This is a genomic window from bacterium (assembly GCA_037128595.1).
Classification (GTDB): domain Bacteria; phylum Verrucomicrobiota; class Kiritimatiellia; order CAIKKV01; family CAITUY01; genus JAABPW01.
Genome location: JBAXWB010000032.1, coordinates 1 through 51,683, shown reverse-complemented (window position 1 = coordinate 51,683; position 51,683 = coordinate 1). Strand labels below are relative to the sequence as shown.

The window sequence follows — 51,683 nt, the reverse complement described above, 5'->3', positions numbered from 1 at the left end:
GAAGATTACCGCCTCCATTAGCCAATGCTGTTGCATTGGCTAATGGCTGGCGGGAGATATAACGACCCATAGCCCTGCAACTCTACAAACTTCGGCACCCCCTGCACCCATTGAGGCGCTAAAGCCGATACCGGCAGTGCCCGTTGAGATACCGCATCCCGTGGTGGCGGCGGCGCCAGTCCTGATTCTTGAAGATGCCGCCGAGACAGCGGCTACTACAGTAAATGCTGTTGAGCAACCAAGCCAAGCGCCTCCCTCAATGGAGGGCGCCGCTCCGTCGGCGCCGGTTGCTGGGCTGACCATTCCAGAGGCGGGCCCCGTCGATTCGGCTCCTGATCCGGCCTTTGTTAGCCCGGCGTTGACAGAGCAACGCCCTCCATTAAATACAGAGGCCGAGGTGCCGGATGCGACCCCATTGCCGGCAGTCGCTGAGCCGGTGTCGCCTCCTTCTGATACGACATGAAATAGACGACGCTAAACAGTTTAGCATTGGATATTTAGTGTGGCGTCAAGGTGATCTTGGCTCCATCCCTCTTGCTGCAAAAGTGTATTAACATCGATGAACAGGATATCCAGGATGAGGGGGGGGGGGGGGAAGTCTTGCCTGTTTTTGAAATAATATAACTATATATAAGTTGACTATATATCTTTTGGATGTCTTAATTCATGGAAAGTGCAAGGACTGTAGGATGGAATCGATGAGCCTGTTTTGCAATCGATCAACACATCCTTGGGAAGAGAGGCATCCACTCCATTATGAAAAAGCATCTGGCCATTTTTGAGGGGCACGAAATTCGTCGCACTTACGATGAGAAGACCGAAACCTGGTTTTTCTCCGTTGTAGACATTGTTCAGGTTTTGACCCAACAGCCTGATTATCAGGCTGCTCGAAACTATTGGAAGGTTTTGAAAAACCGCCTTACCAAGGAAGGAAGTCAGTCGGTTACAAATTGTAACCGACTGAAATTACGTGCTTCAGACGGTAAAAGTTACCTCACCGATGTGGCCAGCGCCGAAACACTCTTGCGCCTTGTCCAGAGCGTCCCAAGTCCGAAGGCCGAACCTATCAAACTCTGGCTCGCAAAAGTCGGTTATGAGCGAATGCAGGAGATGTCCGACCCTGCCCGCGCTCTCGAGAGAGCCCGAGCTACTTGGCAGAGTCATGGCCGCAGCGAAAAGTGGATTCAGCAACGTATGACCGGGCAGGAGACCCGCAATAAACTTACCGATTACTGGGCCTCGCACGAGATCAAGAAGGGGGATGAATACGCCATCCTCACCAATCTCATCCATCAGGAATGGAGTGGGGTAAGCGTCAATGCCCACAAAGAGTTGAAAGGCTTGAAAACCCAGAACCTTCGTGACCACATGAGCGAGGCCGAACTCATTTTTACCGCTTTGGCTGAACTCTCAACCCGCCAGATTGCCGAGACCATTGACGCTACCGGTATGGTCGCTAACCAGACTGCCGCGAAGACCGGCGGCAGGATTGCCAAACATGCCAGAGTGGCGCTTGAGGCCCAGACCGGAAAAAAGGTTGTAACTGGGGCGAACTATTTGCCACCCAGAAGCACTAAAATAATTCGGGGCTGAATATGCTCCGATTCTGCTGCCCCCCCCTCCCCCCATGCCGCCGGTCCGCGAGGCCGCAGACCCTCCCAAGATTCTTCAAATTAGCGGCATCTTTCTGAGCGGGAGTCCGGAGAGTATCGCAGGGACAGTGATATAGAATTCCATAGGGAAAGAGGCGTCCCCATTGCCGGCAGTCGCTGAGCCGGTGTCGCCTTCCCTCCGCAACTCCACACCTCGACAACCAAACTATTCCACCCCTTTCGGTTTGCTTGACGAAGTTCGCAACATCTGTATATTAACTAATACTAAATAATAACCAGTTGATAATATACCGGATATGATATACAGTAAAAAGAAAGTTAAAGAGCGTAAGCCTATCGGGTGGTTGAGTGGTGAAATTAAAACCCCGCCGTTTTCTTCCGGGGCAAGGGTTGAGGCCGGGTATTTGCTATGTCGCCTACAGAATGGAGATTTGTTGCCGTTGCCTCATTCGCGGCCGATGCCAGGAGTTGGCTCGCACTGCCATGAATTGAGGGTGAAGGATGCCCACGCAGAATGGCGGATCATTTATCGGGTCGATTCCGATGTTATCTTGGTGGTGGCCGTTTTTGAGAAGAAAACGAGGGAAACGCCACAGCACATAATGGACGTCTGCCGCTACCGGTTGCGGCAATATGATGAAATAGCGGGAGGATGAATGAATATTGCAAAACAAAAGCGGCTTGAAGGGGCGGGCTGGAAGTTTGGCAGTGCCGCAGATTTTCTCAATTTGACAGAAGAAGAAAAAGCCTATGTGGAGATAAAATTAGCCTTGGCCCATACGTTAGAATCCACCCGGAGACAACTGGGGTTTACTCAAAAAACATTAGCCGTCAAACTCCATACCAGCCAGCCCCGTGTGGCTATGATGGAAAAGGGTGACCCATCCGTTACGCTGGACCTTTTGATACGGGGATTGCTTGCGCTTGGAACTAAACCCCACCAACTCGCCGCATTGCTGTAGCGTGCAGATGGCACCGGTTGATGGAACGCCCCGGCCGTTCCGCTTGTTGTCCCTCCCTTTCTACATGCTCGGCCAGGCGCGGCGGTTGTGCTCGGATGCGCTCAGGAGAGTGTCATAGGGACAGATGTTTGAACTGGACGTCCTGCATTGCTTATTAGGTGGAGGCCGACGTCCCGGCGGCATGAGTTTCAGTAAGAGTCATCCTAGGTGCCGATGCCGCCGGGACGTCGGCATCCACCCACATACCGCATCCCGTGGTGGCGGCGGCTACTACAGTAAACGCCGTTGAGGAACCACCCCCCGAGCCCGCATCAATGGAGGGCGCCGCTCCGTCGGCGCCGGTGTCTGGGACGCCCATCCCTGAGCCGGGTCCCGTCAATTCTGCTCCTGATCCGGCCTATGTTAACCCGGCGTTGACAGAGCAACGCCCTCCATTAAATCCAGAGGCCGAGCCGCCGGATGCGCCCCCATGGCTGGCAGTTTCTGAGCCGGTGCCGCCTCCCTCAACAACTGAACAACCCGACAACTTAACAACTCGCCCCTTCCTACACCCCGAGCAACCTCCGCACATGCCGCGCAATCGCCAGGGAGGCGGTCAGGCCGGGGGATTCCATGCCGATGAGATTAATGAAATTCGGCAGGCCATTGGCGGCTTCGTGGCGGATGATGAAATCCATGACGCCTGACCCCTTGAGCTTTGGGCGGATGCCCGCCATGTCGGGCATCAAACGGGATTCTTCCAGCCCGGTAATGATTTTGCAGGCGGATTGGTAGAAGGCCCCCTGCTTGCGCTCGTCAACGGTATAGTCCAGCCGGTCAACATATTCGGTGTCAGGTCCGAATCGCATCCGGCCACCCAGATCCAGGGTGGCGTGGACCCCTAGCCCGGTCAGGTCCTTGTGGGGCACGGGATAGATGAGCCGGTGGATGGGGGCCGCGCCTGTGTAGTAGAAATAGTCACCTTTGCAGTAGTGCAGCCGATACCCCAGGGCGTCCACATCCAACCTGGTCAATCCGGCCACATGGTCGGAGTGGAGCCCGGCGGCATTGATGACGATCCGCGATTGAAACCGGTACTCATCGTCCCCAGCCACAATCTCGTAGTCATTTCCATGGCGGGTAATGTGTTTGGCCTCACTCTTGAAAGCGAACAGCACCCCCGCCTTCGTGGCCTCGCGATAGTAACTGTCCATCAGAGCGTGGGAGTTGAGGATGCCGGTGTTCGGTGCCCATAAGGCCTTGATCCCGGGCACCCGGGGCTCCCAGGCCTGGATTTGCTTCGCATCGATGATGGATAGATGCTCCACCCCATTGTCACGACCTTTTTGGTATAACGCCTGGACCTGCCCGACTTCCTGCTCTGTGGTCGCCACGATGAGCTTCCCCAGTTTCTGGTGGGGGATGGCATGGGCCTGGCAGTAGTCGTAAAGCAAGGCCGCGCCTTCAACGCAAAGCCGCGCTTTCAACGAATCCTTGGGATAGTATATCCCGGAGTGAATGACTTCGCTGTTGCGGCTGCTGGTCTCGCGCCCGAAGTGGTCGTTCTTTTCGAGGACGATGATGTCGGAAAACTGACTGGAAAGTTCACGCGCGATGGCCAGACCGATTACGCCTGCACCAATAATGGTGACTTCTGTTTTGTCCATGTTTACGGACTCCGTTTACAAATACAGTTCAACTTTGAACTTCTATCGCTCTGGGCGCATGGCCGAACTGTCGGGGTTATTCCCTGCACTTGACAAGAGAATTTGAACAGAAGTCGCAAAGTTCGCAAAGGCATGCGCGGCGAAGGCGCCGCGCATGCGGGGATTATTTAAATAATTCCTGCCGCCGCCGTCTTCGGCGGAGGCCCCCCTTCGCGATCTCTGCGACCTTCTGTTCAAGTTTCTTAACTCCTCGATTTCCTAAACACCAATGCTGCCGCATTCAGGCAGTAACGCAGGCCGGTGGGTTTGGGGCCGTCGGTGAAAACATGGCCCAGATGGGCGTCGCAACGGGCGCATCGGATTTCAGTACGGGCCATGCCGAAACTGATGTCCGTGTGCTCGATGATGTTTTCAGCGGCGACCGGCTTGAAGAAGCTGGGCCAGCCGGTGCCGGAATGGAATTTGGCTTCAGAGCTGAAAAGGGGCAGGTCGCAGCAGACGCAGGAATAGAGACCGGGCTCCGCCTGGTCGGTCATCCGGCTGCAGAACGGGGCTTCCGTGCCCTTGCTGCGCGTGACACGATATTGCTCGGGAGTCAGTTGTTTTTTCCACTCCGCATCGGTTTTAATCACCTTCTTCATCACGGATACCTCCTTCAGCTGGTGGTTAGCATCAAGCTCCCGCACCCGGACCGTTGGCTCCGGCTCAGCGGCCAACAATGCAAGTGTGGTTGAAAGCAGGCAGGGGATGAGAAAGATGCTTCTAAATACGGGGAATTTACCACGGAGGCGCGGAGATTTAGAGGGAGAGGGAAATCCAAATGTGGCGTTAATTTTTCCACATGACCCGCCTACAACGCTATGCGTAGCATTGCGGGCAGGGTACATGTGGAGCAAATAAACGCCACGGTTTCCTGAAGGAATTCGTTGAGAGGGAAGAGTCTTCAATTCTCGTTCCTCATTCTTCGGGTATTTCTCCAAAGAACCGTGGCGGGATTTTTCATTCAGGTACTCCGGAATTAAAAATCCCGCCACATTATATTTGTCTTCTCTCCCTAAATCTCCGAGCCTCCGTGGTAAATGTCCTCTCGGTTTTGCGTTTTTTGATGTGTCTGCCCTGAGGCAGGGGATGAGCAGGCGGTTCATATGGCGTAGTTGAGCGATTGGCCAGAGTCACGGGCGTCCTGTTTCTCGACCAGATCCTGCAGGGTGATGCCGCCCATGGCTTTCTTCATACTCTCCTCGATCTGCGCCCAGACTTCCCGCGTGACACAGGACGTGTTGCGGTCGCAGCTTTCAGGTTTGTCCAGACAGTCGACCAGCACGATCGGCCCTTCCAGCGCTGAAATGATTTCCAGGAGCGTGATCTGATCGTTGGGCTTAGCCACACTGTAGCCGCCCTTTGGTCCGCGGGCAGAATTAATCAGCCCGGCCGCCTTCGCCAGATTGATTACCTGCCAGAGATATTTCTCGGAAATTCCCTGCCGCTTGGAAATATCCCCCAAATTTACCGGCCCTTTGCCTTGATGCGTGGCAAGGTCGAGCAGAATCCTCAGTCCGTATCTTCCCTTAGTCGATATTTTCATACGTATATCCTAATAAATGACTGCAATATATTCAGTAGTTATCCTGTAGAGTTAGTAATTTAGCATTATGGTCATAATTTGGCGAGGATTAAGGTTTTCGAACGGGAGTTGAAGAAAATATTTACCACGGAGACTCGGAGGGGTAGGGGGAGAGGAAGAAAATGTTACGCGATTTTGACAAATGGCGAGTACCCCATTTGTCAAAATCGCGTAACGCTTCTCCGGGAGGAAGACGGAGCCACTCCGGCTGAGCTTCGCACAGGATATACCCCCCTCCCCGTTTTCTCCAAGGAAGGCGTTGCGGGAATTCCTGATTCGGTACTCCGAAGCGGGAATCCCCGCAACATTTTCTTAGCCCTCCCAGTCTTACTCTCCTTCGAACCCTCCGAGTCTCCGTGGTAAATCCCGAATTTATTTTACGGCCGAGGTGGCAGGATGAACCGGCGAATTCCTTGTTTCATTGTGGTGACGTTGAAATTCAAGAGAAGCCCAAGATGACATTTGGTTAGCCGCATGTAGGTTAACAACTGAGACTCGTGAACAGGCAGTAGTTCGGTAACGGCCTTGATTTCCACGACGACTTGCCGGTTGATCAGAAGATCGAGCCGCAAATCTTCGCCCACGCGGATGTCTTTATAGAGGAGTGGGATTGATAGCTGATTTTCGAATTGGATGTTGCGTTGCTTCAATTCCGCACACAAACTGCGCTCATAAATTTCTTCGTATAGCCCGGGACCCCAGTATCTGTGAACTTCAATGGCAGCGCCAATCACTAGGGATGTCAATTTCTCATCAATAAGCATAGGACTGTCCTTTATCTAAAAACAACATTAAATATAGCTATATATTAAAGATATCAAGAAAAGATTCACCACGGAGACGCGGAGGGGGGATTGGAGAGAGGGGAGAGAAAGAAAATGTTACGCGATTTTGACAAATGGCGAGTACCCCATTTGTCAAAATCGCGTAACGCTTCTCCGGGAGGAAGACGGAGCGACTCCGGTTGAGCTTCGCACGGGATATACCCCCCTCCCGTTTTCTCCAGGGAAGGTGTTGCGGGAATTCCTGATTCGGTACTCCGAAGCTGGAATCCCCGCAACATTTTCTTAACCCTCCCAGTCTTACTCTCCCTCAACCCTCCGAGTCTCCGTGGTAAATCTTTCTTCGCTTATTGCCCCGGCGAACTGACTCGTGTATTCTTTGAAATGCCATGGCTGATTCAACGGAAAACACAAAGGATGTCTCCCTGCCTCATTTCAGCACAGGGATTCCTGCGCTGGATGACACCCTGAAAAACCTGAAGGCCGGTGACAATGTCGTCTGGCAGGTGGATGATATCGAGGATTACCGCCCACTGGTGGAGCGCTTTGTGGAGCATGGGTTGACGACCGGAGCGCCCCTCGTCTACTTCCGGTTCGCGAGTCATCGTCAGTTGATTCCTGAAACGCCGGGGGTCGAGATTCATAATGTCGAACCGGAGGCGGGCTTCGAACATTTCGTGGGCAAGATCCTCAACGTGATCGAAAGCAAGGGGCGGGGGGCCTTGTACGTATTTGATGGCTTGTCCGAGCTGGCCGCCGACTGGTATAGCGACCGGATGCTTGGCAATTTTTTCATGATCACCTGCCCCTTTCTCTTCAAGCTCGATACCATTGCCTATTTTGCGCTCTTCCGGCATCACCACTCCTTCCATGCCGCCGAAAGCATCCATCAGACGGCGCAACTCGTGCTGGATGTCTATCGTAACCGGGACCGGTTTTTCATCCAGCCGCTCAAGGTGGACCGGCGTTACTCACCCACCTTGTACATGCTACATGAGTGGACCGAATCCGATGCCTGTCTGCCCGTTACCTCCAGTACCACCATTTCGGAAATTCTGGCCGGCATCTCCCAGCCCTGGCTGGACTTCTCTGCCACCCGGCCCGGCATCTGGATGAAAAACCTGGCCCGTGCCCAGAAGACCGTGGAGGCCATGCGGGCAGGGGTGGCGCCGGTGCAGGAGGTGCAGGAATCATTCCAGCGCCTGTTGAGGAGCGCCATCACGCGTGATGAAAAGTTCATGCCGCTGGTCTGCCGCTATTTCGAGCTGCCGGATCTGATGGCGATCATCCAGCGGATGATTGGCACCGGGCTGATCGGGGGGAAATCCCTCGGTATGCTGCTGGCCCGGGCGATTCTCCGTAAAAAGGCGCCTCAGCTCTATGAGAAGCTGGAACCGCATGACTCATTCTTTATCGGGGCGGATGTCTATTACACCTATCTCGTTCAGAACGGATGCTGGGAATTGAAGCGGAAGGTCGGGGATGCGCAGGTTTCCGATGAGCGCCATGAGGAGCGGCAGCAACGGCTCCTGTCCGGGACCTTTCCCAACCATATCCGGCGTCAGTTTGTCGAAATGCTGGATTATTTCGGGCAGTCGCCCATTATTGTCCGCTCCAGTTCCTTGCTCGAGGACAGTTACGGCAATGCCTTTTCGGGGAAATACGAGACAGTCTTCTGTGCCAACCAGGGAGCGCCTGAAGAGCGGCTGGAAGCCTTCATGGCGGCCGTGCGCCAGGTCTATGCCAGTACCCTCAGCCAGGAGGCGCTGGCCTACCGCACCCAGCGCGGCCTCCTCGAGCAGGATGAACAGATGTCGCTCCTGATCCAGCGGGTGTCCGGCGCCTTGTATGGCGACAACTATTTTCCGCAGATCGCCGGGGTCGGGTTCTCGTTCAATCCCTATGTCTGGAACGAGGAGATCGATCCCGAGGCGGGCATGTTGCGGCTGGTCTTTGGACTTGGCACCCGTGCCGTGGACCGCATCAGCAGTGACTACACCCGCCTGATCGCCCTCAATGCCCCGGACCGGCAGCCGGAGGGCGGGGGCGCCGAAGGGATCCGCTACAGCCAGCGGGTGGTGGATCTGCTGGATCTGCCCCAGAACAAACTGACCGCCAAGGAATTCAATGCCGTCATCGCGGGCATCCCGTCCGACGCCCTGGCCCTGGACCTGTTTGCCGAGAAAAGCGAAGGCACCACCGCCGAGTTCCGGCATCTGACGTTCCGGAAGCTGATTGACGACACCACCTTTGTGGCGACGATGCGGGAGATCCTGAGCACCCTTCAACTGGCCTATGCCTACCCGGTGGATATTGAGTTCACCACGAACTTCATGCCCAGCGGGGAGTACCGGATCAACCTGGTGCAGTGCCGTCCCTTTCAAGTTCGCATGACGGGGGAGTCCGCCCGGATGCGGGCGCCCGCCACGGTGCAGCCCCGTGAGTTGATCATGGAAAGTACCGGCCCTGTCATCGGCCATAGCGCCTCCATGCTGGTGGACCGGTTGATTTACGTCGTTCCTGCGGTCTACGGGAGAATGAGTGAGAGTGCGCGGTATACGGTGGCGCGGACCATCGGGAAGTTGAACCGCCTGAAAGCCGCCGCCGGACCCGCGCCGGTGGTGATGCTGGCAGGACCCGGACGCTGGGCCACCTCCACGCCCGCGCTGGGCGTACCCGTGTCCTTTGCCGAGATCAATGCCGTCTCCGTGGTCTGCGAGATTGCCGCCATGCATGAGGGACTGGTGCCGGATGTCTCCCTCGGAACCCACTTTTTCAATGACCTGGTGGAATTGAACATGCTCTATTTTGCCGTCTCTCCCGACAAAAAAGGGCATCAACTCAATCAGGACTTGCTGCTGACGCTGCCGAACCGGCTGACGGCACTCCTGCCTGAGGCGGCCGCCATGGAGTCGGCCCTGCGGGTGATCGATGGCGTGGATCTGCCCGGTGGACTGCGGTTGAATTTGCATGCCGACGCCGTTAAACAGAAAGTGATCTGCTACCTTGGAAAATAATCATAAAAAACCTTATTCGCTGCCAGAGGAAATCGCCAGCAGCGTCATGCATGGGGTCGGGGTGGTGCTGGCGCTGGCGGCCTTGTCGCTGATGGTGGTGTTTGCCGCATTGCGGGGAACGGCCTGGCATGTGGTGTCCTGCGCCGTGTATGGCACGACGCTGGTGCTGATGTTTATGACCTCGACCCTCTATCACAGCTTCCCCTGGCCGCGCGCCAAGGCGATCATGAAAATCATAGACCACTCGGCGATCTATCTGCTGATTGCCGGGACCTACACGCCGTTCCTGTTGATTTCCCTGAGGGGCCCCTGGGGCTGGTCGTTGTTCGGGGTGGTCTGGGGCCTGGCGCTGATCGGCGTCGTGTTCAAGGTGTTTTTTGCGGGCCGCTTCAAGCTGTTATCAACCCTGGTCTACATCGGGATGGGTTGGATGGCGATTATCGCCATCCGGCCGCTTTACCAGAATCTGCCGTTGGGCGGGTTGTTGTGGTTGGTCGCCGGCGGATTGTTCTACACGGGCGGGACGGTTTTCTATCTCTGGCACCGCATCCCGTTCAATCATGCCATTTGGCACGCCTTTGTTCTCGCCGGGAGCCTCTGCCACTTCTTCAGTGTCATGTTGTACGTGATTCCGTATTGACATTAAAAGCCAAACGAATAGTTTCTCTATCGGGTTAATTGATATAAAGGCAGCAGGGAGACGGGCATGACTCAAGCGATATCAACATTATTGGCGCAGGCGGGGAACCGGTATGACTCCATTACGGGGGCAATATCGGTGCCGATTTATCAGACGGCGTCATTCGGGCATCCCGGGCTTGGACAATCGACGGGGTTTGATTATTCACGTACCTCGAACCCGACCCGGCTGGTTCTTGAGGAGACCCTCGCGAAGGCGGATGGGGGACATAAAGGGTTTGCATTTGCCTCGGGACTGGCCGCCATTGACACCCTCTTGCACCTGTTCCGTCCGGGCGATCGCATTGTGGTGACCGAGGACCTGTATGGCGGCACGTTCCGCCTGTTTGAAAAAGTGTTCCAGCCGTTCGGGATAGAGGCGATCTATGTGGATACGTCAGACCTGGCCGCCGTGCAGCGCGCCCTGACCTTGGCGGGCGTTAAAGCGGTGTTTGTGGAGAGTCCCACCAATCCGCTGCTCAAAATCGCGGATATCCGTGCCATCGCGAAAGCCGCCCGTGCTTCAGGCCTTCTGACCATTGTGGATAACACCTTTCTCACGCCTGTCTTCCAGCAGCCGCTGGCGCAGGGCGCCGACCTGGTCGTGTACAGCGCCACCAAATATCTGGCCGGGCATAACGATGTGGTCGCCGGCATGATCGTGACCGGGACCCCTGCGCTTTCCGAGCGCATCGGGTTCTATCAGAACGCCATTGGCGGCGTGTTGGGCCCCCAGGATTCCTGGCTGACCCTGCGCGGTCTGAAGACCCTCCCCTTGCGTGTAAAAAAACAGCAGGAAAATGCCTGCGGGATCGCCGATTGGCTGGCCACCCATCCGCGGGTCCGGCGCGTGTATTTCCCCGGCCTGGCGGATCACCCCGGCCGATCGGTTCTGGACCGGGAACGTAGCGGATATGGCGGGATGATTTCGTTTGAGGTGGACGTGGCCGTGCGCATCCCCTCAATCCTGTCAGGCGTGAAAATCTTCACCTTCGCCGAGAGTCTGGGCGGCGTGGAATCCCTGATTACTTACCCGTCCATGCAAACCCATGCGGATCTGGATGCCGCGGTTCGTGCGCGCCTGGGGATCAATGACCGGCTTCTGCGGCTCTCCATCGGGATTGAGGACAGGGATGAACTCATTGAAGACCTGAAAGGCCTCTTATGAACTACCTGACCCGCCTGATTCACTCCGGCAAAGACCGGGATCCCTATACCGGTGCCTCCAGTATTCCCATCTATCAGGCCTCCACATTCCATCAGGCTGATCCCGAGCATCTGGGCCATTATGATTATGCGCGCAGTGGCAACCCGACCCGGGAGTCCCTTGAGCAGGCCATTGCCTCGTTGGAGGGCGGCGCACGCGGTCTGGCCTTTGCCTCCGGCATGGCGGCCACCTCATCGGTCCTCATGCTCTTTGCGCCCGGTGACCACCTGGTCGTGGGACAGGACATTTACGGGGGCACCTATCGTGCCTTGACCACCCTGTTCCGCCAGTGGAAGCTCGAGGTCACTTTTGTTGACAGCACCGATCCCGCCAGCGTCCGGAAGGCGATTACGCCCGCCACCCGCGCGCTGTTTGTCGAAACCCCTGCCAATCCCCTGCTGTCCATCACCGATCTGCACGCCATCGTCGCCATCGCCCGCGAGCATGAGGTGCTAGCCATCACGGACAACACCTTTATGACCCCTTATTACCAGCGCCCGATCGAGCTGGGGTTTGATGTCGTGGTGCATAGCGCCACGAAATTCCTAGGGGGACACAGTGATCTCATTGCCGGATTGGCGGTGACGCGTGATCCGGAACTGGGGCATCGACTGAAGGTCATTCAGAACACGTTTGGCGCCATATTGGGTCCGCAGGATTCCTGGTTGGTGCTGCGTGGCATCAAGACCCTTGGCGTCAGGATGGATGCCCAGCAACGCACCGCCGGGTTGGTGGCGCGATGGTTGCTTACGAGGCCGGAGGTAAAGCGCGTCTATTATCCGGGTCTGGAAGCGCATCCCGGTTATGCCACGCATCAGGCTCAAGCCTCAGGGGCCGGCGCCGTGTTGTCGTTTGAGCTCCACGATGTGGCGACGGCCTTGAAGCTGTTGAAAAACGTCAAGTTACCGCTGATGGCCGTGAGCCTCGGCGGGGTGGAAAGCATTTTGTCCTACCCGGCGACGATGTCGCATGCCGCCATGCCCAGGCCCGAGCGGCTGGCGCGGGGAATTTCAGACAGCCTCGTCCGCCTTTCCGTCGGCCTGGAAGCGCCGGAAGACCTGATTGCGGATATGGCCGCCGCGTTGTAAGACGGGGCGCACGCATATAAAACAGAAAATAAAGAGAACTTTTACCACGGAGACGCGGAGGGGGAGAGGGGGAGAGGAAGAAAATGTTACGCGATTTTTGAAAATGGTGAATACCCCATTTTCAAAAATCGCGTAACGCTTCTCCGGGGAGAATACGGAGTGCCCCCCTGTTGAGCTTCGCACGGGTTAAACCTTTCCCTCCCGCTTTCTCCAAAGGAAGGCGTTGCGGGAATTTCTGATTCGGTACCCCGAAGCTGGAATTCCCGCAACATTTTCTCATCCCTCCCCGTCTTCCTCTCTCTCTTTCCCCTCCGAGTCTCCGTGGTAAATCTTTTACTCTCGTCTCTTTGGCCCCTTATAAACCCCCTGTGAGGTCATATGCGCCTTTGTAAGAGGCTGAAATTGACATTTAGGTGACAGGGGCGTAGGTTTTGTCCTCAAATGTGTAATCAATACTTTTGGTGAAACCATGCAACTAGGTGTTCAAGATGTTGCGAGAATTCTGAGTGTTTCTGAGAAATCCATCTACCGGTGGATCCAGCAGGGACAGCTTCCCGCGTATAAGGTCAACGATCAGTATCGGTTCAACCGGGCTGAACTGCTGGAGTGGGCCAATGCGCAGAAAATCAATGTCTCCGCCGAAATTTTCAAGGAGCCTGACGCCTCCGCGGAACTGATGCCGGATCTGGCGGATTCGATTGAGGCCGGCGGCATCTTTTACGGGGTGGCGGGGAATGACAAGGAGTCCGTGCTACGCTCCGTGGTGGCGATCATGAAGCTGCCACCGGACATGGATCGCGATTTCCTGCTCCGGGTCCTGCTGGCACGTGAGGCGATGGCGTCGACCGGAATTGGCGAGGGAGTGGCGATTCCGCATGTGCGCAACCCGATTGTGCTCTCGGTGAACCACCCGGCAATATGCCTCTGCTTCCTGGAGAAGCCGGTGGAGTTTGGTGCGATTGATGATCAGCCGGTCCACACGCTTTTCACCCTGGTCACTCCGACCGTCCGGGTCCACCTCTATCTGCTTTCAAGACTGGCCTCAGCCCTATTGGATCCGGGGTTCAAGGCCGCCCTGGTCCGGCAGGCTCCCCGTGAGGAGATCCTCGCCCTGGTGCGGGCCTTTAAAAAATGAACCGTTTACTGATATCGTTGATAATAATCGTATGTGGAGGGGCCCTTTCATTAGTGATGAGCCGCTCCCCTCGCTGGGCAACCGGATTGGGTGCGGGGTCGGCGGTGGCCGGTTGCCTGCTGGGCTTATGGCCGGCGCTCCATGCGTTGACGGGGGGCGCGGTTGAGGCGTTCCGCTTCCCCTGGGCGGTTCCGGGGGGTGAGTTCTATATCCGGCTGGACGCCCTTTCCGCCTTTTTCCTCATTCCGGTTTTCGGGCTGTCGGCCCTGGCCGCCGTTTATGGGGGCAGCTACCTGATGGCCTATCGCGACCGGAAGCTGCTAGGCGCGGCGTGGTTCTTTTTTAATATCTTTGTGGCCACCATGGCGCTGGTGGTGGTGGCACGTCAGGCAGTACTCTTCATGGTGGCCTGGGAAATCATGTCGCTCTCCGCCTTTTTCCTAGTGACCTTTGAGCACGAAAAAAAGGACGTACGCATGGCCGGGTGGGTTTACCTGGTGGCGTCTCATGTGGGGGCGGCCTTTCTGCTGGCCATGTTCCTGCTCCTGGGCCGCACCTCGGGGTCGCTCGATTTTGATACCTTCGCGGTCCCGCCTGCCACGGCAGGGGTCGTGATCCTGGTGCTCGCGCTGATCGGCTTCGGGACCAAGGCGGGGATGGTTCCCCTGCACATCTGGTTGCCTGAGGCGCATCCGGCCGCGCCGAGTCATGTCTCGGCCCTGATGTCCGGCGTGATGATCAAGTTGGGGCTGTATGGGCTGTTGCGGGTGATGATGTTCCTGGGCCCCCCTGCGGCCTGGTGGGGGCCACTGCTGGTGGCCCTCGGGTTTGCCGGCGCCATCCTTGGGATTTCATTCGCGCTGTTTCAGCGTGACCTCAAGCGGGCCCTGGCCTATTCCAGTATTGAAAACATGGGGTTGATCCTGCTGGCGTTGGGACTGGGGCTCTGGGGCCTGACCAGCCATCATCCGGTGGTGGCGGCGCTGGGACTGTCGGGTGCTTTTCTGCACGTCTGGAATCACGCCCTGATGAAGAGCCTGATGTTTCTCGGGGCCGGTTCGGTGATGCATGGCGCTGGGGGGCGGGACATGGAGCGGTTGGGCGGGTTGATGAAGCGGATGCCGCGCACCGGCGCGGCCATGGCGCTGGGAGCCGTGGCGATTGCCGCCTTGCCTCCACTCAATGGCTTTGTTAGCGAATGGCTGATCTATCTGGCCCTGCTACATGGCGGCCTGGAGTTCTCGGGCGGCGGGAGTGTGGTGATGCTGCTGGGGGTAGGGGTTCTGGCACTGGTTGGCGCCATGGCCCTGCTTTGCTTTGTGCGGTTGGTGGGGATTGTGCTGCTGGGCGAACCTCGCAGTGACGAAGCCCGGCATGCTCATGAGTCCTCCCGCTGGATGACGGCTCCACTCGCGGTGCTGGCGGGGTTATGTGTGGTGGCGGCGCTGTTTCCGGGCGTTCTGGTCAAAGCGTTTGAGGGGGTGATCGGCGAGGTGTTCGGGGTGGCCCTGGGGCCGTTCGAGGCCGCGTTGAACGCGTCTTCCGCGCTGGGGGTTCTGGGTGGCGTGAATGCCGTGATCTGGGGATTGATGGGGTTGGTGATGTTGTTTTTCATCTTTGTCAGGCGGCGGGGCGGAGTGGCGGCGGACGCGACCTGGAGCTGCGGCTACCTGGCCCCTGCGGCCAGTATGCAGTATACCGGCCAGTCGTTTTCAGAGATGATGGTGTCGCGCCTGTTATTGAAATCGTTCCGGCCCAAGGCCCACGTGGTGGTGCCTGGCGCCGTCTTTCCCGTAACCGGCAAGATGACCACCAGTTACCCGGATACCCTGAGCCGGGTCTTGTACCAGCCCCTGTTCAACTGGTTGGCGGGCCGTTTTGCCCGACTGCGCTGGCTGCAACAGGGAAAAATTCAATATTATATGATGTATTTTGTGGTGGTGTTGCTGCTGGCATTCGCCTGGCAGGTGATCCGGCAATGGTTGAATTATGAGTGAGTGGCTGGTCATAGCGGGAATCACCTGTCATGCCCTGAGTGGCGTGCCGGGTCTTTTCCTGCGTCGTGATCCGGCGGCCGGACAGCGGTTGGCAGTCCGGTTGGCGGTGCTGGGGTCGGCGCTCGGTATCGGCGGGGCCGTCTCCGCCCTGTGGGCCCCCACGGCCTCGCTCTCATTCCTGCGTTTGGATGCGATTGCGGCCATTTTCCTGATTCCCATCTTCTGGGTCTCGGCGCTGGGCTCCATTTACGGATTGCAGTACTGGGCGCAGGCGGAGCATCCCGGGAATGGCCGGACGCTACGGGTCTTCTACGGGCTGGTGACGGCGGGCCTGGCGGGGGTCGCGGTGGCGGCGAATTCCATCCTGTTTCTGTTTGCCTGGGAGGTGATGGCCCTGAGTGCATTTTTCCTGGTCTCCACGGAGGACCATGAGCAGGAAGTGCGTGATGCCGGTCTGCTCTATCTCATTGTCACCCATTTTTCCACGCTGGCCCTGTTTGCCCTGTTTGCCGTCTGGTACGCTGCGACCGGTTCGTTCGCCCTGGGTTCGCTGCCCAGGGGGGTGGTGACCCCGGCGGTCGCAACGGTGTTGTTCGGACTCATCGTTTTTGCGTTCGGGATCAAGGCGGGGTTGATGCCGTTTCACATCTGGTTGCCGAGTGCCCATGCCGTGGCGCCCAGCCATGTCTCGGCCATGATGTCGGGGGTGCTGATCAAAATCGGGATTTACGGATTGGTTCGCATGGTGTCGTGGTTGCCCGAGCCGCCCGTCTGGTGGGGCGGGACCCTGCTGGGGTTGGGCACGATCTCCGGCGTGCTGGGCGTCGTGTTCGCGCTGGGCCAGCATGATCTGAAGCGGCTCCTGGCCTATCACAGTATTGAAAATATCGGCATCATTGTCATGGGGCTCGGGTTGGCACTGGTGGGCCGCTCGCTGAATGTTACGGCCTGGATCGTGCTCGGGCTGGCGGGGTCGTTGTTGCATGTCTGGAATCACGGGATCTTCAAGGCCCTGCTGTTCCTGAGCGCCGGTTCGGTGATCCACTCGACCCGGAGCCGGGTCATTGACCAGCTGGGCGGGCTGGCGGCGGCCATGCCGTTGACGGCCCTGCTCTTTGCCGTGGGTGCGGTCGCCATTTGCGGGCTGCCGCCCCTCAATGGCTTTGTGAGCGAACTGCTGATTTACCTCGGGTTGTTCAGGACGTTGGGCATTGGTGCGGAACCGTCGTGGGCGGGGGCGGCCTTCGCCGCAGCGTTGTTGGCGTTGATCGGGGCTTTGGCGGTCGCCTGTTTTGTGAAGGCCTTCGGGGCGATTTTTCTCGGGACGGCCCGGTCTGACTGCGCCCGGCAAGCCCACGAGTCCGGGCGAGCCATGACCGGCCCCATGTTTGCTTTGGCGGTCTGCTGCCTGGGTATCGGGTTGCTGCCCGGCGTGCTCAGTCCGATGTTGCAGCAGGGTGTGGCCGCCTGGGTTCCGGATCTGGCCGCGACCCTGCCTGCGTTGACCGCGCTGGCACCGTTGGGTTGGATCAGTATAGCCGGGGTGACGCTGGTTGGGCTGTTGCTGGGAGTGGTGGCGGTTCTGGCGATCCGACTGCGGCACAGCCGGGTGGTGGCCGCCGGTACCTGGGATTGCGGGTACGCGGCACCGACGCCGAATATGCAGTATACGGCCTCCTCGTTTGCGCAGATGCTGGGCGGGTTTTTTACCTGGGTGCTCCGCCCGCAGGTGCAGGCCTCGGGCAAACTGGCCGTATTTCCGGGGCGCATGCATTTTCACAGTCATGTACTGGACATTGTGCTGGATGAGGTGCTGCGGCCCGTCTATCAGGCCGGCGTCAAGGTCGCCACGTGGTGTCATTTGTTCCAGGCGGGTAATATTCACGCGTACTTATCGTATATCGTGGTGTTCCTGATCGTGTTGTTGTTGTGGAGATAAGTTGAAAGGCCTCCCTCTCCCTTGAGGGGAGAGGGCTGGGGTGAGGGTGAATTTATGAGTCAAATTTTTGTGCATCTGTTTTTATTACTGGTATTGCCGCCCCTGTTGCTGGGGGTCATTGGCAAGACCAAGGCCCTGTTTGGCGGCCGGAACGGGCCTCCTTTTCTGCAACCGTATTACGACCTGATCCGGTTGTTCCAGAAAGGTTCAGTCTTCAGCACGACGACGACCTGGGTGTTCCGGGCGGGACCCGTGGTCGGGGTGGCTACCGCGTTATTGGCGGGGATGTTAGTCCCGTTTGGCGGGCACAGTGCGCCGGTTTCGTTTGCGGGCGACATGATCCTGTTCGCCTACCTATTCGCTTTGGCGCGGTTTTTTACGGCCTCGGCCGCATTGGACACGGGTTCGGCCTTTGAGGGGATGGGGGCGGCACGGGAGGTGACCTTCTCCTGTCTGGCGGAACCGGCCCTGTTCTTCTGTTTTCTGGTGCTGGCCAAGTTGTCGGCCTCGTTGTCGCTGACGACCATGCTGGATGGGACCTTCCCGCTGGGCGCCGGCGTGGCGGCCCCCTCGCTGGTCCTGGTGGCGGCGAGTCTGTTCATTGTGCTGTTGGTCGAGAATTCCCGTATTCCCTTTGATGATCCGAATACGCATCTGGAACTCACCATGATCCATGAGGTGATGGTGCTGGACCACAGCGGGCCGGCGTTGGGGATGATCCAGTATGGGGCGGCGATGAAGCTGTTTGTGATGGGGGCGGTCCTGTTACGGGTCGTGGCTCCTTTTGAAGCTGGTAATGCCTGGGCGGACTGGGGGCTGTTTGTCGCCGGCATGCTGGGGCTGGCGGTGGTGATCGGCGTGGTAGAGTCGATGATGGCGCGTTTTCGCATGGTGTTTGTTCCCACGTTCCTGGTGGCGGCCTGTCTGCTGTCGACCTTTGGTGTCATTCTGCTGCTGAGGTAACGCGAATGATTGAAGAGTTTATCAGTCGAAGGAAACCACGCTGTGATCAATAACTTGTTTCAACAGAAGGAAGGCCAATGCTTTGATCGTAAAAGCATTCTGGTGGAGCCGAAGGCATTGGCCATATCGCTTGTAGCGTTTGCCAATGCCGATGGGGGGACTATTCTGGTTGGGGTCAATGACCGCGGCGAGGTCGAGGGGCTTGCTGGCCAGGAAGAAAAGGTGAATGAACTTCTGCGGGTACCGTTTGATTTCTGCCGGCCCACGGTAAAGGTGGATTTTAAGCAGCTTGGATGTGTCGATCGTGTCGGGCGACCCAATAAGGTATTGATGATAACAGTGCATCAGAGCCAGTCCGTACACGCCAATCAAGCAGATGAGGTGTTTTATCGCGTGGGCGACAAATCGAAGAAGCTGACCTTCGATGAACGTATGCAGTTAATGTACGACAAAGGCGACCGGTTCTATGAAGATACACTGGTTGCTGGTGCGGGGCTCACCGATTTGGATCTTGAACGGGTGCGTGCTTACGCGAAGCGAATTGGCTATTCGAAGTCCCCCTTACATTATCTGCGCGAAAATCATGGTTTTATCCGGATGGAGAAGGCTGTGGAACAAGTTAGCACCGCTGCCATTCTTCTATTCGGCAAGGCGCCTCAACAGTATTTCCCCCGGGCACGGGTGAGATTTATACGTTACGAGGGCACGGATGAGAAAACCGGCGCCAACATGAATGTGATCAAGGATGTTTCCTTCGAGGGGACGATCCTGGAAACTGTTCAGAAAGCCATCACATTTGTTTCAACACAAATCAAGGAACATACCTATCTTGGTAAAGGCGGGTTGTTTGTCACGGATACCCAATACCCGGAATTTGTGCGGCAGGAGATTCTCGTTAATGCCGTCGCTCATCGCGACTACAGCATCAAGGGAACCGACATCCAGATCAAGATGTTCGACGACCGGTTGGTGGTCGAAAGCCCTGGCACCTTACCGGGATTGGTTCGGTTGAACACGATGCGTAAGGTTCACTTTTCACGAAACCCGAAAATTGCGGCGTTTTTGCGTGACTACGGGTATGTCAAAGAGTTTGGCGAAGGAGTCGACCGGATGTGCGCCGAATTGACGGAGCTCGGACTTCCGGAGCCGGAATATCGGGTTGAATCGTTTATGTTGCTTTGTACCGTTAGGGCGGCTCAAGTCAGTCAGCCGACAGGGGATGTAAGTATTCCCGGACATGGAACGGGCGCGGGAGAAAGTTCGGGAGAAAGTTCGGGAGAAAGTTCGGGAGAAACGGATAACCGAATTCTTAAACTTTTCGCCAATAGCCCGGATTTGACCATTCAAGAGGTGGCGAAGATGCTGCAGATGACGTCGCGGGGAATTGAAAAACGAATTGCCGTACTAAAAAAGAGTGGCCGGTTGGTGCGAACCGGGGCCACAAAAAATGGGCAGTGGCATGTTATTGCCTTTGGTAAAGATGGGAAGAACCTATGAACTCATTGATCGATCCGATTCTGGTACTGGTTCTTCTGTTGAATTTTGTGGCCCTTGGTGCGAGCCGGATGCGAACGGTCATCCAGGCCGTTGCGGTGCAGGGGATGCTGCTGGGGGTGCTGATCGCCCTGGCTCATGGCTCCCTGGTGCTCTGGGTGGCCATGATGGCCCTTGCCACCATTTTCCTGAAAGGGGTGGTGATTCCCCGCATGCTTTTTAATGCGATCCGGGACGTAGTGATCCGCCGCGAGGTGGAGCCGATTGTCGGGTTTATCGCCTCGCTTTTTCTGGGAGCCGTCGGGACGGGGCTGGCGGTATTGTTCGCGCGCACCCTGCCGATCGACCATGGGGAGATGGGCTCACTGATCGTCCCGGCCGCCCTTTCCACAGTGCTGACCGGGTTTCTGATGTTGACGACCCGCACGAAGGCGATTACCCAGGTGGTGGGGTATCTGATCCTGGAAAATGGGGTGTTTATTTTCGGTATGCTCCTGATGGAGGCGATTCCCTTCCTGGTGGAATTGGGAGTGCTGTTGGATCTGTTCGTCGCCATTTTCGTCATGGGCATCATCATTCACAAAATCAGCAGGGAATTCTCCTCTGTGAGCACCCAGATGCTGTCTGAATTGAAGGAGTAACATATGGTCTGGTTTCTATTTCTTGTTCCTTTGTTGTGTGCGGCAGTGGCTGCGGCCATTCCCTCAAACCGGTGGCGACCCTGGCTGGTGCCGGTGGGTGGGGTCGCGCATCTTGTGATGACGGGTGTGGCGGTGGCGGGTGAGCCGGTCTCTGCACTGAAGGGCTGGCTGGTGCTGGATCCGGTCAGCACGCTCGTGTTGGGCTTTGTCAGTATCGTGTTTTTCCTCTGTTCGTTGTATGCGCCCGCCTATCTGGCGCTGCGGCCGGAGCGCTCGAACCGGGTCTTTTGCGCCTGTCTGCTCGCCATGCTGGGCATGATGACATTGGTGATCCTGGCGCATCATCTCGGGTTGATGTGGGTTGCCATAGAGGCCACTACCCTGGCGACGGCCCCGTTGCTGTTTTTCAACCACAATCCCCGCTCACTGGAGGCTACCTGGAAATACCTGCTGATCGGGTCGGTGGGGATTGCCCTGGCCTTGCTGGGTACTTTCTTCCTGGCGTACTCTTCGATTCACGCTGGTCTGGAGCCTACGTTGCTGCTGGATGATCTGGTTCATCTCGCCCCAAAACTTTCGCCGCCCTGGCTCCATGCGGCCTTTGTGCTGCTGCTGGTCGGCTATGGCACCAAGATGGGCCTGGCGCCCATGCATACCTGGAAGCCGGATGCGTATGGAGAGGCACCGGGACTGGTCGGCGCCTTGCTGGCGGGCGGGGTCACGAGCTGCGCCTTTCTGGCCATTCTCCGGTTCTATCAGATTTGCCGGAATGCCCCGGAGGCGGCCTTTGCCCGGGAGATCCTGATTTTCATGGGCCTGCTCTCCATGGCGGTGGCGGCCGTGTTTGTCATCCGGCAACGTGATTTCAAGCGGATGCTGGCTTATTCCAGCGTCGAACATATGGGGATTCTGGTGTTGGGGATCGGGATTGGCGGGGCGGCCACCTTCGGTGCCCTGCTGCATATGATCACCAACGGCCTGACCAAAGGCGTCATGTTCCTGTCGGCCGGTAATATCCACCGCGCCTATGACAGTAAGAATACGGATGATGTGCGCGGGGCCCTGCACCGGCTGCCACTTTCCGGTCCGCTCTTCCTGGCGGGCTTTCTGATGGTGACCGGATCGCCGCCCGGGGGGCCGTTTATCAGCGAATTTACCATTCTGATCGGGACGATCCAGTCTGGAAAATATGTCATTGCCGGTCTGTTTCTGGCGCTTCTGGCGATTGTATTCATCGGCATGGGTGCGACCGTGCTACGCGTGGTGCAGGGGGTGCCCTCGGCCAAGGCGACGGCCTCTCCCTATCGCGACCGTCCGCAATTGGTGATCCCGATCATCATCTTTTTTGTGTTGGCGCTCACGCTGGGGGTCTGGATTCCGCATCCGCTGGAGACCCTCCTGCATCAGGCGGCAGCCTATCTGGAGGGAGGACATCCATGACATCTATTTTGAAGTGGTTGCCGGTTCATAACGGCGAACGGTATCAACGGAGCGACCTGCCCTGTCTGGATGGAGTGGTCTTTCGCCGGTCCCTGGTCGAAGCCGTCGCGGATGGCGCGCATGTGGCGGCCTTTTTCGGGCGCATCCCTGAAGACGGGCACGGGGTGGAACTCATCGCCGTGCTGGCCTGTCGCGATGATGGGAACTTCCGGGTCGCCCGGATGAGGGTGGAAGGGGAAACCTTTCCTTCCTTGACGCCGGACTGTCCCCAGGTCCACCTGTTTGAACGCGAGATTGCTGAACAATTCGGGTTGCGGCCGGAAGGGCATCCCTGGCTCAAGCCGGTCCGGTTCGTCACCTCAGCCCGGCCGGGGCACGATGCCTGGGGGCGGACAGACGGTGAGAGGCCGATGGTCGGTGTGACCGACTTCTATCGTGTGGAGGGCGAGGAGGTTCATGAAGTGTCCGTGGGGCCGGTCCATGCGGGAATCATTGAGCCGGGTCATTTCCGGTTCCAGTGTCATGGCGAACAGGTCTTTCACCTGGAGATCTCGCTAGGGTATCAACACCGCGGGGTGGAGCGCTTGCTGCGTGGCGGCCCGGATCCCCGGACCATTCACGTGGTGGAGACGATGGCGGGCGATACGACCGTGGCGCATACCGTTGCCTATTGCCGGATCGTGGAGGCCTTGTCAGGGTGTCAGGTGACGGCCCAGGCGCAGGTGCTGCGCGGAGTGGCGCAGGAGTTGGAGCGCCTGGCCAACCACACGGGCGATCTGGGTGCCATGGCGGGCGATATCGGATTTCTGCCGACCGCCTCATACTGCGGCCGGCTTCGTGGTGATTTTCTCAATATGACCGCCATTCTGTGTGGCAACCGGTTTGGACGTGGATTGGTGCGGCCCGGAGGGGTCGCGTATGACGTGGACGCTGCGGCGATTGCGGAGTTGTTGAAACGGCTGGAGGCCACGCTGCGGGATGTGGGCAATGCCGTGAACCTGTTATGGAACTCCCCGTCGGTCATGAGCCGTTTTGAAGATACGGGGCGGGTGACGCCGGAGACGGCGTTGGAAATCGGGCTGGTGGGGCCGGCGGCCCGGGCCTGCGGGCTGGAGTGTGATGTGCGCCAGGATTTCCCCTATGGCATTTACCGCTTTTCCCAGATTCCCGTGTCGACCGGCCGCAACGGGGATGTGTTTGAGCGCGCCTATGTCCGGTGGCTGGAAATCCAGCGGTCTGGCGATTTTGTGCGGGAGCAATTGAAGATGCTGACGGGCGGGCCGATCCTGAATATCCCGGAGGCCCTGATGCCGGACGCCTTGGTGGTGTCGTTGGTTGAGGGCTGGCGGGGTGAGATATGTCATGTGGGGATGACGGATTCGGCCGGTCACTTTGCGACCTACAAGGTGGTGGACCCATCCTTCCATAATTGGCTGGGCCTGACCCTGGCGATGCGCAACCAGCAGATTTCCGATTTTCCTCTCTGCAACAAGAGTTTCAATCTTTCCTACTGTGGGCATGATTTGTGAGGACCAGATGTTAGATATTATTACAGCACGAATAAAGCAGGGGCACCGGACCATCGCGTATCCAGCGAAGCCGCCGGTCTTGCCGGCGCGGTTTCAGGGACGTCCGGTGATCAATCAGGCCTGTGTGGATGCGGGCGGGGGGGGCGACGTTTCCGTTTGTCCCGTGGGCGCGTTAGGGGAGCAGGCCGGCCGCTTGACTCTCGACATCGGGCGCTGTCTGTTTTGCGGCGAATGCGAGAAGGCCTTCCCGAAAGGGGCGATTACCTTTACCAGAGATCATCAATTGGCGGCGCGGACGCGTGAGGCGCTGGTGCTGGGGGCGGGGGAACCCGCGTTGCAGGCGGCGTTGGATGGGAAAATGAGGAAGTTATTCGGGCGCTCCCTGAAGTTGAGGGAGGTCAGTGCGGGGGGCTGTAATGCCTGTGAAGCGGACTGCAACGTGTTGACGACCGTCGTGTTTGATCTGGGCCGGTTCGGGATCCAGTTTGTGGCGGCGCCCCGTCACGCCGACGGGATTCTGATCACCGGGCCGGTAACCAAAAATATGGAACTGGCGCTGAGAAAGACCTATGACGCGGTGCCGGCTCCAAAGTTGGTGATTGCCGTTGGGGCGTGCGCCATTGCAGGTGGCCTCTATGTGGATGGGCCTGAAACCAACAACGGGGCCTCAAGCGTGGTGCCGGTGGATGTCTATATTCCGGGCTGTCCGCCGCATCCCATCACCATTTTGGATGGCTTGCTTCGCGCGTTGGGAAAAATCGAGGACAGGTAACTTGATTCATCCTGCCCGGGCGACGGGCAGGGTGGCCATTACTTCTTGGACGTAGCGGCGGCAACGACCGGGGCACCGGATTTTCCGCAATGCGGACAGAGATAGGTTTCCGCATTGGGCTTCTTGTCCTGTTCCGTCAGCATCATACCGCACTTGCAGTTACCTTTGAAGCGGAGCAGCACAAGGGACTTCGTGAGAGCGTGGGCGAGCGCCTCTTGACCGGTCTTGATCTCTGCCTCGCGACGGCGGAGAATAGCTTCCTGACTTTTCATATGTTTCTATATTACACCCATTTCCGCAAAACACCAGATGATTCCATTAAAAGAAATGGTGCCGCAGGCGGGTTTTGATAGGATGAAGACGCAAGAGAAAGGAAACAAATATCATGAAAATGAAGATTTTATTGGCGGTAGTGGTGGGGGTTGTGATGCAGGGGGTGCCGGGTAGTGATGGGATTGCCCGGGGCGAGGGGAACGACTCATGGCTCGGGGGTGTCATGAAGTCGATGGGGAATTCAAGAAACGACACCTCGTCGAGGGACTCCAATCAATATGATGACAATCGACGGGGCGATGACGATCGGCGGGGAGATGACCACCGGCGGTATTCGGAGCACCAGTCGAACGATCCGGACCAGATCGTGAGGCGGGCGTATCAAGATATTCTCAACCGGGAGCCCGATCAGCAGGGGTTGCGGGTGTTCCGGAGCCGGATCATTGATGACAAGTGGAGTGAGCAGGATGTGCGGAACGCGCTGCGTAAAAGTGATGAGTATGCCCGGCAGGGCACGGCGTCAGTCGATAACATGATCCGGCGGGCGTATCAGGATGTTCTGGGCCGGGAGGCTGATCAACAGGGGTTGGCGACCTACCGGGCGAAGATGGAAAACCAGGGGTGGAGTGAGCGTGATGTGCGGGCAGATCTCAAGAAAAGTTCGGAACGCCGCGAGAAGGGGGATGTCAGCCAGGAACAGGCTCAACAGATCGTACGCCAGGCGTATCGTGATACCTTGAACCGTGATCCGGATGCCAGCAGCTCCCTCTACGTCGAACGGGTCATGCGGGATCACTGGACGGTAGACACGGTCTCCCGGGAGTTGCGTAACAGTCCGGAGTATAAGAAGAAACGCGGCAAATAACAGGGCATTCACTACATGAGCGCGCAGGCCAGGGGGATCAGCGCCAGGCCGATTCCCTGGATGGGGCGGGCTTGAAATAGCCGGGGCAGCAGGCCGATGCCGGTGGCCGTCAGCAGGATCAGCAGGCCGGGCCAGCTGGTGGTGCCGACAACAATAACCGAAATTCCCGCTACTCCCGCGCCAACCCCATAATACAGCGCAGGGGTGACGCGTGTTTGGGTAGGGCGAGGCGTCCCTGCCGAGCCGCGCGAGTAGCCCGGCACCAAAATAGTCATCAACAGTTCGGGCATGGCGAACATCCCGATCATGGCCGGGATAAAATTCAGGAAAGAAGCCGTCAGCGGAAGCGGCGATCGGTAGAAGAGAATCAGTCCAAGCAGGCCGGAGAGCAGCAGGGTGGCCAGTCCGGCTGCGACAGGGGCCAGTGTGTAGAGGAGGTGGGTCCGGGCCGGCAGGGCAGTCGGCGCGGCGCGAGGTCGCTCCGTCAGGACTAACAAAATGACCCCTGCCCAGAGGATCCAACCCAGATGGGGCACGAGCACATGGGGCATGATGGCCAGTAAATCCGGACCACTCATAGTGCCGGGGGCGGGGTGAGAGTGGTCAGGTAGGGCAGCTGACGGAACCGGTTGTTATAGTCCAACCCGTATCCCACCACAAAAACATTCTCGATTTTAAAGCCGCAATAATTGGCCTCAATGGGGACGGCGCGGCGCGCGGGTTTATCCAGCAGCACACATGTCCGGACCTCCTTGGCGCCCCGTTCGGAAAGCAGGCGGCAGGCTGTCTGAAGGGTACGGCCGGTGTCCAGGATGTCGTCAATGATGAGCACCCGGTGGCCTGTAACCGACGCGGTCAGTTCATCCACGATCGAAATGGCGCCGCGGCTGATTGTGCCGGAGCCATAACTGGACAGGGTGATAAAATCCAGAACGGGCTGGGCCTGGTGTTCGGAGAGGGCGCGGAGGAGGTCGGCCGTAAAGACAAAACTGCCCTTCATAATCGAGACGGCCAGGAATTCCTCCTGCCCGTACGCCTGAGCAATCTCCGCGGCCAATCGGCTGACCCGCTGTTGGATCTGAACGGCGGGAAACAGGATGTGGTGGCCCGGCATCTCTTGATCCTGCTTCATGGAGGGCTGTCCTTGTGCGCGAGGTCGTGATTCATCGCCGGGCGAATGGCGGCAATCGAAATGACCTGAGGCGGGGAACGCCAGGCGAGCAGTAGCAGTATGGCCAGGCCGATCAGGCTCAAGGTGAACGCCGTGAGTCTCAAGAGGCGGTACAGGGGGCGTCGTGGGGTGTCCTCGCCACAGTACGGGCAGGTCAGGTGCATTCCGGTAAAACGGCTGCAGGCGGGGCAGGCCTCCTTACTTTGATCGGGGCGCGGGCCGGGCGTCATAATTTCCCCACAATGGCTTGAAGGACGTTCTGGTTGGTAATCAGGCCGATGACCTCCGATTGGGCATTGACCACCAGGCACATGGACTGTTTTGACAGGCGGAGCTTGGCGAAGGCCTCCATCAACGGGGTCGTTTCTTGAATGAACAGGGCGGGGCGGATATAGGGCTTGATGCTGCCGCCCAGGCAATCCTCGCAACCGGCCATGACATCGAAGAAGTTGATGGTCCCTTTGATAGTGCTGCCATCCTCCTCACAGACCGGGAGGCGGGTATGGGCAGATTCGCGCACTTTCTCCATCAGCGCCGTCATATCGGCCGAGGCGGGAAGAATGGCCATGGTGGCGCGTGGCGTCATGATGTGGAAGGCCGTTTTAGTCGACAGCTCAAGGACGCGGCGGATCATAATACGTTGGCGGGCAGAGAGCGCTCCATGATCCGCGCTTTCCTGGGCAAGGATGTCGATTTCGTCCTTGGTGGCGACGAGCGCGCGGGTGGCTTTCGGGGCGGAGGCTGAAGGGATCATCCAGCTCGTGATCCAGTTCATGGCATCAATCAGTGGACGTAGAATCAGCGAACTCCAGCGCAGGGCCTTGGCGAAGGGGCGGCACCGTTCCAGGGGGTGACTCTGGAACCAGGCCTTGGGCAGGTAGGTGGCGAAGATCAGGATAATGAGTGACGTGGCCAGGGCGTTCAAGGTTTGGAACCAGGGGTGCATCCGGGCCGTCCAATTGGCGGAGACTACGGAGGCAATGACGATGCAGATGTTGGTGCCGACGAGAGTGGTCCCCAGCAAACGGTCCGGTTGCTGGAGGAAATTCTGAAGAATGCGGGCGGCCCGGTCTCCGGTTTCAGCCAGATGTCTCAGTCGCATCCGGTTGAGCGAGATCACCCCGGTTTCCATTCCATCAAAGAATCCGGCACCCATCAGGCAGAGGAGAATGAGGATGAGATCGGAAAGCATCATACCCGGACTCCTTCTTCCTGTTCGGATTCTGAAAGTTCCGGGTTTTTCTCAATCAGGACACGGGTGATGCGGTGTTTTCGCATTTGCAACACGGTGGCCCGGCATTTCTGGGCCGCAATGATGTCGCCCGTTTTCGGGAAGCGGCGGGCATGGGCCGTCACCCAGCCGGCGATCCGGTCGGCCCCCTCGATATCCAGGCCGAGATCCAGTTCGTAATTCACTTCCTCAAGACTGGTATCACCGGCGACCTGCCAGCGATTTTCGCCCACGGGTTCAATGTTGGGGCTTTGTCCATCCGGTTGCTCCCCGGTGAACTCGGCGATTTCGTCGAGAATGTCGCCAATGGTAATCAGGCCGGCGGTGCCGCCGTATTCGTCGATGACGATGGCCAGCCGGCGGGACTGCTGCTGGAACATGGTGAGCAGGGTGTCGAGAGGGGCGGTGTCGGGCACATAAAAATGAGGGTGGAGGGCTGCCGAAATATCTTTCCCTGGATCCATCAGGTACCGGGCGACATCCAGAAACCCTTTCACATGGTCGAGATCCCCGATGCAGACGGGCAGGAAGCGGAAGCGGGCCTTGCGGCAGACCCCCGCAAAGGTGGAGGCGTCATCTTCGATGTCCAGACTGATCAGATCAACGCGCGGGGTCATCACGTCCTTGGCCTGGAGTTTTTCGAGGCGGATGATGCCATCCACCATGGCCCGTTCCTCCTTGTTAATGACGCCCTCTTCATGGCCGACGTCCACGGCCGTCAGGAGTTCGGCCTTGGTCAAGGCCGACCGGCGCGGGGTGAAATGGGATTGGAACGAGTGGGTGATTTTCTCCATCAGGAGGTGGAGCGGGGCGCAGAGCCGGATGAGGAGGGTGAGGGCCGGCAGATAGAGCATGGCCAGCGAATCGGGTTTACTCAGGCCCAGGCGCTTGGGGGCCAGTTCGCCGAAAACAATAAGGATCACGGTGACGGCCGGGATGGCGACCCATTCGCCATGGCTCGGAAAAAGTTGTTCTGCGACCACAAACCCCAGGTTGGCGACCGCTACATTCACGATGGTATTGCCGATGAGAACGCTGGCGAGCAGGTCGGCCGGGGCGGCAAGCAGTTCCTCCAGTCGTTTCGTGGCCTTAGGATGGTGCCGTCTCAGCCGGTGAATCTGCATGGGGGAAAGCGAGAACAGGGCCGTCTCTGCGCTCGAAAAGAACGCAGACAACAGCAACAGCACTCCCAGGCCGGCCCCTTCCGCTATAATTAAACCGCTCATAACAACTTCCTTAACTCAGGCGGAGGATAATGGAAGATCAGGGGGTTGGCAAGACCGCCGAAGCAGGGCAGACGTATCTCAATCTCCGCGAAACATGAAGAGATTTACCACGGAGAAGCGGAGATTTGGAGAGAGAAAACAAATAATGTGGCGGGATTTTTAATTCCGGAGTACCCCGCGATAAGCGCGGGGCAAGCCTGAATGAAAAATCCCGCCACGCTTTCTGGAGAACACCATGAGTGATACGAAGCGTCGCAGGGCTCTCCTGTATTTCTCAAGGAAACCGTGGCGTTAATTTTTCCACATGTACTCATGCGGAAAAATTAACGCCACATTTGGATTTTCTACTCTCTCTAAATCTCCGATTCTCCGTGGTAAATCTTCCTCTTTTCCCCGTCAGTGCGTCAGGCGGGCACAGGCGCTGAGATCCGCAGGACCGTGGCCCGTTTCCCTGTCGGCTTGAGGGTGTAGCGGTCCAGTTTGCCGGGAATCAGGCAGGTGCGGCCGCCGGGGAGCGTTTCAGTCCCGGCCTCGCACATAATCTTGATCTCGTCCGTTTCGCTGAAGAGGGCGTGGAAACTGGCGCCATCGTGTTGGACAAAAAACGGAGCGGTGAGATCGAGCTGCTCCAACCGGAAATAGGGGGAGACCACCCGTTCGGTAACCCGTGCCCCGGGCTTATCGCTGATGAGGCGGGGGGTGGTGATGACGGGCGCGGAATCAGACCAGTGGATGACCTTGAGGGCCTGTTCCAGATGGAGTTCCCTCGGCTTGCCGGCCTTATCCACCCGGCCCCAGTCATATACGCGGTAGGTGGTGTTGGAGTTCTGCTGGATCTCCAGGATCAGCATGCCTTCGCAGATCGCATGGACGCGGCCACCGGGAATGAAGATGGTGTCGCCCGCCTTGGCCGGGACCGATTGCAGGGTGTCTTCCAGCCGGCCGGCCTTGAGGGCGCTCAGGAAGGCAGCCTCATTGATGCCGGCTTTGAGACCGGCAAAGACGTGCCCGCCTTTGGGGGCATCAAGAATATGCCAGGTTTCGGTTTTAGCTTCGCCAATGCCTTGGGCGGCCGCGGCATCGTCCGGATGAACCTGAATGCTCAGGCGCTCCCGGGCGTCAATCAGCTTGACGAGCAGGGGAAAGGAAGAGGACTGGATGGCATGGCCTAGCAACTCCTTGCCAAACCGGGTGACGAGGGCGGCCAGGGTTTGTCCTTTAAGTGCCCCATTGGCTACCACGCTCATCCCCTCGGGGCGGTCGGAAAGTTCCCAGGATTCGGCATAGACGCCTGGAGGTTGGTCGCGATGGAATCGGGCCGGAATGCGGTCGCCGCCCCAGATGTAATCCTTGTAGGCCGGTTCGAGAATAAACGGATACAGGTCAGTTGTGTTCATGGGAGGAATCTTTACCACAGAGCAGGGGCGGAATGAAAGGGGAAGAGGAGGATTTACCACGGAGACGCGGAGATTGAGAGAGAGAAGGAAATGCAAATGTGGCGTTTATTTCGCCCCCATGAGTACATGTGGCCGGAATAAACGCCACGGTTTCCTTGAGGAATACAGGAGAGCCCTTCGACAGTGCGACTCACTCACAGCAGGTAAGCTCCTTCGGTCAGGATTCTTGGACCAGGTCGGGTCAGGTCTTCTTTAACCCCTCTTTCTCGTGGTATAACTCCAGAAAACCGTTGCGGAATTTTGAATTTCGGTACTCCGGAATTATAAATTCCGCAACATTATCTTCGAATTCTCTCTCTACTCTCCGTGGTAAAATCTTCTTCCGCTAGACGAGTTTCAACTCGGTCAGAGATTCAAAGTGGGCGGTGCGGGGGAACATGTCGAAGAGCTGGGCGGACTGGACCTGATAGCCGCCTTCCTTGAGCCAGGCGACGTCGCGGGTCATGGTATCAGGGGCACAGGAGATATAGAGAATCCGGGCGGGGCGTTGGGTGAGAATGTCGCGGACCATCAAGGGACCCATGCCGGTGCGGGGCGGATCCACAATGAGGGTGGTGTGCTCCGGCTCATCCAGCTTGAGTTTGATCATGCCTTTTTCGGCTGAGGCCGTGATCCATTCGATGGACGACAGACCGAGTTTTTTGGCGTTGAAGGCGGCCGCCTTGATGCCGGGTCCGTCCAGATCCATTCCGATCACGCGGGGAATGCCCAGGGTCGCGGCGGCCAGCGCAAAGACGCCTACCCCGCAGTAAAGGTCAACCACGGTCTGCGGAATATGGTTGCTTAACGTGTTAAGCACCGATTTTATCAGCAAATCGGCCATCCGTGGATTCATCTGGTAGAAGCTGTCGCGGGGAACCGAAAGCGGACCGAGGATCGAGGATTCAACCAGCCAGGTGTCATTTTCCGCCGCCTTATTCCGCCACCATTGGACGCCATCTTTTTCTGTCCAGCGGAAGATGAGGGTCATGTCACTTCGCAAGGTGCGGCGGAAGGAAGGGGCCTCGTGAAGGGTTTTGAGCTGGGCGTTAATGGGGTCAACGGCCAGCGGACAGGCCGGCACATCCAGTACCGTGACGTTGTCGTCCATGAAATATCCCAGTCGCCGGTCCTTGCCATCGATCTGGCCATGGAGTGACAGCTTGTTGCGGTAGCCGAGCGGGGAGGGCGAGGGGACGGGCGGCAGGAACACTTCCTCTGCGCACCCTGCCTGACGGGTGAGTGCGGAATGAAGTTGCTGGTTCTTGATCCGGATCTCCTCTTCATAGGTGGCGTGCTGGTAGCAGCAACCGGGGCAGGTGGAGGTGAGACGTGAGACGTGAGGCGTGAGAGGTGAAGTGTGAGAGGGGAGATGGGCGAGGTCAGCGGCGAGGGGGCAGAGGGGGGTGATGCGATGAGGGGAGGCGGTGATCAGGGCGGTGGCGCGGGCTTCAAGGAAGCCGCCGCGATCCTTGACGATCTCAATGGTCACGGTCTCGCCGGGCAGGACGCCGGGGATGAAGCAGACCTTTCCGGGTGGTTTTGACGGAGCAAAACCCTCCATAACACGGGCGACACCGCGTCCGCCGGTGGTGACGTCGCTAATGTGTACGGTCAGGGGATCAGGGCTCAACGGGGGCTTCCTGCGGTTCGGGGGTGCCGGGTGTTTTGTCTTTTTTGGAACCGGAATAGAGGGCGAAGCCGAGGAGCCGGCACTCGATATTGCTGTTGAAAAAGAGGATGCGCCGGCAATGGCGCAGGCCGATGCCTTTGCCCAGAGCCATGTTTCCCGTGAATACAAAGCCCATATAACCCTGGCATTGTTTCTTGAAGAAGTCGCCGATCCCGCGGTAGACGGGCTTAAGCAGCTCCTCCTCGCCCATGCGCTCGCCGTACTCGGGGTTCAGGACCAACACGCCGCCGCCTTCAGGGACCGGTGAATCGGCGAAGTCGCAGATTTCAAACTCGATCAACTGTTCCACCCCGGCGGTGCGGGCATTCTGGCGGGCGGCCTCGATGGCGTCGGCGCGAATATCGGAGGCAATGATCCGTCCGGTGAATTTCCGTTTCGGGAGGGCGCGGGCCTCGTTCCGGATTTTCTGCCAGGCCTCATCATCAAAGCCCTTGATGTGCATAAAGCCGAAGTTACTGCGGAGGAGGCCGGGGGCCCGGTTCTGCGCGATCAGGGCGGCCTCGATGGAGAGGGTCCCGCTGCCGCACATGGGGTTGAGGAAATTGCCTTCACCCGTCCACCCGGTGGCGCAGACGATGGCGGCGGCCAGGGTTTCCTGCATGGGGGCCAGCATGGGGATTTTCCGGTAGCCCCGGCGGGAAAGCGATTCACCGGAGGTGTCGAGATAGATCTTGGCGTTCCCCTGGTTCCAGTAGAGGAAGACCACCGTGCCGGTGCGGTCATTGCCGGAATTGGGACGCCGCCCGGTTTTTTCGCGGATGCGGTCCACAATGGCATCCTTGGTTTTGACGTTGGCAAACCGGTCATCACGGATGGCGGCCGTGTTGATGAAGGAGGTGACGGTGAAATAGCCGTCGTCCGGAATGAAGTCTTCCCAGGGGATCGTCAGGAGGTGCTGGTAGAGATCCTCCGGCTGGCGGACCCGGAACCGGCTGAGTTCAAGCAGCACCCGGTTGCCGGTGTGTAGGAACAGGTTCAGGCGCATGGCGTCATGGAGCGTGCCGGTGGTTTCAACGCCGGCTTCCAGTTCCTCCACGATAGGGAACCCCATGGCCGTCAGCTCCGCCCGGGCATAGGGGGGGATGCCCCGGGCGCAGGAGATGAGGAGGGGAAAAGTATCTGATTTGAGATCTGAGATTTGAGAGGTGAGATTCATGTTGGATTCATCATTCATAATTTCCTGTGCGTGAGTGCCGGAAGGGTTCGGCGGGTGGTTTCGAGATCATGGATATTGATGGTGAAGGTGGCGGCCTGGGCGTCGGTGCCGAAGCGGGCCAGGACTTCGCCCCAGGGGCCGACTAGCATGCTGTTCCCGTAGCTGGTCACGCCGGTGTGCGGGTTGGTGCCGCACTGGTTGGGGGCGATGACAAAACATTGATTTTCAATGGCCCGGGCACGGAGCAGGACTTCCCAGTGGTCCTGGCCGGTACGCTGGGTGAAGTTGGATGGCAGGAAGAAGAGATGCGCCCCGAGTGTGGAATAGTGGCGGAACAGTTCAGGAAAGCGCAGGTCGTAGCAGATCGCCATGCCGCAGTTCCAGCCCTCGAGCTCCGTCATTACGGGGGCGGTGCCGGCCTGCCAGAGGTCACTTTCCCGGATGATTTTTCCTGAATCCAGTTCAGCATCAAAGAGATGCATCTTGCGGTAGGAGGCGGCGATTTCTCCCCGGCGGTTGAGCAGGACGCTGGTGTTGTAAACGCCGGACTCATGCTGTTCCATGAGGCTGCCGGCCAGGACCCAGGCATTATGGCGGTGGGCAATGGCGGCCAGGAAGGTCATCAGGGGGCCCGCGAGGGGGGCCGCATTTTGGCGAAACTCCTCATCACTGCCGCGAATGGCAAACACTTCCGGCAGGGCAATCAGGTCCGTCGTGCCGATGCCCGTCAGGAGCTGCTTGGTGCGGGTCAGGTTGGCCTGAACATCGCGACCCGCGTCGACCTGAACGAGGGTGATTTTGAGATGGTTGGCAGGGTGGTTCATGAGGGGTCAGGTGGTGAAGGCCACGGCGCCATAGCCGACAACCCATTCTCCCCGGCTTTCGGGAAAATCATCTCCGCTATTGCGATAACGCAGTAGCGTGGCTTTTTTGCATCCCTGTTGTTGTGCATAACTCATGGCGGTGACCACGGGGCCGATGCCGCAGAATATCTGATGGGAATAATCCCAGTCGTGCATGATTCCCTGAATATCCATCCCGACCACTTTGCGCAGGGTGGCTTGATCCGTTTTGCGAACCTGTTCGTAAGACGGGTCGTGGAGCATATCAGAACTGGCCACGACGAGAATCTTTTTCTTGGCCGCTAATTTTGTCAGGGCGGTCGCCAGGGGACCAAGGAGCCCCATGTCGCGCGGTCCGATCATGACCATCACCAGTGAGGCGGCGGGCAGGACGGTCTGGATGAAGGGGACCTGATTCTCGAGCGAGTGTTCCCCCATGTGTGGGCGGTAATCGAATTTGATCCGGGCGTCGGCTTTGAGGAGGAGGCTGGCGCTGTCCTGATCCAGAGGCGTTGTCCCGAGCGGGGTCGAAAACGCATCGCCATCCATGATGGCCACGCCCGGTATCTGTTCGCGGTGGCTGAAGCCCAGTACGACGACGGTATCGGGAGCGCCGTGAAGGAGGCTGTTTTCCTGAATGGCCCGATAGGTGTAGGCGGCGGTGGGGCCGGAATAGACATATCCCGCATGCGGGGAGATGGCGGCGAAAATGGGGTTCTTGACTTCCGGGATGAAAGCATTTTCGAGGGCGTCAGCAATGAACTGCTTCAGTGGCCCCCGCACCCCGGGAAACCACTTCCCCGCACCCAACGCAGGGCGGATAATTTGATTTCGCATACTCATATTTCCCCTTCCTATTTTCATATTATCACCCCTGCCGCCCGTTTAGTCCAGTTCCGAAAAAAGAGAAGACTTCACCACTAATTTCGGAAATTTCGGAAATTCAGATTCAGGCAAAGAACTCCCTTTCGAGGAACCTCAGGGCAGGCAAAATGTTGCGGCATTATTAATTCGGGGTGCTCGGTCTATTGGGCTACACGGGACCGTACTGCGGTCTTCCCCGAATTGAAAATCCCGCAACGGTTTTCGGGGGACATTAAAGAATCATGGCGGGATCAAGCCCTTGAGCTTCCATATTTTCCCTGATGTCCGGGAAAAACCCGTTTTCTGTTATTTCTTGAATCAGTGGTGAAGTCTTCTCGCATTCTGGATTACTACGATCCCTTATTGACACCAGAGGAGGGGTGTTTCATCATGCTTTCCAAATTAGAAGGGGTGATAGTGTGAGTGCTGAACGAGAACTTGAATTGCGATCTTCGGCGGTGACGCTCTCCGACATGGAGATTTTTGTTTTCCCGGAGCTGATGTATGCGCTGATGCTTGCCAATTTGATGTCACCCCGGATCTGGAAGTGGCGCGAGGATCCCTGGTTCGCCGGTCTGGCCAAGATGAAGCCCTACCGTCGGATAACCCGCCTCAAGCAATACATCATGGACCACTATGCCTTCAACCTGGACCTGGACACCTGGGGGCTGACCACAAAAGACCGCGAGATGGCCCGGTTCCGCCCCTTTTTGGAAGAGGACACGATCCGGCGCTCGAATGCCCTGTTCGGGTATGAAGGCGATAAGTATTATTTTGATATCGATATCCGCACCCATTTCGGCCTGAATAAATATACGACGGACGCGATCCCCTACTGGAAAACGGAAACCGTCGAGGCGATGGATGCCTTCTGTCATAAGGCGGGGTATTCGACCGGCGCGGGCGAATGTGTCTCGCTGGCGGCCCTCTATGCGGCCGCCTTGTATATTGTGGCAGGGATCCCCCTGAAGGATATTTATCTCCTGGCCACGCCGCTGCACTCCCAGAATTATGTGGATTTAGACGAGGGGATCCTGACCAATAACCGGCGGCTGGTGACCAAGAAGATGTGGTGCAACGGGACGGCGCTCTCAGCTCAGGCGCGACGGGCCTTGGAAAACGAAGAGGTCACGGTGGTGGCGCATGAGACGGGCTGGATCCACACCGTTTATCCGGCCGCCTCTATTGATCCGGTGGCTTATAAGCGGTTCTCCGATAAGCTCAAGGCGTTTCTGGATACGCCGCTGACGGATGAGGTGATGGGTAACTTTCTGCGTCACAAACGGGACCTCCAGAAATGCTTCCAACTGAGGGGAACCATACATGGTGTCACCCATTATGTCCCCCTGGAGGTCGCCTTCCAGTATGAGGACGAGAGTTCATTCCTGGTCACGGACAAGACCCGGGACGCGCTGCTGGCGGACATTGATATGGACCAGTTTGTTACGGAGCGGATGACTGGACGGATCGTGCTGAATGACCTTGAGGATTACGTGCGCCGGGAAAAGCCGGACCTGAGCCAGCCTGAGGATACCGCCCGCCTGAAAGCCCAATTTGCCTGCACCTGTATGGATTCTGCCAGGGCGATGGAGCATTTGATCAAGTTTTGTCATGTCGAGCCACGGATTCCGCCGGCGAGCCAGCGTTCCTTTGTTCCGGCGAATGCGCCCCTGGGGATCACTAAGGAGATGACCCGTGAGGACATCATCACGCGGCTGGAATCGCTCCGGGCCACGCTGCCCGCCGCCGATCTGGCCTTTTATGCCTATCGCGACCTCAATCGCTCTGAGCCGGGGCCCTTTCTCAAGGCAGCGGTGGAGCGCAATCCGGTCTCTCTGGCGGGCTCCAGACCGATGACTGATGATGAAGTCATGGCGGTGGTGCTGGCCATGCCTCTGGAATCGATCTATGATGAGGCCGGACGACTCGCCCAGCCGGATGAAGTCTGGAACTTCGGCCGGGGCGACGGGGTGGAAAAAGCGATCCTGCTGGCCTGCATTTTCAAATCCCGGAGTCCTGGAGCGGTCATCACCCTTGAGGTGACGCCGGATCTCGCGGTGTTGAAAGTGGACTCCAGAAGGATGGAATTCACCTCAGTTAAGGGGTTGAAGTCGCAATACTGGGCTATCTGAAATGGCAATACCGGCCATGAGGCTGCTAATTCTGTGTAATCGCCCTGTTTGACGCTTAATCAAAAACTAACGCGATAAGGTTCGCTTTCCAGGGCGAAAGTGCCTATCATAACAAACTAAATGCATATTTTACGGGGACGGAGTCTATCGTGAATGTAAGCGTTAATAGATTTTTTTGATCATGAAAAGTTTCGCATCAGTTTTATTTTTGTTGATCGCTGGGGCCTTGGGCTCAGGGTGCCATACATCCCCCCATCAAAAGGGGGCTGGAGATTTGTCCCTTGCGAAGCCGCAGATCAAGGAGCAAACTCGGACGACTCAACCGGCTGACTCGGCCAAGCTTCGCCCGGGGCTTGTGATTAATGTCAATGTACTGGTTGCTGGGAAAAATGAGATTGCGGCCACTGGTAAGCGGATTACGGATAACGGAACGATTGCCATGCCCCTGCTTGGGACCGTTCAGGTCAGCGACCAGAGTCTGGAGAGCTTTAGCGCCCAATTAACCTCGGCTTACAAGGAGTTCTATGTCAATCCGCAGGTCATCGTGGAGTTTGTCCGGGATGATAATAAGGAGGGGCTCTCCCCCTGGGGTAATGTGACGGTATTGGGCCGGGTGAAAAAGCCGGGTCGTATCAGTCTGCCCGCCACCCGGGATCTGACCCTGAGCGGGGCGATCCAGCAGGCGGGCGGCTACGATACCAGTGCCAAGGAAAATGCCATTCGCATCACCCGCAAGCGTCCCGGCGGGGGTGTTAAAACGTGGGAAGTTGATTTGCGTTCAGTGGGGGCTGAAGGCATGATTGAAAATGATGTCTTGTTGGAACCGGATGATGTGGTGTTTATTCCTGAACTGATTTTTTGAAAACCTGAACGAATAAGTAGAAGAAAGCGAAGAGTATGATGAAACGAGTGATTGTTAGCGCCATAATGGGCCTTGCCATGATTTCCGCCGCCAGCGCCGAACCCGGCAACGGTATCCATGCCGGCCCCTGGATGTTCAGCCCGTATGCGAATCTGAAAGAGACCTATGATTCCAATGTCGACAAAACGCCTGTGGCGAAGCAGGATGACTTTTTCCTCGACTCTGAGGCTGGGCTGAAGATGGGGTACTCGGCCAATAAGGTCGATTTTTCCGGTCTAGGGTTCCTGGGTAACCGGAGCTACAGCGACTTGACCGATAAGGACTTCACCAGTGGCGGCGAAATCCTGAAGTTCAAGCAGGGGACCTATGACACGTTTGTCATTCAGGCGGATCAGACCTTCCGCCGCGTGGAAGATATTGATGTGCATGGTTCTGAAGCTGCGGTGCTCGGGGTATCGCCTGACTCCGTTCTGGACTCCAGCGCAACCAGTCGGCGTGACATCAATAATGTCGGGCTTTCTGTCGGGCGTGGCCTGACCGACAAAATGGTGCTGGATGTTGGCTACCGGTTTGATGATATCAATTATGTCGATCCTACGCTGTTTGACATCCAGAATCATATTGGCCAGGCTGAAGGGGCCTATCGGCTGACCGACAAAACGGACAGTCTCGTAACCCTGCAGGCGGGCCTCCAGGATAACGGGGTGATCAGTGATCCCGCCAGTTATTACATCGGCCGGGTGGGGATGAAAACCCGCGGAACGGATAAACTCATCTTTAAGGGCGGGGCGGGTGTACAACTCTATGAGCGGCCAAGCTCTGATGATGTCACGTCCTTCAATTACGACCTGTCCGCCTCCTGGGTTGCGACGGACAAAATCACGGTCCAGGCGGGCGGCCGTAACGGAACGGTGCTCTCCTCGCTCTACGCCGATAACGGCAGTGCCTATAACGCCGTCTGGGCCGGGGCTTCGTATAAGATCATCCCCACGATTATTGTGTCTGGTAACGCCTCTTTCCGGCAAGACGACTACCTTGATCCGGTGACGGTTGAGGGAGGAACAAAGGATCGGACCGATAAGGGCTCCGGTATTGGCGGCCGCGTGGACTATCTGACGCCGGCCAAGTTCCTGAAACTCTTTACCGAGGTGCAGTACTCGAATGTGAAGTCGACCATTTCGCCCACGTACGACGAAACCCGGGTTGCGCTGGGCTTGAACCTCCAGTACTAAGCGGCCAATCTCGCCCTAATGCATTTGCAGGATGACTGAAAAATTCCTCGTATCCGGGGTGGCGCTGATCCTGGCATACCTTACCTGGGTATGGGGCGGGCTGCAGGTGGCATGGTTACCTCCCTCCATCTGGGCCGCCGGGGTTCTTCTGATTGTCCTGTTGGCCTCAAGATCACGCCTCTGGTGGCGTGATCTTTTCTTTTATTTCGGGCTCCTCTTTCTCGGCTATCTGGCGATACAGTGGTGGAATGCGGGCCGGGTTCTCTACTTTGATGTCGGGTGTAACGAGTGGCGGTACTCTCTACCCCGTTACCCCCACTGGCCTTCAGCGGTCACCCGGCCCGAAGCCGCCCAGATGTTGTTATGGTTTTTCCCCGCCTGGGTTCTGGGGCTCGTGGTTCGCTCCCCCGCAGTCAGCCGCCGCACCTTATCCGCCCTGTTGCAGGGATTGGTCTATAGCGCAGGACTGCTGGCGTTATTTGGTATTGTTCAATTCCTGACGCGCACACGCTCGCAGTATTGGCTTGCGCCGATAGGGGACAGCTTTTTTGCCTCATTCGGCTACACCAACCATGCCGCGGCCTATTTCGTTCTGATGGGCGCGCTGGCCGCCGGGCTGCTCTATCGCGAGATCTTCAAAGAGGGAAGTTTTGGTGGGAGGGGCGCTACGCGCCGCGACTCTTTGCGTGATGTGGCCTCCCATGACATCGCGGCGCATAGCGCCCCTCCCACATTAAGAAGCATGCAATCGCTGCAAGTGCCCGCCTTGGCCGCCACCCTGTTGCTTTGTCTCGTTGGCGCCAATCTCTCCCTGAGCCGGGCCGGGGTGATTCTGGCCTGGGCGTTGGCGGGCTTTGTGGCCGTGTATGGACTCGTGCGGGGCTGGCGGAAGTTGCCTCGCGCGGGACGCGTCAATTTGGCGGCTGCCACGATCGCCATCTTGTTTGTTTTCTATTTTGCCGTGGCGGGCTTTGGTAGCAAGGACATCGCCAAAGAGTTTTCCGTCAAAAAACCGGTACACCACTTACTGTTTCCTGTTCTGGATGATCTTAATCTGGCACTCGGGGGGCGGTGGGAACAGGATGTGGCGGCCTGGCAAATGTGGCAGGATCACAAACTTCTCGGCGTCGGGGGCTGGGGGTATAGCTACCTGCTAGCCTTCTACATACCCAAAGAGGACTGGAAAGATTTGGTGCAAAGCGAAGGAAGAGCCAATGTGCATTGCGACATTCTTCAATATCTCACTGAATTCGGAATCGTCGGCTTTGGACTTATGGTAGCAGCAGTGGCAGCGCTGACTCTTTCCCCTCTCCCTTTCATGTCCGCCGTAGCCTTGGCGAAGGAGGAAGGGGAGAGGGCTAGGGTGAGGGTGTTTGTAACTCGTCACGACCCCCTCAGGGTCATGGGTATTGTCGGCCTTTTGCTCGTCGTCATTTTCAGTCTGATTGATCTGCCGTTCCGCTGCCCCGCTATTCTCTGTACCTGGATCGTGATCCTGGCCACCCTGCCAAAGGTGACAGCATTTAAAAAACATGAAACGTCGTAACTGAACCCTGAACCCCTCCCACCCCTCTTATGAATACACCACCCCCTCCGAATCCTGCCGACCCCGGTCATCCTCATTATCAAGGCGGGACCCCGCCCTATGGCGCCCCTTATGGCACGCCCTATTATGGGGGAGCCCCCACCGAATCTTCAGGCCTGCTGGGCTCGCTTGATCCGTTCCGCCTGCTCCGCGTGATACGGAAGAAGTGGCTGACGGTGTTACTGGTTCTGATGTTTGCCGGAATTGCCGCCACCTATTATCTCATGACCACCCCCAAGGTGTATCAGGCGGTCAGTTTAGTGGAACTGAGCGTGCGGCGCCCCCGGATCATGACGCAACAGGCCGCCGTCATCGAGGATCAGGGCGCCAGTTCACAGTCCGAGGAGATCTTCAATACCCGCCTTGAGAAATTCAAGGGGCGCGTCATGCGGGAGGCCGCCATCGCCCGGTACCGCAAGCAACACCCGGAGTGCAAGCTTCAGGATGAGGCGTTCAATGGCCTGTTTGCCAATCTGAACCTCACCCTTCTGCGCCGGACCCGCCTGGTTAAAATCGAGTTCAACCACACGGAGCCCCAGTTCGCGGCGGAGTTTTGCACCGCCTTTGCGGAAGCGGCGGAGGCCAGCGTCTATGACGAAAACCGGACGGCCTCCGATGCCGCCGTGATCTGGCTGGAGGCGCAATGCGCGAACCAGCGGCTCGAGGTGGAAAAGGCGGACGCCGCCTTGTTGAAATACCGGCAGGAGAACAAAATCGATGTGCTTGAGAGCCAGCGGAAGACCGTGGACAACGCCCTGATGGATTTCAATCAGGTGCTGGTGGCGCTGGAGAGTCAGGAAGCCAAGGAGCGCGACCTCCTGAATACGATCACCGCGGTCGAGCTTAAACCCGAAAATGCCGGGAAACTCCCCACCTCCATCCCGCGGGGCGACGAAATCAAGGCGTCGATGGATAAATGGATGGCCGCCCTGGCCGAGCGTGACGCCCTGCTGTCAAAATACACGGCCAAACATCCCGAGGTGTTGGCCAAAGATGGAATGGTAGCGATGTTCCGCAGCCAGGCGCTGGACTCGCTCAATCGCGCCAAAGCCACCTCCGCTTCAAATCTGGAGCTGTTCAGGAAGCAGGCGGAGAGTCTGCGGCAGAAAAAAGCCGATCAGGCCAAGTTGGCCTCCGATCTCGAACTGCAGATCGTGGAACGGCGGACGCATTTGACCGCTTTGGAGCGGACGCGCGATGCCAGTGATACCGCCTACCGGGGCATTCTGGGGCGTATCCAGGAAGCCCGCATGGCGGCCGATGAGAACACGGCCACGGTCAAGATTGTGGAGCGGCCTTCAGTTCCGGAAAAGCCGATCAAACCGCAACCGCTGCGCATCATCGCGCTTGCCATCCTGCTGGGGCTCATGGCGGGGGTGACGCTGGCCTTGATTACTGACACGATGGAGGACCATGTCACCGGTCCGCATGATCTTGAGGCCGAAATTGGCGTGAAGGTGCTGGCCATGGTGCCACACGTCAAGGCCGGGCGACGCAGTGATATTGCCACAGCCTCCCTGAACCAGCGGTTCAGTCAGATCACGGAGGCCTTTGCGGGCTTGCGCTCCATGCTCGATTCAGCACAATACAAGGAGAAGTCGAAAGTCATTCTGGTGGCGAGTTCCATTCCGGCGGAAGGCAAGACCATTACCTCCTGTAACCTGGCGATTGCCTGCGCGAAAAATGGGCAGAAGGTGCTCCTGATCGACTTTGATTTGCGACGGCCCCGGCTGGTAGGCATCTTCCCGATGCCGCCGGAAGGGCGGGGGTTGCTGGATTATCTGTCTGATTCGTCGATCGTCACCACCCCCTCTGCGCTGGCTTATGCCACCGAGTGTCCGAACCTGACCGTCGTTGCCAGTCGGCCCGTTAAGGGCGCCAGTCCCGCCGAATTGGTCGGAAGCCAGAAAGTGGTTGAACTGCTTACCTGGGCTCGAGAACATTATGACCGGGTGATCATTGATGCCTCGCCGCTGGGGTTGGTCAGTGACGCCCTGGTGCTGGCTGGGTTGTCTGATTGTGTGCTCGTCATGGCTCGCCCGGAAACCAGCCGGAAACGGGCCACTTTCCACACCATTCACCGTTTCCGTGAGGCGGGAGTCCGCATGATCTCCGCGGTGATCAACGACATCGATTTTGCGAAGGGCTCGCCCTACAACTCCTATTCATATCACTATTACGGCCATTATCAGCCCTACCCGCCAGAAGATATGAAGCGGGAAGGGTGAATTTTAATGGAGGGCGCCGCTCTGTCGGCGCCAGCGGTTAGAAGGGTTTTGACGGAGCAAAACCCTCCATTGAAGAATTCAGATTAAGGACTGTGAGGAAGATTATGTTTCGTAAAAATCAAGTTTCATTCGATCGTCGCGATGACCGGCTCACGGAGCAGGTCGCGGGTCAGTTCGATGTGCCTGGTGCGCCGGTGGGCATGTTTCCTGTAGGGTCGGGTAACATCAATGACACCTATCTGTCGATCTACCGCACGAGTTTCTCGGAAACCCGCTGCATCATCCAGCATGTCAATAAGAAGGTCTTTAAGAAACCTGAAGCCCTGATGAAGAACTTAAGGCTGGTGACGGAGCATGTTCATCACCGCCTCGAAAAAGAGCGGGCCACCGCCGACCGCATCTGGCAGTTGCCGCGTCTGATTCCGGCCAAAACCGGGGCCACCTTTCATCTGGATGAGGCGGGTGAGTATTGGCGTGCCATTACCCTGATTGATTCCGCGGTGGCCTATGACCAGGCCCAGGGGATCGGCCATGCCCGGGAAGCCGGAACGGTGCTCGGCCAGTTCCATCGGCTGGTGATGGACCTCGCCCCTGAGAGTCTGGAAGTCACCATTCCCGGCTTTCACCACACTCCTGGCTATCTGGCCGCCTATGACGCTACCCTGCCTATGGAGGCAGCGAAGGAACAAATCAAAAATGACCGTCTGACCGCAGAGCTCTGTCGTTTCGTAGAGGCGCGACGTTCGTTATGTGGCGTGCTGGATGCCGCACGGGCCCACGGGGAATTGCGGGTCCAGATCATGCATGGCGATCCGAAAATCAGTAACATCCTGATGGACAACATTACCGGCCGCGGGACCAGCATCATCGATCTCGATACCGTCGGGTCCGGCCTGATCCAGTGGGATTACGGGGATGCCGTCCGTTCCATCTGCAATCCGGCAGGGGAGGAGGCGGTCGATTTGGATCAGGTGGAACTTAGCCTCGTGTTGTGTGAGGCGTTTACGACCGGGTATATCGCGCAGGCGGCGGATTTTCTGACCCCGAATGATCGTGCTTACCTGTATGATTCCATCCGGCTGATCACCTTTGAACTCGGGCTCAGGTTTCTCCAGGATCATCTGGCGGGCAATGTCTATTTCAAGACCCGTCATCCCCGGCATAATCTGGATCGCGCGGCGGTCCAGTTCCGGCTCTGCGAACGGGTCGAAGCCCACGAAAAAGCCCTGCGTTCCCTGATTTCACGCTGTAACTAAAGTAAGGTTTTGACGGAGCAAAACCCTCCATTTTAAAAATGGAGCGGTATCCGAAATGGAGGGCGCCGCTCTGTCGGCGCCATGGTTATGAAAAAAGTCCTCTTCATCTTCGGCACCCGGCCGGAAGCCATCAAGATGGCGCCCGTCATCAAGGAGCTGCAGAAGTACCCGGCCCGTTTTTTTGTGAGCGTGTGTGTCACGGCTCAGCACCGTCAGATGCTTGATCAGGTATTGGACCTCTTCGAGATCGTTCCCGACTATGATCTGGACATCATGAGACCGGGTCAGAGTCTGACGGACGTCACCTGCAGCGTGCTTCAGGGGCTGGCTCCCGTCCTTGCAGAGGCCAAGCCTGACCTGGTGCTGGTCCATGGGGACACCACTACCACCATGGCGGCCAGTCTGGCCGCCTATTACCAGAAGATCGCGGTGGGTCATGTGGAGGCAGGACTGCGGACCGGGAACCTCTATTCGCCCTGGCCCGAAGAGATGAATCGCCGCCTGACCGGGGTCATCACCCGCTATCACTTCGCGCCCACTGAGCCGTCGCGGCAAAACCTGTTGGCAGAAGGTGTGGCCGATGAGGCCATTACCGTTACCGGCAACACGGTGATTGATGCCCTGCTGATGGTCCGGGCCAAGTTGTCAGAAGGGAATGCGGGCGAGCGAGTGGCTCAGGACCTGGTGATGAAGTATCCGGGACTTACGTCACTATGGTCGAGTCACGCCGGCAAACGATTGATCCTCGTTACCGGTCACCGGCGCGAGAACTTTGGCGAAGGCTTTGAGAACATCTGTTATGCCCTCAAGGAGATAGCGGCGGCGCATAGCGATGTTGAAATCATCTATCCCGTCCATCTGAATCCTAATGTCCAGGAGCCGGTCAGGCGGATCCTCGGTGCTGCTTCTCTTGATTCCGCGTTCCCCGCTCCGCGCTCCCCGCTTCCCAACCTGCATCTGATCGAGCCACTGGATTACCTGCCCTTTGTCTGGCTCATGAATCGTTCCTATTTGATCATCACCGACTCGGGCGGAGTGCAGGAAGAGGCGCCGTCGCTGGGTAAGCCGGTATTGGTGATGCGCGATACCACCGAGCGGCCGGAAGCGGTGACCGCAGGAACCGTGATTCTGGTGGGGACGGATCGACAGAAGATTGTCACCACCGCGCATCAGTTGTTGACCGATAAGGCCGTCTATGACGCCATGACGCATGCTCATAATCCCTATGGTGATGGCAAAGCGGCGGAACGCATTGCGACTAGAATAAAGGCCATTTCGGCATAGACATCACGTCTTAAGCCGCCGGATCAACCGGCGCCGACAGAGCGGCGCCCTCCATTTTTGATACCGCAGCATTTTTTCAATGGAGGGTTTTGCTCTGTCAAAACCACCGGATCACCCGGAGCCTTCTGTAACATTCAGCTCTGAACTTTCAACTCGAAACTCCTCAGGAAACCCCATGCATATACTCGTCACAGGTGCCGCCGGCTTTATCGGCTCACATTTGAGTAATAAACTCCTCGATCTCGGACACACGGTCGTCGGGATTGATAATTTCAATCATTACTATTCCGTAAAGCTGAAACGCGACCGCCATGAGATTCTGGAAAAACGATCAGGCTACACGGGCGTAGAAGCGGATATTTGCGACTACAAGCTCATGACCTCGCTTTTTCAAACACACAAGTTTGATCGAGTCTGTCATCTGGCGGCACAAGCGGGTGTGCGATATTCAATCTCGCATCCCTTTGCCTATCAACGGGCAAATTCCGAAGGGTTTTTGAGCATTCTGGAATCCTGCCGGCACGCCAAAACGCCGCGTTTGGTATACGCCTCAAGTTCAAGCGTCTATGGCGGCAATACGAAACTCCCCTTCAGTGAGACCGATGCGGTTGATACGCCCGTCAGCCTCTATGCCGCCACGAAAAAAGCCAACGAATTGAACGCCCACACCTATACCCACCTGTACGGCATGCAGACCGTCGGCCTGCGTTTTTTCACCGTCTATGGCCCGTGGGGGCGCCCGGATATGGCGATGTGGCTGTTTGCGGAAGCCATGCTGGCGGGCAAGCCCATCAAGGTCTTCAACAATGGCCAGATGCGTCGGGATTTCACCTATGTTGACGATATCATCCAGGGGGTCGTGGGTTCGTTATTTACCGAAAAGCTGGCCCCCTATGAGATCTTCAATATCGGCAATCACCGGTCTGAAGCCCTGCTCGACATGATCACGCTCCTGGGTCAGGCCTTGGGGGTAACCCCTCAAATGGAATTCCTGCCGCTTCAGCCGGGCGATGTTCCTGAGACCTATGCGGATATAGGACGAATCCAGCAAAAATGCGGTTACCACCCCACCACGCCGATCAGTGTCGGCATCCCGAAGTTTGTTGAGTGGTATAAGGCGTATACGGGAAAATAAGCGATAAATGGAATTTATCGACCTTAAGACACAGTACCAGCGCTATAAGGCTGAAATTGACGCCCGAATGCAGGTGGTGCTCGACCATGGGCATTATATCATGGGGCCCGAGATCGCGGAGTTGGAAGAGGTGCTGGCAAAGTATGTGGGCGTAAAGCATGCGCTTACGGTGGCCAGCGGGACGGTCAGTCTTGAAATTGCGCTGCGTGCGCTCGGGGTGGGGCCGGGTGATGAGGTTATTACCGTTCCCTTTACCTGGATCAGTACGGCCGAAGTGATTGGATTGGTCGGTGCCAGGCCGGTATTTATCGATATTGATCCGGTCACCTTCAACATGGATGTGGATCGGCTTGAGGCGGCCGTGACCCCTCGGACCAAAGCGATTTTGCCGGTAAATCTGTTTGGGCAGATGCCTGACTACGCGCGCATCAATGCAATTGCGGCGAAGCATCATCTGGCTGTGCTTGAGGATGGTGCACAGAGCTTTGGCGCTACCCAGCGGGGACGGCGTAGCGGAGCCGTATCACTCATTGGTAGTACCAGTTTTTTCCCCGCCAAGCCGCTCGGTTGCTATGGCGACGGGGGCGCACTGTTTACAGACGATGATGCGCTGGCGGCAAAGATGAAAGCCATCCGGACGCATGGGGGCGAGCGGCGTCATCACCACCCTTACCTGGGAATGAACGGGCGACTCGATACGCTTCAGGCGGCGATTCTGTTGGCCAAGTTTCCGCACTTTCAGTCAGAAGTGGATGCCCGCATTCGGATTGGGGCCCGCTATACGGAATTACTGCGCGGCAGCTGTGTGGTGCCTGAGGTAATGACCGGCAATACGCACGTTTATGCGCAGTACACCATTCGCGTTCCTGATCGGGATGGCGTTGCTGCGCGTTTGAAGAACAAAGGGATTCCCTGTACTGTTTACTACCCTAAGTGTCTTCATGAGCAACCTGTTTTTGCGCCATTGGGATATAAGATCCGGGATTTCCCCGAATCAGAGCGCGCCTCCCGGGAGGTAATAAGTCTACCCATGCACCCCTTCCTGTCCGATGCCGAGCAGGATCAGGTGGTGGCGGCGGTAAGGTGCATGTGATCTCCGCATGGGCTAACTTTTCGCCGTTTGCTGTCAAACATCGTTAGGAATTTCGACAAAATGAACAAAATAAACAGAATGAAGAGGAGTATAATCGGCGTCCTCGGATTCCTCTTCAAATTCTATATGTTTCACGAATTTCTCATAGGGCAAGGGCTTTAAATGGAGCTCATAAGGGTCACTTGAAAAGTTCCTGCCCTATGCGAAATTCGTGAAACGTATTCACAGAAAAAAGAAACAACTGATTCGGGGAGCAGCATTCTGTTAATTCTGTAAATTCTGTCAAAACTCTTCATTTATCACCTGGAAGGGTTCCGGTTGGCGCCATTGATTGTTTTCTCTCTCTAAATCTCCGTTTTTCCGTGGTAAATCTTTCCTGATCCGCTGTGTGTCTATGAATAAGCCTGAAATAGCTGTTATCGGGTGCGGTTACTGGGGAAAGAACCTGGTCCGGAATTTCCATGCCCTGGGGGCATTGTCCCTGGTGTGCGATGGTGCGGAGCGTGGCCGCAAGACGGCCTCAGAGCTGGCGCCGGGCATCCCTGTGGTTGGCGCGATAGATGATGTCCTGGCGCGTGGCGACATCTCGGCGATCGTCTTGGCGACCCTGGCAGAGACTCACTATGCGCTAGCAAGACGCGCCCTCTTGGCCGGGAAAGATGTGTATGTTGAAAAGCCGCTCTGTTTGTCTGATGCCGAAGGACAGGAGCTCGTGGGCATTGCCGCCGCGCAGGGCCGTATCCTGATGGTTGGTCATCTGCTGCAGTACCATCCCTGTGTGGAGGCGATCCAGGCCATGGTGGCTTCCGGCAAAATGGGTAAATTGCATTATATCACATCCAATCGCTTGAATTTAGGCAAAATCCGACGCGAGGAGAATGCCTTGTGGAGTTTTGCGCCGCATGATCTTTCCGTTATACTTTCCCTGACCGGTAATCAATTGCCCGAGACCGTGGCGTGTAGCGGAGGCGCGTATCTTCAGCCCGGTATCTGCGATACCACGCTGACGGCGATGTCATTTGCCAGCGGAGTTCGTGCGCATATGCATGTTTCCTGGCTGAATCCTTTTAAGGAACAGAAGCTCACGGTGGTGGGCTCATTGGGGATGGCTGTATTTGATGACACCAAGCCCTGGCCGGAAAAGTTGCTCTATTACGGCGACTATCTTTCTTGGGATAAGGACTCGGTTCCGGTTCCAAGTAAAGTCAAGGGGGAGGCGATCCCGCTTCCTGAAGAGGAACCCTTGCGCAAGGAGTGCCAGCACTTCCTTGACTGCTGTCACACTCGGTGCCGACCCAGAACTGACGGCGCAGAAGGGGTGCGCGTCCTCCAGACTCTCAGCATGGCGCAACGTAGCCTGGACCGTCACGGTGAGCCGGTTTCGTCAAGGGGGTCGCCGCTGTCCGTTCCGCCCTCCTTTTTCGCCCATGCGTCCGCCTTTGTGGATGAGGGGGCTGAAATCGGGAAAGGCACCAGGATTTGGCACTTCAGCCACATCCTTAAGGGGGCCAGAATTGGAGAGCGCTGTGTTATCGGTCAGAACGTCAATGTGGATGGCGGCACGGTGATTGGAAATAATGTTAAGATTCAGAACAATGTCTCGGTATATACCGGGCTGACCATTGAAGACGATGTGTTCCTTGGGCCAAGCTGTGTGTTGACCAATGTCACGAATCCCCGGTCACAGGTGAATCGTCATGCATTGTATGAAAAGACCGTCATCCGGCGTGGTGCCACGCTGGGGGCCAACTCTACCGTTGTGTGTGGCGTGGAGATTGGGCGATACGCCTTGATTGGGGCAGGGGCCGTGGTCACAAAGAATATTCCTGACTACGCCATGATGGTGGGGAATCCCGCGCGCCAGAAGGGCTGGATGAGTCGGCATGGCCACTTGCTGAAGAAGGCTGATGAAAAAGGGAATCTGGTTTGTCCTGAGTCCGGGTATCGCTATCACGAAGTGAGCGCGGGCGTGCTGAGGTGTCTGGATCTTGATGAGGAGGCACCGTTACCCCCGGAACTGACCAAAGGCACCAAGACTTATGATGAGTTCAAGACGCTTGACGACTAAATGAGAAACAACCGGAAGAGATTCAGACATCGATATGCGCCCGTGGCGCACATGTTAGCCCTCTTTTCCTCGTGGGAGGTCGGAAGGAAGACGAGTCCAAGTTTACACCTGCCTGCGGATTGTGATACTATTTGTTCCACAGGAAATGGAGGATGGTATGACAGCGCTTGAATTAGAAAGCGTCTTAAGGATGCCCGTTGAACGCAGAATTTTATGGATTGAAGACGTTTGGGATTCAATTCAACAACAGCCAGACAGCCTTCAGGTTCCGGACAGTCACAAGAAGGAATTGGATCGGCGGTTTCAGAAATATGCAGATGATCCATCCGCGTTATTGTCAGAGCAAGAGCTTAAAAAAGCTGTGAATGCGCGGAGATAGGCCATGCGAGTTGCTTATGTTCCGGAAGTCGCTGACGATTTGGTAGGGGCACGCGCCTGGTATGAGAACCGTGCCCCGGGACTGGGTGAAGACTTTCTGCGGATGGCTTACGCCTCAATCAGTGAACTTAGCGAATTTCCTCATTCGAACGGAACGGTCCACAATGTATTCCGGCGGGCCTTGTTAAGGCGGTTTCCCTACAGTGTCTATTATTATGTTTCACAGGATGTGATCACCGTATACGGGGTATTCCATTCTTCAAAAGATCCTCAGGCGATCAGGCAGTTGCTCGACATAAGATAACAGCACCCCTGACCCCATCCTGAACATGATGTATATCTCCGCCGTAGGCGGATGCGCCCGTGGCGCACATGTTAACCCTCCCACGGGAAAACAGGCCAGCGGGCCCGCAGACACATGAAGCCCATGAAACTTAAAGAATTTGAAGATCTGCTTGCCCGGGCTCGCGCGGACGGTGCCACGGACGACACCACGGTGTATCTCTCCGACAAGCGCCTGAAATACATGCGCGACGTTGACTCCGTACAGTTCCAGAAACGCGAAGGCTGGCCCGAGAAAGAATGGCCCGTCGTTATTGAAGAATAATCTGAAGTACGCAAAGATCGCAGAGCCCATTCGGCAAGCTCAGTACAGAACGGCTGCGGCGGATTATTTCGGGATTTAAAACCCGTTGAATTTACGCCGCAGGCGCAACTATTTTCATCTTTGCGCCCTTCGCGACCTTCTGTTCAATATTAATGCTTTCTGCCTGATTCGACGTTCGGCGTTGAATGTTGACAGTTCGATGTCCAATTCCCTTAAGGTGGCAGCCGACTTGTCCGCCGGAGTACCGGAGGTGGACGTCCCCGGCGGCTGCACTGGACCCCAGGAAAGCGAATGCGTTCGCCGAGGACGTCGAACGCCACCTTGAATATGGATGAGCCCGTTTGACCGCAATCACAGAGAACGAGAAGAAGTAAGTGGCTGAAAAGAAGATAATCCAATTGTGAAAAGTGAAGACGTGACCCCGCGCCCTTCCGGGGTTGCACGCCGGGCTTAGGAATGGCATCCGCTTCGGGGTGCAGGAATATTGGAACGACTCTCGATCCTCGCTGTTTTTACATGCGCCCACGTTCGGGGCAATC

The 51,683-nt window shown here is 57.3% G+C and carries 47 protein-coding genes; 31 read left to right on the top strand and 16 right to left on the bottom strand.

The features are described 5' to 3' along the window. Positions 1-136 precede the first annotated feature (136 nt). From WCS52_16660 to WCS52_16645, 4 genes are all read left to right on the top strand, one after another. Positions 137-463, top strand: coding sequence for a hypothetical protein (locus WCS52_16660; protein ID MEI6168815.1), 327 nt, complete (start codon positions 137-139; stop codon positions 461-463). A gap of 293 nt (positions 464-756) precedes the next feature. Further along, the gene (locus tag WCS52_16655; protein MEI6168814.1) at positions 757-1,593 is read left to right on the top strand and encodes a BRO family protein; all 837 of its coding nucleotides are present in this window, start codon (positions 757-759) and stop codon (positions 1,591-1,593) included. 316 nt (positions 1,594-1,909) lie between these two features. After that, complete coding sequence (locus tag WCS52_16650; protein ID MEI6168813.1) at positions 1,910-2,269, top strand: type II toxin-antitoxin system RelE/ParE family toxin; 360 nt, start codon at positions 1,910-1,912, stop codon at positions 2,267-2,269. Beyond that, positions 2,270-2,575, top strand: a complete 306-nt coding sequence (locus WCS52_16645) for a helix-turn-helix domain-containing protein (GenBank protein ID MEI6168812.1) — start codon at positions 2,270-2,272, stop codon at positions 2,573-2,575. A 154-nt stretch (positions 2,576-2,729) separates the two neighbouring features. Here WCS52_16645 and WCS52_16640 read toward each other — a convergent pair whose 3' ends face one another. The 5 genes from WCS52_16640 to WCS52_16620 form a co-directional block, all read right to left on the bottom strand. After that, a complete protein-coding gene (locus WCS52_16640; protein ID MEI6168811.1) occupies positions 2,730-2,954 on the bottom strand; it encodes a hypothetical protein in 225 nt (74 codons plus the stop codon). Positions 2,955-3,120: 166 nt separating this feature from the next. After that, positions 3,121-4,221, bottom strand: a complete 1,101-nt coding sequence (locus WCS52_16635; protein MEI6168810.1) for an NAD(P)/FAD-dependent oxidoreductase — start codon at positions 4,219-4,221, stop codon at positions 3,121-3,123. 242 nt (positions 4,222-4,463) lie between these two features. Then, positions 4,464-4,862 (bottom strand): peptide-methionine (R)-S-oxide reductase MsrB, encoded by a 399-nt coding sequence (msrB, locus tag WCS52_16630; GenBank protein ID MEI6168809.1) that lies wholly within the window; start codon positions 4,860-4,862, stop codon positions 4,464-4,466. A 500-nt stretch (positions 4,863-5,362) separates the two neighbouring features. Then, complete coding sequence (locus tag WCS52_16625) at positions 5,363-5,806, bottom strand: Rrf2 family transcriptional regulator (GenBank protein ID MEI6168808.1); 444 nt, start codon at positions 5,804-5,806, stop codon at positions 5,363-5,365. Between the two features lie 416 nt (positions 5,807-6,222). After that, entirely contained in the window at positions 6,223-6,609 is a 387-nt protein-coding gene (locus WCS52_16620; protein ID MEI6168807.1) for a GxxExxY protein, read from the bottom strand. 407 nt (positions 6,610-7,016) lie between these two features. Here WCS52_16620 and WCS52_16615 point away from each other — a divergent pair, with 407 nt between their 5' ends. The 13 genes from WCS52_16615 (at position 7,017) to nuoB (ending at position 24,527) form a co-directional block, all read left to right on the top strand. Continuing rightward, positions 7,017-9,644 carry a PEP/pyruvate-binding domain-containing protein gene (locus tag WCS52_16615; protein ID MEI6168806.1) on the top strand — a complete coding sequence of 876 codons (2,628 nt, stop codon included), beginning with the start codon at positions 7,017-7,019 and terminating at the stop codon, positions 9,642-9,644. Continuing rightward, the gene (locus tag WCS52_16610; protein ID MEI6168805.1) at positions 9,634-10,284 is read left to right on the top strand and encodes a hemolysin III family protein; all 651 of its coding nucleotides are present in this window, start codon (positions 9,634-9,636) and stop codon (positions 10,282-10,284) included. Before WCS52_16615 ends, WCS52_16610 begins: the two co-directional genes overlap by 11 nt. Before the next feature lie 66 nt (positions 10,285-10,350). Further along, positions 10,351-11,490 (top strand): PLP-dependent aspartate aminotransferase family protein, encoded by a 1,140-nt coding sequence (locus WCS52_16605; protein ID MEI6168804.1) that lies wholly within the window; start codon positions 10,351-10,353, stop codon positions 11,488-11,490. Further along, the gene (locus tag WCS52_16600) at positions 11,487-12,617 is read left to right on the top strand and encodes an aminotransferase class I/II-fold pyridoxal phosphate-dependent enzyme (protein ID MEI6168803.1); all 1,131 of its coding nucleotides are present in this window, start codon (positions 11,487-11,489) and stop codon (positions 12,615-12,617) included. Before WCS52_16605 ends, WCS52_16600 begins: the two co-directional genes overlap by 4 nt. Positions 12,618-13,086: 469 nt before the next feature. Then, positions 13,087-13,752, top strand: a complete 666-nt coding sequence (locus tag WCS52_16595) for a PTS sugar transporter subunit IIA (GenBank protein ID MEI6168802.1) — start codon at positions 13,087-13,089, stop codon at positions 13,750-13,752. Between the two features lie 56 nt (positions 13,753-13,808). Beyond that, positions 13,809-15,749, top strand: coding sequence for a proton-conducting transporter membrane subunit (locus tag WCS52_16590; protein MEI6168801.1), 1,941 nt, complete (start codon positions 13,809-13,811; stop codon positions 15,747-15,749). Continuing rightward, positions 15,742-17,688 (top strand): proton-conducting transporter membrane subunit, encoded by a 1,947-nt coding sequence (locus WCS52_16585; GenBank protein ID MEI6168800.1) that lies wholly within the window; start codon positions 15,742-15,744, stop codon positions 17,686-17,688. The genes WCS52_16590 and WCS52_16585 overlap by 8 nt, the downstream gene beginning before the upstream one ends. A 54-nt stretch (positions 17,689-17,742) precedes the next feature. Then, positions 17,743-18,651 carry an NADH-quinone oxidoreductase subunit H gene (locus WCS52_16580; GenBank protein ID MEI6168799.1) on the top strand — a complete coding sequence of 303 codons (909 nt, stop codon included), beginning with the start codon at positions 17,743-17,745 and terminating at the stop codon, positions 18,649-18,651. Positions 18,652-18,693: 42 nt separating this feature from the next. Continuing rightward, positions 18,694-20,148, top strand: a complete 1,455-nt coding sequence (locus WCS52_16575) for an ATP-binding protein (protein ID MEI6168798.1) — start codon at positions 18,694-18,696, stop codon at positions 20,146-20,148. Beyond that, positions 20,145-20,786, top strand: a complete 642-nt coding sequence (locus tag WCS52_16570) for a hydrogenase (protein ID MEI6168797.1) — start codon at positions 20,145-20,147, stop codon at positions 20,784-20,786. Before WCS52_16575 ends, WCS52_16570 begins: the two co-directional genes overlap by 4 nt. A 3-nt stretch (positions 20,787-20,789) precedes the next feature. Then, on the top strand, positions 20,790-22,226 hold the full coding sequence (locus tag WCS52_16565; GenBank protein MEI6168796.1) for a proton-conducting transporter membrane subunit: 1,437 nt from the start codon (positions 20,790-20,792) through the stop codon (positions 22,224-22,226). Then, a complete protein-coding gene (locus tag WCS52_16560) occupies positions 22,223-23,755 on the top strand; it encodes an NADH-quinone oxidoreductase subunit C (protein MEI6168795.1) in 1,533 nt (510 codons plus the stop codon). Before WCS52_16565 ends, WCS52_16560 begins: the two co-directional genes overlap by 4 nt. Before the next feature lie 7 nt (positions 23,756-23,762). Then, positions 23,763-24,527: an NADH-quinone oxidoreductase subunit NuoB gene (nuoB, locus tag WCS52_16555; protein ID MEI6168794.1), complete on the top strand. Its 765-nt coding sequence runs from the start codon at positions 23,763-23,765 to the stop codon at positions 24,525-24,527. Between the two features lie 38 nt (positions 24,528-24,565). Here the strand turns inward: nuoB and WCS52_16550 are convergent, their stop codons facing one another. Beyond that, positions 24,566-24,799 carry a hypothetical protein gene (locus tag WCS52_16550; protein ID MEI6168793.1) on the bottom strand — a complete coding sequence of 78 codons (234 nt, stop codon included), beginning with the start codon at positions 24,797-24,799 and terminating at the stop codon, positions 24,566-24,568. 113 nt (positions 24,800-24,912) lie between these two features. Between WCS52_16550 and WCS52_16545 the strand changes: the two genes are divergently transcribed. Then, a complete protein-coding gene (locus WCS52_16545; GenBank protein MEI6168792.1) occupies positions 24,913-25,665 on the top strand; it encodes a DUF4214 domain-containing protein in 753 nt (250 codons plus the stop codon). 11 nt (positions 25,666-25,676) lie between these two features. On the opposite strand, the gene WCS52_16540 is transcribed toward WCS52_16545, so the two are convergent. The 10 genes from WCS52_16540 to amrB all read right to left on the bottom strand — a co-directional run bounded on the left by WCS52_16540 (position 25,677) and on the right by amrB (position 35,257). Next, entirely contained in the window at positions 25,677-26,243 is a 567-nt protein-coding gene (locus WCS52_16540) for a hypothetical protein (GenBank protein MEI6168791.1), read from the bottom strand. Continuing rightward, positions 26,240-26,797, bottom strand: coding sequence for a hypoxanthine phosphoribosyltransferase (gene hpt, locus WCS52_16535; protein MEI6168790.1), 558 nt, complete (start codon positions 26,795-26,797; stop codon positions 26,240-26,242). The genes WCS52_16540 and hpt overlap by 4 nt, the downstream gene beginning before the upstream one ends. Next, positions 26,794-27,066 (bottom strand): hypothetical protein, encoded by a 273-nt coding sequence (locus tag WCS52_16530; GenBank protein ID MEI6168789.1) that lies wholly within the window; start codon positions 27,064-27,066, stop codon positions 26,794-26,796. The genes hpt and WCS52_16530 overlap by 4 nt, the downstream gene beginning before the upstream one ends. Next, positions 27,063-28,031 (bottom strand): hemolysin family protein, encoded by a 969-nt coding sequence (locus WCS52_16525; GenBank protein ID MEI6168788.1) that lies wholly within the window; start codon positions 28,029-28,031, stop codon positions 27,063-27,065. Before WCS52_16525 ends, WCS52_16530 begins: the two co-directional genes overlap by 4 nt. Next, the gene (locus WCS52_16520) at positions 28,028-29,293 is read right to left on the bottom strand and encodes a hemolysin family protein (protein ID MEI6168787.1); all 1,266 of its coding nucleotides are present in this window, start codon (positions 29,291-29,293) and stop codon (positions 28,028-28,030) included. Before WCS52_16520 ends, WCS52_16525 begins: the two co-directional genes overlap by 4 nt. Positions 29,294-29,697: 404 nt before the next feature. Further along, a complete protein-coding gene (locus WCS52_16515; protein MEI6168786.1) occupies positions 29,698-30,690 on the bottom strand; it encodes a type I phosphomannose isomerase catalytic subunit in 993 nt (330 codons plus the stop codon). A gap of 385 nt (positions 30,691-31,075) precedes the next feature. Further along, positions 31,076-32,362, bottom strand: a complete 1,287-nt coding sequence (locus WCS52_16510; protein ID MEI6168785.1) for a TRAM domain-containing protein — start codon at positions 32,360-32,362, stop codon at positions 31,076-31,078. Further along, the gene (locus WCS52_16505; GenBank protein MEI6168784.1) at positions 32,352-33,596 is read right to left on the bottom strand and encodes a class I SAM-dependent RNA methyltransferase; all 1,245 of its coding nucleotides are present in this window, start codon (positions 33,594-33,596) and stop codon (positions 32,352-32,354) included. The genes WCS52_16510 and WCS52_16505 overlap by 11 nt, the downstream gene beginning before the upstream one ends. After that, positions 33,593-34,402, bottom strand: a complete 810-nt coding sequence (locus WCS52_16500; protein ID MEI6168783.1) for a carbon-nitrogen hydrolase family protein — start codon at positions 34,400-34,402, stop codon at positions 33,593-33,595. Before WCS52_16500 ends, WCS52_16505 begins: the two co-directional genes overlap by 4 nt. Before the next feature lie 6 nt (positions 34,403-34,408). Further along, entirely contained in the window at positions 34,409-35,257 is an 849-nt protein-coding gene (gene amrB / locus WCS52_16495) for an AmmeMemoRadiSam system protein B (GenBank protein ID MEI6168782.1), read from the bottom strand. Between the two features lie 446 nt (positions 35,258-35,703). Between amrB and WCS52_16490 the strand changes: the two genes are divergently transcribed. From WCS52_16490 to WCS52_16430, 13 genes are all read left to right on the top strand, one after another. Continuing rightward, positions 35,704-37,416 (top strand): hypothetical protein, encoded by a 1,713-nt coding sequence (locus WCS52_16490; protein ID MEI6168781.1) that lies wholly within the window; start codon positions 35,704-35,706, stop codon positions 37,414-37,416. A gap of 274 nt (positions 37,417-37,690) precedes the next feature. Then, positions 37,691-38,278 carry a polysaccharide biosynthesis/export family protein gene (locus WCS52_16485; GenBank protein ID MEI6168780.1) on the top strand — a complete coding sequence of 196 codons (588 nt, stop codon included), beginning with the start codon at positions 37,691-37,693 and terminating at the stop codon, positions 38,276-38,278. Between the two features lie 35 nt (positions 38,279-38,313). Beyond that, entirely contained in the window at positions 38,314-39,510 is a 1,197-nt protein-coding gene (locus WCS52_16480) for an outer membrane beta-barrel protein (GenBank protein MEI6168779.1), read from the top strand. Between the two features lie 31 nt (positions 39,511-39,541). Then, positions 39,542-41,056 carry an O-antigen ligase family protein gene (locus tag WCS52_16475; protein ID MEI6168778.1) on the top strand — a complete coding sequence of 505 codons (1,515 nt, stop codon included), beginning with the start codon at positions 39,542-39,544 and terminating at the stop codon, positions 41,054-41,056. A 29-nt stretch (positions 41,057-41,085) separates the two neighbouring features. After that, positions 41,086-43,323: a polysaccharide biosynthesis tyrosine autokinase gene (locus tag WCS52_16470; GenBank protein ID MEI6168777.1), complete on the top strand. Its 2,238-nt coding sequence runs from the start codon at positions 41,086-41,088 to the stop codon at positions 43,321-43,323. 104 nt (positions 43,324-43,427) lie between these two features. Further along, the gene (locus tag WCS52_16465) at positions 43,428-44,579 is read left to right on the top strand and encodes an aminoglycoside phosphotransferase family protein (protein MEI6168776.1); all 1,152 of its coding nucleotides are present in this window, start codon (positions 43,428-43,430) and stop codon (positions 44,577-44,579) included. An 87-nt stretch (positions 44,580-44,666) separates the two neighbouring features. Then, entirely contained in the window at positions 44,667-45,863 is a 1,197-nt protein-coding gene (gene wecB / locus WCS52_16460) for a UDP-N-acetylglucosamine 2-epimerase (non-hydrolyzing) (GenBank protein MEI6168775.1), read from the top strand. Between the two features lie 175 nt (positions 45,864-46,038). Further along, positions 46,039-46,998, top strand: a complete 960-nt coding sequence (locus WCS52_16455) for an NAD-dependent epimerase/dehydratase family protein (protein MEI6168774.1) — start codon at positions 46,039-46,041, stop codon at positions 46,996-46,998. A gap of 7 nt (positions 46,999-47,005) precedes the next feature. Further along, positions 47,006-48,091 carry a DegT/DnrJ/EryC1/StrS family aminotransferase gene (locus WCS52_16450; GenBank protein ID MEI6168773.1) on the top strand — a complete coding sequence of 362 codons (1,086 nt, stop codon included), beginning with the start codon at positions 47,006-47,008 and terminating at the stop codon, positions 48,089-48,091. Between the two features lie 394 nt (positions 48,092-48,485). After that, positions 48,486-50,159, top strand: a complete 1,674-nt coding sequence (locus WCS52_16445) for a Gfo/Idh/MocA family oxidoreductase (GenBank protein MEI6168772.1) — start codon at positions 48,486-48,488, stop codon at positions 50,157-50,159. A gap of 157 nt (positions 50,160-50,316) precedes the next feature. Further along, positions 50,317-50,538: an addiction module protein gene (locus tag WCS52_16440; protein MEI6168771.1), complete on the top strand. Its 222-nt coding sequence runs from the start codon at positions 50,317-50,319 to the stop codon at positions 50,536-50,538. Between the two features lie 3 nt (positions 50,539-50,541). Beyond that, entirely contained in the window at positions 50,542-50,841 is a 300-nt protein-coding gene (locus WCS52_16435; protein MEI6168770.1) for a type II toxin-antitoxin system RelE/ParE family toxin, read from the top strand. A gap of 123 nt (positions 50,842-50,964) precedes the next feature. Next, entirely contained in the window at positions 50,965-51,144 is a 180-nt protein-coding gene (locus tag WCS52_16430) for a hypothetical protein (protein ID MEI6168769.1), read from the top strand. Positions 51,145-51,683 lie beyond the last annotated feature (539 nt).

What these genes read in the sequence shown, in the direction of transcription:
- nuoB (MEI6168794.1), top strand. Translation starts at nt 23,763, where the DNA reads ATGTTAGATATTATTACAGCACGAATAAAGCAGGGGCACCGGACCATC.
- WCS52_16465 (MEI6168776.1), top strand. Translation starts at nt 43,428, where the DNA reads ATGTTTCGTAAAAATCAAGTTTCATTCGATCGTCGCGATGACCGGCTC.
- WCS52_16520 (MEI6168787.1), bottom strand. Translation starts at nt 29,293, where the DNA reads ATGAGCGGTTTAATTATAGCGGAAGGGGCCGGCCTGGGAGTGCTGTTG.
- WCS52_16625 (MEI6168808.1), bottom strand. Translation starts at nt 5,806, where the DNA reads ATGAAAATATCGACTAAGGGAAGATACGGACTGAGGATTCTGCTCGAC.
- WCS52_16585 (MEI6168800.1), top strand. Translation starts at nt 15,742, where the DNA reads ATGAGTGAGTGGCTGGTCATAGCGGGAATCACCTGTCATGCCCTGAGT.
- WCS52_16545 (MEI6168792.1), top strand. Translation starts at nt 24,913, where the DNA reads ATGAAAATGAAGATTTTATTGGCGGTAGTGGTGGGGGTTGTGATGCAG.
- WCS52_16515 (MEI6168786.1), bottom strand. Translation starts at nt 30,690, where the DNA reads ATGAACACAACTGACCTGTATCCGTTTATTCTCGAACCGGCCTACAAG.
- hpt (MEI6168790.1), bottom strand. Translation starts at nt 26,797, where the DNA reads ATGAAGCAGGATCAAGAGATGCCGGGCCACCACATCCTGTTTCCCGCC.
- WCS52_16560 (MEI6168795.1), top strand. Translation starts at nt 22,223, where the DNA reads ATGACATCTATTTTGAAGTGGTTGCCGGTTCATAACGGCGAACGGTAT.
- WCS52_16450 (MEI6168773.1), top strand. Translation starts at nt 47,006, where the DNA reads ATGGAATTTATCGACCTTAAGACACAGTACCAGCGCTATAAGGCTGAA.
- msrB (MEI6168809.1), bottom strand. Translation starts at nt 4,862, where the DNA reads ATGAAGAAGGTGATTAAAACCGATGCGGAGTGGAAAAAACAACTGACT.
- WCS52_16580 (MEI6168799.1), top strand. Translation starts at nt 17,743, where the DNA reads ATGAGTCAAATTTTTGTGCATCTGTTTTTATTACTGGTATTGCCGCCC.
- WCS52_16550 (MEI6168793.1), bottom strand. Translation starts at nt 24,799, where the DNA reads ATGAAAAGTCAGGAAGCTATTCTCCGCCGTCGCGAGGCAGAGATCAAG.
- WCS52_16540 (MEI6168791.1), bottom strand. Translation starts at nt 26,243, where the DNA reads ATGAGTGGTCCGGATTTACTGGCCATCATGCCCCATGTGCTCGTGCCC.
- wecB (MEI6168775.1), top strand. Translation starts at nt 44,667, where the DNA reads ATGAAAAAAGTCCTCTTCATCTTCGGCACCCGGCCGGAAGCCATCAAG.
- WCS52_16435 (MEI6168770.1), top strand. Translation starts at nt 50,542, where the DNA reads ATGCGAGTTGCTTATGTTCCGGAAGTCGCTGACGATTTGGTAGGGGCA.
- WCS52_16600 (MEI6168803.1), top strand. Translation starts at nt 11,487, where the DNA reads ATGAACTACCTGACCCGCCTGATTCACTCCGGCAAAGACCGGGATCCC.
- WCS52_16565 (MEI6168796.1), top strand. Translation starts at nt 20,790, where the DNA reads ATGGTCTGGTTTCTATTTCTTGTTCCTTTGTTGTGTGCGGCAGTGGCT.
- WCS52_16500 (MEI6168783.1), bottom strand. Translation starts at nt 34,402, where the DNA reads ATGAACCACCCTGCCAACCATCTCAAAATCACCCTCGTTCAGGTCGAC.
- WCS52_16590 (MEI6168801.1), top strand. Translation starts at nt 13,809, where the DNA reads ATGAGCCGCTCCCCTCGCTGGGCAACCGGATTGGGTGCGGGGTCGGCG.
- WCS52_16440 (MEI6168771.1), top strand. Translation starts at nt 50,317, where the DNA reads ATGACAGCGCTTGAATTAGAAAGCGTCTTAAGGATGCCCGTTGAACGC.
- WCS52_16525 (MEI6168788.1), bottom strand. Translation starts at nt 28,031, where the DNA reads ATGATGCTTTCCGATCTCATCCTCATTCTCCTCTGCCTGATGGGTGCC.
- WCS52_16595 (MEI6168802.1), top strand. Translation starts at nt 13,087, where the DNA reads ATGCAACTAGGTGTTCAAGATGTTGCGAGAATTCTGAGTGTTTCTGAG.
- WCS52_16430 (MEI6168769.1), top strand. Translation starts at nt 50,965, where the DNA reads ATGAAACTTAAAGAATTTGAAGATCTGCTTGCCCGGGCTCGCGCGGAC.
- WCS52_16615 (MEI6168806.1), top strand. Translation starts at nt 7,017, where the DNA reads ATGGCTGATTCAACGGAAAACACAAAGGATGTCTCCCTGCCTCATTTC.
- amrB (MEI6168782.1), bottom strand. Translation starts at nt 35,257, where the DNA reads ATGCGAAATCAAATTATCCGCCCTGCGTTGGGTGCGGGGAAGTGGTTT.
- WCS52_16645 (MEI6168812.1), top strand. Translation starts at nt 2,270, where the DNA reads ATGAATATTGCAAAACAAAAGCGGCTTGAAGGGGCGGGCTGGAAGTTT.
- WCS52_16650 (MEI6168813.1), top strand. Translation starts at nt 1,910, where the DNA reads ATGATATACAGTAAAAAGAAAGTTAAAGAGCGTAAGCCTATCGGGTGG.
- WCS52_16505 (MEI6168784.1), bottom strand. Translation starts at nt 33,596, where the DNA reads ATGAATGATGAATCCAACATGAATCTCACCTCTCAAATCTCAGATCTC.
- WCS52_16480 (MEI6168779.1), top strand. Translation starts at nt 38,314, where the DNA reads ATGATGAAACGAGTGATTGTTAGCGCCATAATGGGCCTTGCCATGATT.
- WCS52_16570 (MEI6168797.1), top strand. Translation starts at nt 20,145, where the DNA reads ATGAACTCATTGATCGATCCGATTCTGGTACTGGTTCTTCTGTTGAAT.
- WCS52_16475 (MEI6168778.1), top strand. Translation starts at nt 39,542, where the DNA reads ATGACTGAAAAATTCCTCGTATCCGGGGTGGCGCTGATCCTGGCATAC.
- WCS52_16445 (MEI6168772.1), top strand. Translation starts at nt 48,486, where the DNA reads ATGAATAAGCCTGAAATAGCTGTTATCGGGTGCGGTTACTGGGGAAAG.
- WCS52_16605 (MEI6168804.1), top strand. Translation starts at nt 10,351, where the DNA reads ATGACTCAAGCGATATCAACATTATTGGCGCAGGCGGGGAACCGGTAT.
- WCS52_16620 (MEI6168807.1), bottom strand. Translation starts at nt 6,609, where the DNA reads ATGCTTATTGATGAGAAATTGACATCCCTAGTGATTGGCGCTGCCATT.
- WCS52_16655 (MEI6168814.1), top strand. Translation starts at nt 757, where the DNA reads ATGAAAAAGCATCTGGCCATTTTTGAGGGGCACGAAATTCGTCGCACT.
- WCS52_16635 (MEI6168810.1), bottom strand. Translation starts at nt 4,221, where the DNA reads ATGGACAAAACAGAAGTCACCATTATTGGTGCAGGCGTAATCGGTCTG.
- WCS52_16470 (MEI6168777.1), top strand. Translation starts at nt 41,086, where the DNA reads ATGAATACACCACCCCCTCCGAATCCTGCCGACCCCGGTCATCCTCAT.
- WCS52_16455 (MEI6168774.1), top strand. Translation starts at nt 46,039, where the DNA reads ATGCATATACTCGTCACAGGTGCCGCCGGCTTTATCGGCTCACATTTG.
- WCS52_16530 (MEI6168789.1), bottom strand. Translation starts at nt 27,066, where the DNA reads ATGACGCCCGGCCCGCGCCCCGATCAAAGTAAGGAGGCCTGCCCCGCC.